Below are 57,671 nucleotides of genomic sequence, written 5' to 3'. Positions count from 1 at the left end.
CTCCTCTGGCCGTTCGGCTACTTCGTCCTGGCGGGCATGAACGTCCTGGCCGGCCACTACGGCGGTTTCCTGGCCCGCGGTCCGTCTGCGGGCAAGGTGTCGTGGCGGCCCGTGGCCTTCGACTCGCCCCTGTGGTCGGTCGTGGTCCTCATCGCGGGCGTCGCCCTGTTCGCCTTCGGCGGCGTCTTCGGGGCCGGCGCGCAGGTGGCCCGGGCCATCGGCCTCACCTGCGTGCTCGCCGTGAGGTTCGTCTTCCTCATGGACGGCTACGCGGTGCTCACCTGGTGGTTCAACCGCCACGGCGTGGGCTGCCTCCTCCGCACCCTGGTGCTGGTGGTGGCGATCGACCTCGAGGTCACGTTCTTCGTCGTGAGCCTCCTGGGCCTCGTGGACTTCTGGGCCGACTTCCGCCACATGCGGGCAGGGGACGGCCGTTCCGGGGCACAGGGGGAGTAGGAAAAGGAAGTGCCGGCCCTGGCGCCGGCGTCAGAAAAGGAGAGTCCCATGAAAGTCATCCTTCTGGGTGAGCTTCGGGGCAAGGGCGGAGAGGGCGACATCATCGACGTCGTCCAGGGATATGCCGAGAACTACCTGTTCCCCAACGGCATCGCCCAACCNGCCACCCCGGGCAACATCAAGCAGCTCGAGCAGCGTCGCAACAACATCGCCATCCGTGAGGCCAAGCGCATCGCCGATGCCGAGGCCCTTCGCGATCAGCTCGACGGCAAGGNCGTCGTCNTCGATGTGAAGATCGGCGACGAGGGCCAGCTCTTCGGCTCGGTCACCAACGCCATGGTGGGCGACGCCCTCAAGGAGCAGTACGGCATCGAGATCGACCGCAAGCGCATCGAGATCAACAAACCCANCAAGNCCGCCGGCCTTCACGAGGTCGTCGTGGGCATCTACCGCACCATCTTCGCCACCATCGGCGTCCAGGTGGGTGCCCCCGAGGACCTGCCCGAGGGCGACGAGGACGTTCCCGCCGACGAGGAGATCGTCGCCGAGGACGCCTCCGAGGCCACGGAGTCCGAGGAGGCCTAAGGGGTTCCCGGGTACGGCGAGTAGCCCGCTTTCAACAACGGCTTTTCGTCCACCCGTGGCATTCCACCGGCTTTTACCTGCGCGATCATAAGAGGAGGCTGTCCGTCAAGGTCGACGGACAGCCTCCTCTTTCCTGTGGTTTACCAAAACAGTGCTATCTACCTGCAACTTTGTGCTGAGCAATGAAAGAACCGCTGGTAGGGCCCATGGTTCTGTNTGAATACGAACAGAGGTTCTACCAATGTTGACAACTGTCATGGGGGCGCCCGTAAAGTTTGTTGAAAACGTTCAAAACCGGCGAAGGTCCAGCACGGGGGCCTCTCCTTGGAAACATCGGGGTGATGATAAGGCGGAACGCCCGATTTCCCATAATCAGTCTAACCTCTTACCGGTCCCGATGGGCTAGGATACCGGTGCCGCACCCGTCGTNAGCCGAGAGGAGCCCATGGCCATCGCCACCGTGCCGGCGCCCACGTTCGGCGCCGCGCCCCCCGCCATGCCCCAGGACGTCGAGGCCGAGAAGTCCGTGCTCTCGGCCNNGATGCTGTCCCAGGACGTCCTGCAGGAGTGCCTCGTCGAGCTCGAGGACAACGACTTCTACCTGCCGCGCAACCAGGTGGTCTACCAGACCCTGCGCGACATGTTCGACAACTCGCTGCCCATCGACCCCCTGAGCGTGGCCGACCGTCTCCAGAGCGCCAAGAAGCTCGAGAGCGTAGGTGGGCCCGCCTACCTGGCGGAGCTTGCGGCCAACACCTTCTCGCTCTCCTCCTGGCGCCACCACGCCGAGATACTCCGGCGCGACCNCACCCTGCGCCAGATCATCATGGCCTCGGCCCAGATCACGAGCCTGGCCTTCGACGCCCCGGAGGACACCAAGGAGGTCGTGGACTCCGCCGAGCGCATGATCCTCTCCGTGACCGACCGCGACGTGCGCTCCAACTACATCTCCATGCAGGACGCCATGCAGGCCCTCTACGCCGAGCTCCAGGCCCAGGCCGAGAGCGGTGAGGAGATCGCCGGCGTGCGCACGGGCTTTCAGCGCCTGGACGACATGCTCCTTGGCATGCGCGAGGGCCAGATGGTGGTCGTGGGCGCCCGCCCCGGTGTGGGCAAGACGTCGTTCGCCNTCAACCTGGCCGTGCAGNCGGNCGAGGCCGGCGCCACCGTGGCGTTCTTCTCCCTGGAGATGAGCTCGACAGAGATCGCGCAGCGCCTGCTGTCCGCGTACTCGCAGGTGCCACTCCAGAAGATCCGCTCCGCCAGGATCGCCGGCGAGGATTGGNCCAACCTCANGGACGCCTCCGCGCGCCTCTCCCAGNTGGACATCCTCATCGACGACACCCCCGGCACCACGGTCACCGAGGTGAGGGCCAAGGNCCGCCGTATGCTCCGCAACAAGGAGAAAGCTGTAATCATCCTCGACTACCTGCAGCTCGTGAGCCCGCCGCCCTCCAAGCGCTCGGACTCCCGCGCCACGGAGGTCTCCGAGATGAGCCGTGGCATCAAGATCATGGCCAAGGACCTCCGCGTGCCTGTGGTAGCCCTGTCGCAGCTCAACCGTACGTCCGAGAACCGCACCGGCAAGCGCCCGCAGCTCTCCGACCTGCGCGAGTCCGGCTCCATCGAGCAGGACGCCGACATCGTCATCCTGCTCGACCGCTCCTCCACCCCCGAGGAGGCCGAGCGGGCCGACCNTCCCGACGANGGCATCACCGAGTTCATCGTGACCAAGAACCGCTCNGGTCCNGTGGGNACCNNCGAGATGGTCTTCCTCAAGGAGTCCACGCGCTTCATGCAGCTGGACCGCAACCACGNCGCCTAGCACCGCCGCTCCGTCCCTCCACCCGGACACTTTTGTCCCAATGGTCGGGCACTTCTGTCCCACTGCAATGTTATCATTATAGAAATATGTTTAGTGATGCATTCGACGGGGAGGGGCGCCGTGGGCGCTGACGGCCGTGCTTTGAGATGGGTGGTGTTGGCGGCCTTGGCGCTGCTGTGCCCATCCGCCCCTCTCGCGGCCGCTTGGTCCGGGGTGCTTTGGTTCGTCCTGTCCAGGTCGGAAGGGGGCTTCGGAGACGGTGCTGCCGACGGCCTTATCTGGGCGGTGGCCCTGGCCTTGTTGATGGTTTCCGCCCGATGGGTTCCGCCGGAAGATTGGGTGATCGTCGACGCTGTTCTATGGCCTCCGGTGCCGTGCGCCCTCGTGCAGTNTCTGCTTGCCGTGCTCTTTTACCTCCGTGGTCTCGACGTCCAAAGCTTCGTCCTTCCCAGCATCGCCGGCATCGTCTCCGGATTGGTTCTCGCGGCCGACATCCCGTCGGCCGTCGTGTACCTCTCGAGCATCGGTTCGATCGCGGTTTTCTCCTATGCNCTCGCAGAGGGGCGCACCGGGGCGCCCGCTGTCACGAGGGCCGAGGAGAGGGGGATCGTATCAAGTGTTCCAAAGGGGCGTTTGAGTCCGCGTGAGGAGCAGGTTGCCGACCTTGTGGCTGTCGGGGAGACTCCGGCGGCAGTGGCGGGGGCCCTCGGTATTCGCGAAGGGACCGTTCGTGTGGTCCTCAGCCATGTATACGAAAAGCTCGAGCTGGATGGAATCGGGTCGCTGAGGAGACTGTACGGTCCGGCCGTTGGGGGTGGAGAAGGGTCTTCTGCCGGCACCTACCGCGGGGGACGAAGCCTGTGCCTTGGCATAGCCGGCGGCTGCTGCCTTGCGGCTGGCGCTACCGCTGATATGGGCTTCTCTCTTGAGATGCCGCTGCTTGCCGCATCGGTCGTTCTTTTGGTCGGGTTTGTCCCGCGGCGCGGTATCATCCTGCCGGCTGTCCTCGAGGACCCCTATGGCCTGGCGGTTTTGCTCGTGGGGTCGTTGGTGGGCTGGGTTACAACCACATCCTTTGCCTGGGCCTGTGCGGTTGCGGGTCTTGCCGCCNAGCTGCCGCTTGACCTGACCCCGGCGCTGGCGGCCCGCCTTCTCGCGTTTGCGCTTCCTGTGGCAGTGGCCTTTCTGCCGGCGGTTGTGGGGTNCTTCTCGCCGGCGCCAATGGAGGTGGGTCAGGAGGAGCGCCTGGATCACTNTCTGAGGTATCGAGGGNGCAGCGCGTTGGAGGCGGCGGTCCTCCTGGCNATCGTCGCCGGAAAGACGGGGCCGCAGATCGCCGAGTCCATCCACTATTCCCTCGGCACGGTGAACAGGCTGCGGCGGCGTGGGTACGCGCGGATGGGCGTGCANTCGGTTACCNAGCTCCGAAAACTCGTTGCGGACGCCCTGGCGTCGGACGCACACCTACCCCTTTCGTAGCTCAAGAGACTTTGTCTCGCAGGTAGGCCACCCATCCCCTCACCACACCGACACCCGCGGCAAACCACCAGAACCAGACGGGCACGGTGAGAAATGCCGGTCGCGGACCCTGCCATATCGGGATGTAGCGGGTGAAAAGGAAGAACGTCGCCGCCCCGAACGCGAGCGACGCGACGGTGAGCATCGTGCCCGGTTGCTCCCCTCCCCGCCAGAACCCCTCGGGAAACCGCATATAGACCCATGTGAGGGCGGGTAACGCAACGACGGGCCATACCTGGTCGGGGTGGCCCGAGCGCACGGCGAGGAGCCAGCAGGCGACCCCGACGGCGTCCGCCAGCGCTACAGCGCGCAGGAGGGACGGTTTCCATAGACCTCCTTCAACGGTTGTCATGCATGCTGGCATCGTGGACCGCGGGGCCGCCCGTGTCTCTATGCACCCCGTATCTTCCCGCGTTTATGACGGTGCGGCTCGGGTGTCTTGGTCCCCGCCCGGCGACGTCGGTCTGGCCCTTCTCGCCGTTTGGTACTTTTTCGCGAACAAGGGGACCGAAAACCACCAAACGGCGGGTTGTTTGGTGGTTTAGATGAGTTTTTTAATCGAAAAGTACCAAATGGCCNAAGCGGNCGCTTCGAGGGGGNGGCGNCNNCGTCCCGCTCCAGCCGGCGCCCTGCCGGCGCCCCGGTCTTATCTATACTGGAGGGGTTCCCGCGCCGCGGGGGAAGCGGCGCCACTGTCTGTTAGGGGAGAGAGCGTATGGCCTCGACGATTCTTGTGGGTACCCAGTGGGGCGATGAGGGCAAGGGCAAGGTGACCGACCTCATCTCCGGTGAATACGACGTGGTCTGCCGCTGCCAGGGCGGCGCCAACGCGGGTCACACCGTGATGGCCAACGGCCACAAGTTCGGCCTTCACCAGATCCCGTCCGGCGTCATGTACGACGGCGTGGTGCCCGTCATCGGCAACGGCTGCATCGTCGATCCCTCGGTGGTGCTCGAGGAGTTCGCCACCCTGGACGCCCAGGGCGTCTCCTACGACAACCTCAAGATCAGCGGCAACGCGCATATCGTGATGCCCTACCACAAGGACCTTGACGGCGCCAACGAGCGGCGCCTCGGCAAGAACCTNATCGGCACCACGCGCCGCGGCGTGGGCCCGTGCTACTCCGACAAGGCCGCCCGCATCGGCCTGCGCATGCAGGACATGCTCGACGAGAAGATCTTCCGCCAGAAGCTCGAGTGCGCCCTGCTCGAGAAGAACCCCATCCTCGAGAAGATCTACGACATGCCCGGCTACACCGTGGACCAGATCTGCGAGACCTATCTGCNCTACGCCGAGCGCCTGCGCCCNTACATCATCGAGAGCTCACGTTTCCTCAACGAGTGCATCGACGAGGGTAAGAACATCCTGTTCGAGGGCTCCCAGGCCACCATGCTCGACATCGACTTCGGCACCTATCCCTTCGTCACGAGCTCCAACTGCACGGCCGGCGGCGCCATCACCGGCTCGGGCGTGGGCCCCAAGCACGTGGACCGCGTGCTCGGTATCGCAAAGGCCTACCTCACCCGCGTGGGTTCGGGCCCGTTCCCCACGGAGCTGCCCCAGGGCGACGAGATCGGCGAGCTCCTCTGCGAGACCGGCCACGAGTACGGCGTGACTACGGGTCGCAAGCGCCGTTGCGGCTGGTACGACGCCGTCATCGTCAACTACGCCGCCCGCGTCAACGGCCTCACCGACCTCGCCGTGACCAAGCTCGACGTACTCGGCTGCCTCGACACCATCAAGGTCTGCATCGCCTACGACGTGGACGGCGTGCGCTACACCACGGTCCCCGAGCACCAGTCGCTGTTCTACGACGCCAAGCCCGTCTACATCGAGCTCCCCGGCTGGAAGTGCGACATCTCGAACGTGCGCAGCTACACCGAGCTGCCCNGCGAGGCCAAGGACTACATCGNCCTCATCGAGCGCCTCTCCGGCGTGNGCGTCTCCATCATCGCTGNCGGCCCGGACCGTGAGCAGACCATCAACCGCCACTGGAACTAGGCAAACAGCCCACGACCCCGCTCCGGAAAGGGGGACCGTTTGTTCGCCATCGTGACAGACACGCTGTCAGACCTCCCGCTGGAGTGGTGCGACGAGCACGACGTGCGGCTGGTGCCCATGCACCTGCGCACGCGGGCCGGCGACTCCCGCGACGTGCTGGAGGTGCATCCCGCCGACACCTATGTGACACTCGCCACCAAGCCGTCGTCCGTGCGCACCTCGCAGCCGTCCCCATCGGAGTTCACCGAGGTCTTCGACGGTCTGCTCGACTCCGGCGTGACCCAGATCCTGTGTGTGACGGCCTCCTCGGCGCTGTCCCAGACCTACGACAACGCCGTGGCCGCCGCCCGCGCCGCCAACAAGCGCGGCCAGGTGGCCGTGATCGACTCCAAGACGCTGTCGGCGGCCGAGGGCATCGTCGTGGCGGACATCGTCCACGGCCGCGAGGTCGGCATGGGCTTCGAGGAGGCCGTGGACCACGCCGCCCGCCTCGTGCGCCATGTGACGCTGCTGCTCATCGCCCCGCCCGGCGCCCGGCTCTTCCCGCGCCCGGGCCACCGCGCGCCCATCAGACGCCTCCGACGCGTCATGGAGGGTTGGATGGGGGCCTACGGGCTCGTCACCCTCGACGAGCAGGGACGCCTGGTCACGGTGGGCCGTGCCGCGGACCAGCGCATGCTCGCCGGCCGCATCGCGCGCCTCATGAGCCTCGACGCCCAGCGCGACGGGTCCCTGCGCTACGTTGAGATCTGCGTGGGCTACCCCAGGAGCCTCTCGGTGCTCGAGAAGCCTCTGGACACCAACGAGTTCATCAGCCGCCGCACCTCGGTGGCCAACGTGTCGGGCGCCGTGGCCTGCCAGCTGGGGCTGGGGTCCGTGGGCATCGCCTACGCGCCGGCTCGCTACCTCGTGGGCGGCGACCTCGACGAGGGGGCCGGCTACTTCCACGAGGGGGAGCTCGAGGAGGTCGGGCTCTGATCCGGGCGGTCCCGCGGGGGAGCGGGGCCGCCCCTTTTGCGCCCGGCACCGCCGCGGCGCCCACGAGAGAGAAGAGAGAGGACACAGACCATGGACGTTCTGCTTTTGGGTGCCNGCGGCCGCGAGCACGCGCTGCTCAAGGCCATCCAGGCATCGCCGNAGTGCGGCCGCGTGTGGGCGGCCCCCGGCAACGGCGGCATGGCGGGCGCCGACGTCGCCCCCATCGACGAGAACAGCCCGGCCGCCGTGGCCCGCTTCGCCACGGACAACGGCGTCGACCTCGTGGTCATTGGCCCTGAGGCGCCGCCCGTGGCCGGTGTGGCCGACGCCTGCCGCGACGCCGGCGTGCCGGTCTTCGGCNCCGGCGCCNAGGCNGCGCAGCTGGAGGGGTCCAAGCTCTTTGCCAAGCGGGTCATGGNGCGCGCCGGCGTGCCCACGGCTGCCTATGCCTCGTTCACCGAGGAGGCCCCNNNCNTGGCCTACGTCGAGGAGCAGGGCGCCCCGCTCGTGGTGANGGCCGACGGCNTGGCNGCNGGCAANGGTGTGGTGGTGGCCCAGACCGTGGAGGAGGCCGCNGAGGCCGTGCGCTCGTGCTTCTCGGGTGCCTTCGGAGAGGCCGGGTCGTGCGTGGTGGTCGAGGAGATGCTCACCGGCCCGGAGTGCTCGCTCCTCTCGGTGACCGACGGCACCACCGTGGTGCCCCTGGCCTGCGCCCAGGACCACAAGCGCGCCCTGGAGGGCGACCTCGGCCCCAACACGGGCGGCATGGGCGTCTACTCGCCGGTGCCCTTTGTGACGCCGCAGGANCAGGCGGCCATGGAGACCGCCAACGAGAAGGTGGTCCGCACCTTGGCGGCCATGGGCATCCCGTACCGAGGGGTCATCTACGGCGGCTTCATGCNTANNCCCGAGGGGCCCAAGGTGCTCGAGTTCAACGCGCGGTTCGGCGACCCCGAGACCCAAGTGATCGTGCCGCGNTTCAAGGGCGACCTGCTGCGGTTCCTCTACGCGGCGGCCACCGGCACGCTGGACGCCGCCATGGCCTCCTGGGACGACGACTGGGCCGTGTCGGTGGTGCTCGTCTCGGAAGGCTATCCCGGTTCTTATGAGAAGGGAAAGCCCATCACGGGTATCGAGGAGGCCGAGGAGGTGCCCGGCGTCACGGTGTACCATNCCGGCACCGCCCTCGCAGACGANGGCACCCTGGTCACCGCCGGTGGCCGCGTGCTCGACGTGACCGCCGTGGCCCCCACCTTCGAGGGGGCGCGCGACGCCGCGTACGCCGCCTGCGATAGGATCGGGTTCGAGGGCAAGACCCTGCGCCGCGACATCGGCGCCAAGGCCCTGCGGGGCCGCGAGGCTTGGGAGGTTTAGGACGTGGACGAGCAGACCGAGGACGTGGCCGTGGTGGAGGAGCCTGCGGAGGAGGCCTCCGACGGCTGTGACCACGCGTCGGGGACGCCTTGTCGGAGGGAGTTCGTGGGTGGGGGAGACGACCCGCGCGACCGCGGCCTCTGCGAGGCCATCGACTCCGAGGAGAAGGCCTGGGAAGGCAGGATATTCGACGTCGACACGCTGCGGGTGACTCTGCCCGACGGGCGCCCCGCCCGCCGCGACGTGGTGCGACACCCGGGGGCCGTGGCCCTCGTGGCCCTCACCGACGACGGTCGTGTCTGTCTTGTGCGCCAATATCGCACCGCCCTCGANCGGGTGACCGTGGAGCTGCCCGCCGGCAAGCTCGACCCCGGCGAGGATCCGGAGCACTGCGCCCGCCGCGAGCTACTCGAGGAGACCGGCTTCGAGGCCGAGAAGCTCGCCTTGCTCACGTCTATCGTCACGAGCTGCGGTTTCTCCGACGAGCTCATCCACATCTACATGGCCACGGGCCTCACGTTCGTCGGGTCCGACCCCGATGCCGACGAGTTCCTCAACGTGGACCTCGTGGACACGGAGGAGTTCGTCGACGCCGTGCTGGACGGCCGTGTGGAGGACGCCAAGACCGTGGTGGGAGCCTTGGCCCTGGACGCCATCGGCCGCCGCCTCGGCTGACCCCTGTCCCATCACCCGGACACTTTTGTCCCAACGGTCGGGCACTTCTGTCCCAAAACGGGGCTGACGCGGATGTGCGTCAGCCCCGTTGCCTGTGTCAAAGGGGACGGAGGGTTCTATCACATGGCGGGGTCAATCGGTGCCGCTCAGCCCTTCTTGATCTCGTCGGCGGCGCTGACCCCCACGACGAGGAGGCAGTAGGCCCCACGGACGAGCAGGACGACCCCGATGGCAACCCCGGCGAGCTTTGCGACGATCAGAGGATCCATGNCATAATNCCATCTTCGTAATCGGTTAGCCGTAGTGAACGCTAGTAACGAGTTGCGATCCACTGATATTTCCTTTTAGGAATCGCGTATCTGATGTTTGAATGGAACTGCCTCTACCAATGGGCCTATGACCACTGTACGTCCCTCTAAGAGTGTCTTACTGATAAGAGTAAAATGTGTCGGTAAAAGGTAGATATATTCACGTAAGCGTAAAAAAGTCAATATTTTACTCACTATGATAGAGATATTGAATCAAGTGAATGGTCCATGACGCCATCGGGTCATTCCACCGCCACCGACATCGCCGTGTTGACCAGACCCTCCCACGCCCCAGTCGCACCCCGCGCCGCAAGTCCCGCCCCGCGCACCTCGCGCGCCCGCGAGGGGTAGAGTCTCTACGGTCCGTCGTTTTCCGTACCCGAGGAGCCGCCCGTGTCTTCGCACCGTCCCACCCTGTTCCGCTCGTTCCTCGAGTACTACCGCCCCCACTGGGCCCTCTTCTGGGGCGACACCGCCTGTGCCATCGTGCAGGCCGGCACAGAGCTCGCCTTCCCCGTCATCCTCCGCGGCCTGGCCGACGGCCTCTTTTCCGACGGCTCCGAGGCCATCCTCTCNAACCTTTGGTGGANCTGNCTGGGCCTCGTGTTCATGTACGCCGTGCGCTACGGCTGCCGCTACTTCGTGAGCTGCTGGGGCCACATCATGGGCGCCCGCATGGAAAGCGCCATGCGCCGCGACCTCTTCGACCAGTACGAGCGCTTCTCGTTCTCGTACTTCGACCGCCACAACACCGGCNACCTCATGAGTCGCCTGGTCTCGGACCTCTTCGACATAGCCGAGGCGGCCCACCACCTGCCCGAGGCCATCATCGTGTGCACCATCGAGGTCGTGGGCGCCTTCGTGGTCATGTTCCTCATCAACTGGCAGCTTGCCCTTGCCATGGCCGTGGTCACCGCGGTGCTCGGCTACTGGTGCCTGCGCGTGAACCGCCGCATGAAGCGCATATTCACCGAGAACCGCGAGCGTATCTCCGACGTCAACAGCCAGCTGGAGGACTCCCTCGGCGGCGCCCGCGTGGTGAAGTCCTTTGCCAACGAGGACCTGGAGCGTGCCAAGTTCGGCCGCTCCAACGACGCCTACCTGGGATCAAAGGAGGCCATGTACCGCGCCATGGGCAGCTATCAGGCCGCCGCAGCCCTGCTCACCGGCGCCCTCTACACCATCATCATCGTCTTTGGCGGCTACCTCGTGGCGGCCGGCTCCATGACCGTGACGGACCTCGCCACCTACGCCCTCTACGTAAGCCTGTTCACCACGCCGCTCCAGACCCTCATCGACTTCACCGAGATGTTCCAGAAGGCCCGCGCCGNCTTCNAGCGCTNCGACGAGGTGCTCTCCACCAAGCCCGACATCGCCGACGCGCCCCACGCCAAACCCCTCGAGGTCACCCGCGGCCACGTGCGCTACAGCGACGTCTGGTTCTCCTACGGCGACGACGTCCAGGACACCCACAAGGCCGTGCTCCAGGGCTTCGACCTCGACATCGAGCCGGGCCGCACCTATGCCCTCGTGGGCCCCTCGGGAGGTGGCAAGTCCACCACCTGCGCCCTGCTCCCGCGTTTCTACGACGTGGACCGCGGGTCGGTGACCATCGACGGCCAGGACGTGCGCGACGTGCAGCTGGACAGCCTGCACCGGGCCGTCGGCCTCGTGCAGCAGGACGTCTACCTGTTCAACGGCACCATCGCCGAGAACATCTCCTACGGCCGCCCCGANGCCACGTTCGAGGAGGTCGTGGAGGCCGCCCGCAAGGCCAACATCCACGACTTCGTCTGCGGCCTGCCCGACGGCTACGAGACCGAGGTGGGCGAGCGCGGCGGTCNCCTNTNCGGCGGCCAGAAGCANCGCATCGCCATCGCNCNGGTGTTCNTCAAGGACCCCCAGATCCTCGTNCNCGANGAGGCCACNAGCGNCCTCGACAACGAGAGCGAGCACGCCGTCCAGGAGTCGCTGGCGCGCCTGGCCGAGGGTCGCACCACCCTCGTGATCGCCCACCGCCTCTCCACCATCAAGGACGCCGACGTCATCGTCACGGTGGACGGCGGCCGTGNGGCCGAGGTGGGAACCCATGACGAGCTGCTGGCCCGCGGCGGCACCTACGCGCGCTACTACCGCATGCAGTTCGAGGGGGACCGAGGATAGGGCCGCTTTCCGCTACCATCGACTGATTTCGATGTATCGTTGGCCGGTTTCTGAAAGATTTGACAGTCCCCAACGGGTAACCTTCTAAAGGCATCCCTACGCCCCGAGCTCNAGGAGGGCCCGTGATCGCGACAGTGTGGATATGGTTCTTCCTCGCGTGCATCNCCATCGGGTACGTGTGCGGCATGTTCCTCACGGCCGACGTCGTGTGCCGGCTCGTGGTCCACAGGAGCGCGTTCGAGGTGGGGGACGGCAACCCCGGTATGGCCAACATCGGCCACGAGCTCGGTCGGGGCTGGGCCGCGGTCGTCCTCGTCGGCGACTGCCTCAAGGTGCTCGTGGCCACGCTCATCTGCTGGCACTTTCTCGACATCCTCCTCCCGCTGTCCGCCTCCCTCGCCGGTGTCGGTGCCACCCTCGGCCACAACTTCCCCGCGTGGCACCGCTTCCGCGGCGGCAAGGGCGTCTCCACCACCTGCGCCGCCATCATCCTGGCGTGGCCGGCGGCGGGTGTGGTCTCCTGCCTTGCGGGTCTTGCCGCCGTGGTGTTCGGCGGCTACCTCTGCTGGGGTGCCGTGACCATCACCGGCGTCTATGAGCTCTTCTGCCTCCTGCAGCTCCTCGTGGTTCCCACGGCGAGCCTCTCCGCCTATGTGAGCGCGTGGACCATGCTCGGCTGCGCCACGGTGCTTTTCGCCCTCATGGCGGCCGCGCACGCTCCTGCCATCCGCGGCATCAAGGAAGGGGGCACGCCCNGGGCCTCCCTCTCCCAGAAGGTGTTGGGGCGTNGGCACTCGTGACCGCCCCTCTNACCGCCCCTCCCTATGGGAGTTGCGGGGATTGAACGACCCGCACAGGCGCCGTGGGCCCGGTTGCCTACAATGGGNTGGTCATGGACGGGGCCGATCATCGATGGCACNNCCGGGTGGGAGACTCGATGGCGCGTGAGAAGCGGAGCAAGTGGCTGACCGACGACGAGGTCGAGGCCCTGTTCGCCACGGTCGACGAGACCGGCCACTCCAACACCGCCACCGCCGAGAAGGAGCATCGCCGCCGCCGTCGCAAGGGTGTGGGCCTCGAGGTCGACCCCCTCTCCGGCAAGGACCCCTCCGGTTCCAACGTGGGCGCCGTCATCGCCCGCACCGCCGTGGCGTTCGTCGTCGTGCTGCTCATCGCCATCGTGGGCGCCCAGGTGGGCTACGGCGTCATGCGCCGCTCCTCCACCGCCAACCTCACCGCCAGCGTAACGCCGCAGTCCGTGGCCTCCGCCCTCCAGGGTGGCGTGGAGTGGGGCAACGGCTTCACGCAGTTCCCCGAGGACTTCTCCGTGCAGGAGGCCGACGAGGCCACCGGCCGCGTGGAGGTCACCGTGGTGGACGTCACCAGCGCCAACGAGATGGAGGCCATGTCGGGCGGCTACATCCAGGCCACGGCCTTCGCCACCAACGCGCTGCTCAACCCCAACATCAACACCGTGATCTACCACATCGACGTCCACGACGGTGGAGACGGCAAGATCGAGAACGCCCAGCTCTTCGGCTTCTTGCAGCCCACGACGCCGGTGAAGAACTTCATGACGTTCATCTTCACCAAGGCCACGTCAAAGTCGGGTGGCTTCAACATCTTCTGCACCATCACCGGCATCGACGGCCCCACCATGGAACGCCTGCGCGAGAAGATCAGCTCCTCGCCGCTGGACTTCCTGGGCGCAGACTCCCCGGACGCCGACGCCACGGCCGGCGGCACGTCGGCGTCCGTGCCGACCAAGGCGGCCGGGGGATCGCAGNCGGCGGCCTGACGCCCTGTCACCCTGGTTGGGCTCCCTGCCTGCCACANCCCCGGTACCCAGGGGGCGGTCCGCGGTGTCCGCAGGCCGCCCCCCCGTGTCGCAAGCGGTTGTCGTCCCTGGGGCCTTAGGCCTCCAGCAGCTTCGCCACCTCGCCGAGCCTGGACTCGAAGCTCACGCCGCGCATGGCGTGCTCGGGCTGGTCCTGGGTGACCACCATGGCGTCGTGGACGAACCTGCCCGCGAAGTCCACGGCGTCGCCGAGGGATCGGCCGCACATGACGGCGGCCAGGAGGCTCGAGCAGAACAGGTCGCCCGTGCCGTGGAGCATGAAGGGCAGCTTCTCGCCGGAGACCTCCAGGGCCTCGATGCCGCTGCCGGCCACGTAGTTGCGGATCTGNCCGTCGCCGTGGTCCACGCCCTTGACCANCACGGTCTGCGCGCCCATGGCCAGCAGCGCCTCCACGTTCTCCTCCACGAAGGCCTCGTCCACGTCCTGGCCTCGGTACTCGATGCCGGTGAGGATGGCGGCCTCGGTGAGGTTGGGGGTGAGGATGTCGGCGCCCTCCACGAGCCCCTTCATGGCCTCGCAGAGCTCGGGGGTGTAGGTGGGGTAGATCTTGCCGCCGTCGCCCATGACGGGGTCCACCACGCGCAGGGCGCCGGGGTGCTCCCGGTAGAGGCGCTGGATGGAGGCCACCTGCTCGGGGGCGCCCAGGAAGCCGGAGTACACGGCGTCGAGCTCCACGCCCTCCTCCTGCCAGGCGTCCAGGTAGGGCGACAGCATGTCGGTGGTGTCGAGCATGTAGAACTCAGGGTAGAGCGTGTGGGCCGAGAAGAGCNANGNGGGCANGGGGCACANGTNGCAGCNGGCGGCGGNGNGCNCGGGGATGGCGACGCCNAGGGAGCACTTGCCGTAGCCGCACAGGTCGTGCACGGCCCCCACCCGGGGGATGTAGGCGCCCTCGCGCTCGTAGAGGTAGACGTCCTTGGGGCTCGCAACGCAGGTCATGGGTTCCTTCTTTCAGACGTGGACTTATGGACCGACGTACCCGCACGATGCTACCCCTCGCGGGCCGCGGATTTATCCCTCGTTCAGGTGTTATCTTTGTCTCGTCAGGACGGGCCCCGGGCACGGGGCGGGAGAGGGGAGACGCCGTGGCACAGCCGCTGGTGGGCATCATCATGGGTTCCGAGTCGGACAGGCCGGTCATGGAGGCATGCTGCACGCAGCTCGACGAGTTGGGCGTGCCCTGGGAGCTCGTGGTGGCCAGCGCTCACCGCAACCCTGCCAAGGTCCACGAGTGGGCCTCCACCGCGGCGGACCGCGGCCTCAAGGTCATCGTCGCCGCCGCCGGCAAGGCGGCGCACCTCGGCGGCGTCGTGNCCGCCTTCACGCCCCTGCCCGTGGTGGGCGTGCCCATCCGCACGAGNGACCTCGGTGGCCTGGACTCGCTGCTCTCCATGGTGCAGATGCCCGGCGGCGTGCCCGTGGCCTGTGTGGCCATCAACGGTGCAAAGAACGCCGCCATTTTCGCCACCCAGATCCTGGGTGCTACCATGGGCGGGTACCGCGAGGCTGTAGAGGGTCTGAAGGCCTCCATGGCCGAGGGCTGACACCTCGCCCAACCATCAAACCATCATCTAGGGGGCACCCTGTGGACAAGAGTCAGCTGCTCGACCAGATCAAGGACGCCATGCGCGCCAAGGACAAGAACCGCCTCTCCATTCTGCGCCAGGTCAACCAGGCCATGAAGCAGATCGAGGTGGACGAGCGCCGCGACGTCNCCGAGGCCGACCTCACCGCCGCCGTCAAGAAGCTGCAGAAGGNCAGGAAGGAGGAAGAGGAGGCCATCGAGCNNGCNGGCGCCGCCGGCCACGAGNAGCGCCTCGCCATGCTCCGCGAGCAGGGCGAGGTCCTCAAGGGCCTGCTGCCCGCCCAGCTCGAGGGTGACGAGCTCCGGGCCCGCATCGACGCCATCATCGCCGGGGAGGGTCTCTCCACCAAGCGTGACATGGGCAAGGTCATGGGTGCGCTCACCCGCGAGACCCAGGGCAACTTCGACAAGCCGGCCGCGGCGGCCTACGCCGGGTCCAAGCTCTCCTAGGGAGGCGTCCGTGGCCAAGAAGCCCAGGAGAAAGTGGACTTTGCGGCGCAAGGTGCTCTTCTGCCTGCTGCTGGTGCTCGACGTCGTGCTCATCGNCGCCGCCCTGTGGTTCTGGTTCGACCGCATGGGCCAGGAGCAGACCGTGGCCGACCAGGTGACCCAGGCCCAGACCCACGTGGAGGCGGGTACCGCCGACACCCCGCCCAAGGTGGACTGGGCGGCCCTCAAGGCCGAGAACCCCGACGTCTGTGCCTGGGTGCAGATTCCGGGCACGCCGGTGAACTTCCCGGTGTACCAGGGAGAGACCAACGACACCTACCTGCGTACGGGCGCCGACGGCAACTACTCCCTGGGAGGGCTCATCTTCATCGACTCCCAGAACACGGGCCCGGACCTCACAGACAAGCAGACCATGGTCTACGGGCACCACATCAACAGCCAGGACCCGGCGAGCTCCATGTTCGCCTGGATCGACACCTACAACGACCAGCAGGTCTTTGACGAGCACCCCCTTGTGTGGTGGGTCACCGAGCAGCAGACGTGGCGCCTGACGCCGCTCTACTCCTACGTGCTGCCCGAGACCGACCACATGGAGGTGCCGCTGTCGTGGCCCACCGAGCAGGAGTTNCGCGACTACCTGCGCCATGACCTGTCCATCGCCGAGACGAGCCGGCCAGACGCCGACGCGGTCATCGACGCCACAGACCGTGTGCTCNCCCTTGTGACCTGCAACTACGACAAGTACGGCCGGGGCCGCACCCTCGTGGTGTGCGTGCCCCAGCAGACCGTGGACGAGGCGTCCCGGACACCCGCGGCCTAGGGGAGGCCGGGGTCGGGGGACCTCCGGACGAGGAGAGAGATGCATCCTGTCAACACCGTGCCGGCCGCAGACGGCGATACCCTGCACGAGGAGTGTGGGGTCTTCGGCGTCTGGGCCCCGGGCCTCGACGTGGCCCGCATGACGTACTTCGGCCTCAAGGCCCTCCAGCACCGCGGNCAGGAGTCCGCCGGCATCGCCGTGGGCAACGGCTCCACGGTGCTCGTGCGCAAGGACGAGGGCCTGGTGGACCAGGTCTTCACCNACGCCGACCTCAAGGCCATGCCNGGCAAGGTCGCCTGCGGCCACGTGCGCTACGGCACGAGCGGCGNTGGCNGCTGGGAGGGCGCGCAGCCGCACCTCTCCACCATCAACGACACCATCATCGCCCTGGCGCACAAAGGCACCCTGGTGAACACCGACGCCATGNGTCGGGAGNTCATCAACNTGGGCATCCCGTTCCGCACCCACACCGACTCCGAGGTGGCGGCCAAGCTCATCGGCTACTTCACCCAGGAGCCCCACCGCATCCGCGAGGGCATCGCCAGCACCATGGCCATGCTCGAGGGTGCCTACGCCATGGCCCTTGTGCGCGAGGACGCCATCTACGCCTTCCGAGACCCCGACGGCATCCGCCCCCTCGTGCTCGGCGAGCTGTCGTGCGGCAAGGGGTGGGTCGTGGCCAGCGAGACCTGCGCCCTCGACATCGTGGACGCCTCCTACGTGCGTGACGTCGAGCCCGGCGAGATCGTCAAGATCAGCGACGACGGCCTGGAGAGCCAGCAGGAGTATCGCTCCGCCACGGCGTCTCCGTGCATCTTCGAGCAGGTGTACTTTGCCCGCCCCGACTCCGTGATGGGCGGCGGCACGGTCTACTCGGCCCGCCGCCGCATGGGCGAGCGCCTGGCCCAGGAGGCACCAGCCGACGCCGACCTCGTGATCGGCGTGCCCGACTCCGGTCTGCCCCCCGCAGAGGGGTTCGCCCGGGCCAGCGGCCTGCCCTTCGGCGAGGGCCTCATCAAGAACCGCTACGTGGCGCGTACCTTCATCCAGCCCACCCAGGAGCTCCGCGAGATGGGTGTGCGTCTCAAGCTCAACGCCCTCAAGGACGTCGTGGCCGGTANGCGCCTNNTGCTTGTGGACGNCTCCATCGTGCGCGGCACCACCATGGCCCAGATCGNCCGCATGCTGCGCGACGCCGGCGCCGCCGAGGTGCACGTGCGCGTCAACTCGCCGGAGGTGCGCTGGCCCTGCTTCTACGGCATCGACACCGACACCCAGGACCAGCTCATCAGCGCCAACAAGTCGGTGGAAGAGATCCGCCGGTTCATCGGGGCCGATTNCCTGGCGTTCCTGTCGGTGGAGGGGCTGCTCGCCTCCGTGCCGCCTGCACCCGGCCACTGCTGTGCCTGCTTCACCGGCGACTACCCCGTGGCCATCCCGGAGGTCTTCTCCAGGGGCAGCTTCCTCGAGGGCTACGAGCCCACCAACCTCACGGACCCGTCGCCGACGGCCCTCATGAGCGTCCAGGAGGTGGCCGACGTCCTGGAGGTCTGCCGCGAGGAGTCCGAGAACGCCTGGGGTCACGAGGTCGTGGGCGCCTCCGGTCGCGGCGAGCGGGAGGACTGAGGAGGACCTCCCGTGGGGCTTCTGCGGGTGGCAGTGGGGCTCGAACCACCCGGAGAACGTCCTGCGGGTGGCAGTGGACTACCAGACCACCCGGAGAAGCTTCCGTGGGTACTTTTCCACCCGGAGAAGCTTCTGCGGGTGCCGATGAGCCCACCGATCACCCGTAGATCGTTCTGCGGGTGCCGATGCCGCCCTGGACCACCCACAGAACGTTTTGTGGGTGGCAGTGGGCCCCCAAACCACCCATAGAACGCCTTGCGGGTACTTTTCCACCCACAGATGCTTCTGCGGGTGCCGATGAGCCCCCGGATGACCCGTAGATCGTTCTGCGGGCGTCGGCCCGTCTCGCCATCCGTCCATGGCCCGCGGCGTCGCCCTGACCGTCACCGTCAGGATGCGGTCGGAAACCGGTCAGGGCCGTCCTGTACCGTGGGTCCCATGAGTACCGTGCTGTGCGACCTGGGTGCTTGGATCGTATACGCCTCTCGAGCCCCGTTCACCGTGATCCCGAAGGAAGAGGCGGCCCCTATCCTGCGTGACGCCGCGTGCGGCGCCCGACAGGCGGAGGGGCTCTGCCGGCTGCCGGCCTTCCAGGAGCTCCTCGACCTCGCCCACTGGCTGGCCGAGACGCCCCGGGACCGTCGGGTCGTACCGGACCTCCTCGTCACCGACGACCGATGCCGCCATGGGTCGGGCGCCTGCCGTCCCCATCTTTCTCCCAAGGGCATCGGGCCGTTCTCCCTGCTCCGCATGGAGGGCCCCTTCGCCGAGGCGGAAGAGCCGCTGTACGTGGTGCCGCCCGACCTCTACCTGCTCATGCNCGCCCGGGAGCTGGATGTGACCGCCTTGGCGATGGTGGCGACCACGCTGTGCTCGACCTATGTGCCGAGACCTGACCTGGGTGAGTGCCCGGGCAGACGCGAGCCCCTTGTGGGGAAGGCGGTCTTGGAGGGCTTCTCCGAGAACCTGCCTGCCCGGTGTCAGGGCGCCTCCACGTTGCGCCGCGCCCTTGCCATCACGGCGGAGGGGTCGCGGTCGCCCATGGAGACGGCACTGAGTGTGGGGCTCTCCGCACCGGGGCCCCTCGGCGGCTACGGTCTCCCGCTTCCCCGGCTCAACCACCGTGTCGACATCCCCCGGGAGCTCGGCAGGCTCATAGGGGGCCAACGGACGATGTACCTCGACCTCTGCTGGCCCGAGGCGGGGTGGGCGGTGGAGTACGACAGTGCGGCGCACCACAGCGAGGGGTGCGCTGTCGCCAAGGACCGTAGGCGCCGTGCCGTGGCCGACGCCCTGGGGATCTCCATCGTCCCTTGGGACAACCTCACGGTGGCGGACCCAGTATCNCTGGGCCTCGCCGTCGAGAGCCTCGCCGGCCACCTGGGCTGCCCGTTCTCCTGGGACCACTCCCTCTCGCAGGCGCGACGTGGGCTCCATGACCGGATCATGGGGCCCCACAGGTTCTGGTGAGGGGATAGGTGCGGGGCGGCCCGTCGGGGGTGCCGCCCGCAAAAGCTTCTGCGGGCGGCGGCAGGCCTCCGGATCACCCGTAGAACGTTCTGCGGGTGGGAACGGCGCCCCAGACCACCCGTAGAAGCTCTTGCGGGTACTTTTCCACCCGTAGAAGCTTCTGCGGGTGGCGGCGGGCCTCAAAATCGNCCGCAGAAGCTTTTGCGGGTGGTGCCGTCCTCGATGGGACGGNNTGCCGTCTCGCGGGGAGGAGTCCCCCAATGGGATAAGGTTGGGAGAGCAGAGAGAGACGGGAGAGACATGAGCGAGCACATGAGCTATGCCGACGCCGGCGTGGATGTGGACGAGGGCGCCCGCGCCGTGGACGCCATCAAGGGGGCCGCGGCCTCCACGGACCGCCCCGGCGTCATGGAGGGGCTGGGCGGCTTCGGCTGCCTGTTCGACGCGGCGCCGTTCAAGGCCATGGAGCACCCGGTGCTCGTGAGCGGCACCGACGGCGTGGGAACCAAGCTGGCCCTAGCCCAGCGCCTGGGCCGCAACGACACCGTGGGCGAGGACCTCGTGGCCATGTGCGCCGACGACGTGGTGGTCACCGGCGCCGAGCCGCTGTTCTTCTTGGACTACGTGGCCGTGGGAAAGCTCCGTGCCGATGAGATGGCCCAGGTGGTGGGAGGTATCGCCGCGGGGTGCCGCAAGGCCGGCTGTGCCCTCATCGGCGGCGAGATGGCCGAGCACCCCGGCGTCATGGCCGCGGACGACTACGACCTTGCCGGCTTCTGCGTGGGCGTGGTGGACAAGCCCGCCATGCTGGGCAAGGACAACGTGCGCGAGGGCGACGTCATCCTCGGCCTGGCCTCGAGCGGCATCCACNCCAACGGCTACTCCCTCNTGCGCGCGGCGGTGACCGACCGCATGGATGACGCTGGCCTGTTGGAGCCCCGCGCCGAGCTGGGNGGCGANTCGCTGGCGGACGCCCTGCTGGCGCCCACCGCCATCTACTCCGGCGCCGTGGTGCGGGCCCTCGCGGCGGGCNCCCCCGTGCACGCCCTGGCCCACATCACGGGCGGCGGCATCACCGAGAACCTCGACCGCGCCATGCCGGCCCACCTCGACGCCCTGGTGGAGCGCGGCGCCGACGGCTCGGTGGCCTGGGACGTGCCGCCGGTTATCGGCTACGTGAGCCGCGCCGCCGGCCTCACGGCAGACGAGGCCTTCAAGACCTTCAACATGGGCGTGGGCATGGCCGTGGTCTGCGCGCCCAAGGACGCCGAGAGGGTCTCCGCGGCCTTCGCCGAGCAGGGCTTCCCGACGTTCGCCGTGGGCACCGTGGTGCCCGGCGAGGGCAGGGTGCGCTACACGGCGTAGGAGGCACCTCAAGAGATCGGCCGATCAACGAGAGGCGGGGTCTGGGCATGCGACCTGGCCCCGCTTTTCTGTGGCATTTCTGAGGCACAACCGTGGCCTGCTTGCGTATCGACGGCCGCNGAACCTCCCTTAATCTCGCTTTCAAGTTAAGTGACGGGAGGGAGTGGCCATGGGTCAGGTTCGCACGGTTGCCGCGGTGACGACGAGGACGCCGTGGATATACGTCCTCCCCGCCCTGGTGGCGCTCTTTCTCCTCCTTCCCTCCCTCTACCCCGAGGCGTCGACCGGTGGTGCCGACATCCTCGAGCGATACGGCGCGGAGAACTACATGGAGACGTCGCGCCGTCTCCAGCAGTGGAGGGACGACGGTGTGGACGGCGAGCTCGTGGCGCTGGAGGAGCAGGNCCTCGAGGCCCTCGGCCGCGCCCGGGAGGCGANCGACGACAAGGCGTTCTTCCAGGCGGCGGCGGACTACGAGAACGTCACGCTGGCCCTTGTCGAGCGCGGCGTGTGGGAGGACGACGAGCTCTTCATGAGGGCGAACTCCCTCAACGTCGTAAGGATCGCGGGGCTGGCGGAGCCGGTGGTCTACACCGCGGTGGGCGAGCTTCCGGCCCTCCCGTACCTGGCGTTCGTCTACGAGCAGGTGCCGTGGCTCCTGTGGGTGGGAACCCCGTGCCTGGTCGCCGTTGCCGGTGTGCTCTCCCGGACCAACGGGAGGCTCTTGGCCCTGGGCCCCTGCCAGGTCGTCGGATCGCTCGGGTCCGGGCTGTTCTCCGGGCTGCTCTCGTGGGCCATGGTCATGGGGGCCTTCGTCCTCGCCGCCCTCNTCGTTGCCGCGCGAGGCGGGTGGGGCGACCCTGCCTATCCCGCGGTGTTCGTGCAGGGAGACCGGCTCGAGACGCTGGGGTGCGCCGACGTCCTCCTTCGGGCGTCAGTGGTAATCCTCGCGCTGTCCCTGTTCGTCGGGATGCTTGTGGAGGCCGCCTTCTCCCCGGTGGGCGACGGGCGTGTCCCCGCGGCCGTGGTGGCGGTCTTTGCCCTGCTCCCTATGGTGGTCGGGCATGACGGCGCCCCATGGGCACCGTGGTCCTACGTCCATGTGGCCCAGACCGCCGGTGTGTGCGCCTACTTCAACGGCGGGTCCCTTTCGGAGACGCCGCAAGCCTTCCCCTTGGCATTGACCGTCCTGTTCGGATGGGTGACCGGTCTGTCGGTCCTCGCGCTTGTCGGCAACGCCCTACGGCGAACGAACCGTCTTTAGGAGGTCCCATGTATCGCGTGGAAGGCCTGTCCATCTCCCGCAAGGGGCGCCCGATCTTCAGGGGCGCGTCGTGCACGGTGCGTTCTGGCGAGGTCCTGGGACTTGTCGCCCCCAATGGCATGGGCAAGACCACGTTGCTGCGCTTTCTGGCAGGGGCGTGGGCCCTCGGGTCGGCCTCGGCGGTGACGCTGGGCAACGACCGGGTGAGAGACCCCAAATCCCTCGGCCGGCACGTCTTCTATGTCTCGGGCGACAGGAGCCCGCTGTATCCCGGCCTGTCCCCGCGCCAGCACCTTCAGGCCGTGGGCCGCATCTGNGGAGTGCCCGTCGATGTGGGCGGTTGGGTCGAGCGGTGCGGAATGGGCNGTTATGCGGATGTCCCGGTGCGTCGCCTCTCGAGGGGGATGGCCCAGCAGGCACTCCTCGCCGTTGCGTTTGCCGCGGGTCCCCGGTACCTCCTGCTCGACGAGCCCTTCAACGGCCTCGACCCGACGGCCGTGGGACGGAACGATGGGATCGTGCGGGAGCTGNTGGAGAGGGGGGCCGGCGCCCTGGTCTCGTCCCACCTCCNCCCGCAGCTCGGCAGGTTGGCCGACAGGCTGGCCTATATCGATGGGGGAGCCATCCGTATCGACGGCCGGGTGGGGACGCTCGCGGGTGCGGAGGAGCTGTACCGGCGCGTATACGGGNAGGTGAGGGACGGGTAGCGCCGGTGCCGTCACCGTGGCGGACGCCTTCAGGCGCGGTTCATATCGGGTTTACCGATATAAATACTTTCATGTAAACTGAACCAACACCGNTCGATCCTGGCACTGGCCGGCGAGTGGCCGGTGCCTCCCGGCACGAGGGAAGCCATGGCCACGGTCTGCGTAGTCGACGACAATCCGGAGCTGCTCGACCTTGTCGGCGCGTTTCTCGCCAACGACGGNTTCGACGCCCGACTCTTCCCTACGGGGGAGGACTTCCTCGCGGCCCTTGCGGATACCGCCCCCGANCTCGTNGTGCTCGACCTCATGCTCCCGNGCCTGGACGGTTTCGAGGTGCTGCGCCAGGTGCGCGGACGGTCCAGCGTCCCCGTGGNAATCCTGACCGCCCGCGGGGACGACGGGGACTACNGTCGCNGCCTGGCCCTCGGCGCCGACGACTACGTGGCCAAGCCCTTCAAGCCCCATCTCCTCATGGCGAGGATCAAGGCCCTGCTCCGGCGGGTCGACTACGACCNCCCGGAATCCGCTGTCGGGCAACCGGTGTCCCTTGGGAACGTGNGGTTCGACCCCGCCCGAAACCGGTTCATGGTGGAGGGCAGGCCCCTCGGGCTGACCGCCCAGGAGCGCCGTCTTCTGGGCTTCTTCCTCGAGCATNCCGGGGAGGCCCTGTCGAGGGACCGTCTCTTGGAGGCGGTCTGGGGCTTCGAGGAGGGCCGGGTCACCCAGACGCGGGCTGTCGACGAGGCCAACCGACGACTGCGAAAGAAGCTGCTCGCCGCGGGGGCCACGGCCTACAACCGTACGGTGCGGGGCGTCGGCTACGAGTTCTCGGACGGCCGGNGACCGCCGTGGGACCCTCGGATAACGGCTGTCGGCCGGCCCGCGGCCTGATATTGTTCGCCGCCGTCGCACTCGCGTGCGTCATGGTCTTCCCGGCCGTATATGTGGCGTTGGAGCACGGCTCCGTCGAGGCCCAGGCCCGGGAGGCGTTGCTGACGGCGGTCGCGGGGTCGGAGCCTNCCGACCCCGGGCTGCCGCCGGTCGTACGGGTCGACCTCACGGTGCCCGGAATGGGGGACGCGGAGACGTACGGCTACTATCCGGCGCTGACCTCCCATATCAAAGATGCCGGTATCGCCCCGAGCGACGGGGTGCGGCGGTTCGAGAGCGACGGGAGGACCCTCCTCTACGTCGCCGAGGGGACGCTCAACCCGCAGGCTGCGGACCATAGGGTGTCCAGCGCCCTGGTCGTGGACGTGACGCCCCAGCTCTCGCTCGTCGGTNANNNGGCGGCCGCCCTGTTTGCCCTGTCGTTCGTGGCCGCCGGGTGCATCGCTGTGCTCGGGTGCCGCCTGGCGAGGTCGGGCAGGGACCACGAGCGGCGCCTCAACGAGTTCTTTGCCAACGCGTCCCACGAGCTCAAGACCCCGATAGCCGTGATAGACGGCTATCGGGAGGCCATGGCGGCCGGAGTGGTGGACCCTCGCGACGGCCTTCCCGTGGTGGAGAGGGCCACCGACTCGATGAGGCGGCAGGTGGAGGACATCCTCGCCCTCTCGAGGGCCGACGCCGGCGCTCTGAGGCCGGTGATGGAGCCGGTGGATGCCCGGGAGCTCGTTTGCGACGTGTTGGAGGACCTCGACATGGTCGCCGACGGGGAGGGCGTCTCCGTCTCCCTCGACGACCCCGGAACGCTCAGGGGCGAGACCGACGAGCGCATGTTGGCGGCCATGGTCACGAACCTTGTGACCAATGCCATACGCCATGCGTCCGCGCGCGTCCGGGTCTCCATGACGGCGGAGGACGGTGCCCTCCGGGTCGTGGTGGCAAACGACGGCGAGACCCTTTCTCCCGAATCGGCGGTCCGGGCCTTCGACCGCTTCTATCGCGGTGAGGGAGGGTCCTGCGGCCTCNGGCTTTCCNTGGTGGCTGCCTATGCGACGGCNCTGGGGGGCGAGGTCTCGCTCGGTGTGGAGGAGGGTCTGACCGTTGCAAGGTTGACCATAGCTTTCAATGGGTGCTAAAAATAGTAAAAGCGTTCGAGACAAGGGGCGTGATGTCATGAAGTCTGCCGCTGTGGTTCGCTCCATGGTCCCCGGCCTTTGCGTGGCCGTTGTCGGCGCCGTCTGTATGGGGTGGTACGGCCAGGGTGTTTTCGACCACCTCACGCTCACGACCGGCGACATCCTCTGGCGCGGCGTCGTTTCCTTCTTGGGCAACCTGCTGTGGGTGGGCCTGGGGATGGCGGCGGCTCAGCTGGTCCCGCGGCCCCAGGAGCGGAAGGGCGCCTTGGGTGTCGTTCTCATCGTGGTCGCCGCCGCCCTGCATGCGGCCTGTGGGGCGTTTCGCGTGTGGGCTGAGTTCGAGCCGGCAATCGGCGGCGTGTATACGGCCCTCGTCATGGGGCGTCCCGGGGCGCTGCTCTTCCTGCTCGACGGCGCGCTGCTGGGTTATGGCATCAAACTGGCGCGCAGGAGCGGCTAGGCAACAAGGCAGTCGGCTCTACCACGAGATATCGATTTCCTTCAGCGACGGGTCGANCAGCCTGGCATAGGCCACCTGTACCTGGTCGAAGAGGTACTCCATGGCATAGGTGGCATAGAGCACGTGTTTCGGCGACTGTCGGATGACGGGTGGCTTNATGGCGAGCACTTGGTCGTAAAGGTCGAACAGCGAGTCATCGGCCGAGGCCGTGGCGAATATCTTCTTTGCCCCAGACGCCTCGATCTGCTCTCGTTGTGCGTGGGCGAACGACCCCGAGGCGGAGACCACCAACAAGAGGTCGTGGTCGGTAAGGTTTCGTACCGTGTGGGTGGCGGGGGCTGACTCCGTGACCATCTGCACCAAGCGCTTGAGCATGGCCATTGACCGTTNAAAATTGATGANCNACGCCGAAGAGGAGTCCGAGGTAAGAAGTACCATGTGTCCAGATTCATGCAGGTCGGAACAGAGCCTTTGAACAACGGCGGGCGTCATCAGCCGGTCGATGTCACNGAACACCCGGGACAGGTCTTCGCGCAAGTGCANCTTCACGTCGCTGTAGAGCAGGCTGTAGGACAGGTAATACTGACGGAACATCGCCCACTCACTGGCGGCGACGCGCACTTCGGAAAAGTTGCCGAACCCGATAGACTGGCAAAAACGGCGCACGCCNGACCTCGACACAAAGGCGGTTNCCATCAAATCATTTACTGTAAGGGTGTCGAGCCTGTCAAAGTTCTCCAACAGGAACTTGGCCATAAGGTGCGATGTCTCGTCACACTCGTTGTCGTTGTAGACCGAGAACAGCGAGGGCAATAGGTTGAGCATACCTTCGCGCATCTTTTTCCTCCGTCCCATCCCAGCCCACGGGGTGTGACTGCAATGCTAGGATGCCGAGTCATCGACGGGTGCCCCCGCTCGGCTCAACGATGGTCCAGAATTTGAACCATAACCGGCGGCGGTGGCGATAAAGGTAGTTAAGAGGGGGCGTCATGGGTTCTGACGTGCGCCTGGTGGTCTCGGATATAGATGATACTTTGATTCCTCGCGGCACATCGAGGCTGCCGGAGAGAACGGCTAAGGCCATCGGCCGTTTTGTGGCGTCTGGGCGTTTCTTTGCTCCTGTCACGGGACGTATCANGGACGATGCCGTGCNAATGTTTACAGNGTGTCCGGTTGGGTGTGCGACGGGGGCCTTTGTCAACGGCCAGATGATCTACGTGGACGGCAGGCTCGCACACCAAGAGTCGGTGTCGTCCNAGAGGCTGGAGGCCGTTGCGGCGTTTCTCGACCGACACACCCCGGCTGCCAACCTCCTCCTTTATCAGGGCAGCGACATCGTGGCCCTTACGGGACGGCCTTCGCGCCTTGAGGGGTACGACACTGCGGAGAACCGACGCCGGTCGGGATGTGTGGCCCATATCGGCTCCGTCACTCCGGAAAAGGCGAACATCCAATGCTCCTGCCGCCCGGAGGAGGTGCCGCATCTTGTGGCGCGCCTCTCGGAGAGGTTCGAGGATGTCGATTTTGTTCAGCCTGGGGCGGTCTCGGAGATAGATGTAATTCCTAAAGGATGGAGCAAGGCCAAGGGCGTCCAGGTTTTGGCGGATCGGTTGGGAGTTGCTCTTTCCGAGGTCGTGGCGGTGGGTGATTCCGACAACGACATTGCAATGCTTGCGTACGTCCCTGCCTCCTATGCCGTCTCCTCGGGGACGCTTGCCGCCCGGCGAACGGCGGCCCATTGTTTGCCTTCCGTGGGCGAAGAGCCGGTGGCGATGGTGCTTGAAGCCGTTCTAGCTGGGAAAATGCTCTCATTTTGAGTGATGTATCAATTAGCGAGAAATTAGTCAACATCTTGCGTGGTTCATATAACTGCCCATAGGTCCTCAGTGAATTATGTGCACTGTTATGAATCATATAATTTGTTAATAACGTAATGCATCCTGCACAAACATCGCATGAACAACATGCCTATATATAAAAATTATAAGAAAATACCCACTGTTCATCTTTTGGCTCACAAAAAGTCTAGAAGGTGAGCGGTTCTGGCTGTTCCATAGAGCCATCAATCGATTTGGTCCTCATTCAGGAATGGAGCCGCCATGGATGACCGAGAACTGTTCAGCCCCGACCTGGTCTTCTTCGACCTGGAGGCCTCTGACCGCCAAGAGCTCTTTGAGGAACTGGCCGACCGCCTGATCGAGAAGGACCTTATCGAGGACAGCTGGCTCAAGGCTATCCAGGAACGAGAGCGCGACTACCCCACGGGTCTCTCGTTCCCCAGCATCCAGGTCGCTATTCCCCACGTGGACCCCCAGTACATCAGGCAACCCTACATCGCTGTGATCAAGCCGACAACGTCGGTGGTTTTCGAGGCAATGGCGGGCTTGGGCGACGATGTCCCCGCCCGACTCATCGTGAACTTGGGTGTCATGCGCGACGGCGGCCAGGTGGAGGTGCTTCAGAAGCTCATGAACATATTTATGAGCGAGGACTATGCGGCCGAGGTCGAGGCTGCAAAAGACCCCCAGGCCATGGTGGATGCCTTCACTCGCCTGTTCGAAGAGGTCTCTGCAGAGTAAATCGTCTATGCAAGACGACTGCGCAAGGGCGCAGCGCAATCAAGGGGCCATGCCCCCAAGAAAGGAGCAGTCATGAAGCGTATCATCGTCGCCTGTGGGTCTGGAGTGGCCACTTCCCAGGCAGTTGCCTCCAAGGTGGAGCGCATCTTGAAGCAGCGTGGTGTCGAGGCGGACGTCGAGGCTGTGGACATCAAGTCTCTGGACCATTACATCAAGGACGCCGACGCCTACATCTCCATCGTCAAAAGTGATGACGACTACGATATCCCTACGTTCAATGGCGTCGCATTTTTGACCGGCATGGGTGCCGACGCCGAGGCCGACCGCTTGGTCGAGCTGCTTGAGTCCTAAGCCCCATGAGCAAGAAGAAGTCCCACGAAGCGCTCGTCATCGACCAGCGGCCGCTAGGCCTTCCCCGCGCCGTCTGGATTGTTTTGACCGTAATGGACCTTTTCCTCTTCGTAGTGGGGGCCCTGGCCAGCAGGCTCGACCTTTCCCTAGGGGCCTTGGTTCTCATCCTCATTATCGAGCACTACGNCCACGACCTTTTAGTGGGTCCCTACGAGCGACGTCAAGAGCGCGTTCGGCAGCANTANGGCATCAAGGGACGGCTGACTCCGGCCCAGAGCCGGGAGGTGTTCAAGGAGTACCGCCGTGAGCGCAAGGAGCGTTGCGCGCAGAGGCGAGCGGTCAAGTCACAGGCAAAAACGATGTCCGTCTCAAGGGACGGGGTCGAGTAGAGGTCCTTTCGCAAGGGGCCCAAGAGAGAGGTGGTTTGAATGGACTGGAAAGAGATCGCGGCCGTCAAAGAGGTCAAGGAGCTCACGTACCTCATGTGGGACAAGGGTTGGGATGAGGCCAACGGCGGCAATATCTCCTATATCCTCACCGACGAGGAGGAGGCGGCCCTTGGCNACACGCCTGGTTCTGGACGCCAAGTGGAACTTGCCGACATCCCCGCCGCTATGAGGGGCCGGTTTGTGCTCACTACCGCCACTGGCTCCTACTTCCGCGAGGTGCGCGACGACGTNGATTNGCTCCTCGGCNTCATCTACCTGCCCAAGGACGGGGATTATTACGAGATCGCCTACGGTCTCGAGGGCAATAGGCCCAGCTCCGAGTTCCCCAGCCACCTGGCGGCTCAGGCGGTGCGTCTTGCTGCCGATCCCGAGCAGCGTGTCGTCATGCACAACCACGCCTCCAACGTGCTCGCGATGACCCATGTTGGGCCCACAAACGCCCGTGACTTCACCCGCGCTCTCTGGCGCATCATCACCGAGGCCATGTGCCTGTTCCCCGACGGTGTGGGCTTTGTGCCGTGGTGTGTCTGCGGTGGCCAGGAGATCGCTGACAAGACCAACGAGCAGATGAAGGACTGCCGCATCGTGATTTGGCAGTACCACGGCGTCTTTACGGCCGGTCGTTCGCTTCACGATGCCTTCGGCCTGTTGGAGACCGTGGAGAAGTGCTGTGCCGCTTGGATGGCCGCCGAGNCCTNCGGCCATCGTAACCCGGGCATCTCCGATGAGCAGCTCAAGGATCTTTGTCGTGCCTTTGGGCTCACCCCGCATCCCGGCTACCTGGACTAGCGGTCCTCGCACCTGCGCAAAGCGGGGCTTGCCCGGCAAGCCCCNCTGGCAGCGGAAAAGTCTCNGGAGGCCTTCCACTTATAAGAGAGGTGAAACATGGACGTCTTNCTAAATATCGTTAACTATATCCTGGGATTCGGGGCCGCCGTCTTCGTGCCTCTGATCATACTCATCATCGGCCTGATTGNNNAGATGAGTTTCAAGGACGCGTTTTTTGCCGCCCTGACCCTGGGTATTGCTTTCACCGGCATGAACGTGCTCATCAACTTCATGACCGGCGCCATCACCCCGGCGGCCCAGGGCCTGGCCGAGGCCACCGGCATCTCGCTGCCTGCGGTGGACGTGGGCTGGCCCGCGCTTTCCGCCATCGCGTGGGCATGGCCCCTGGGCGTTCTCTGCTTCCCGCTGCTTGTGGTGATCAACCTCATCATGCTGCTGCTTAAGCTTACGGACACCCTGAACGTGGATTTCTGGAACTGCTGGACCAAGCTGCTCACCACGGTGATGACTTACTACCTCTGCGCCGCTGCCGGCATGCCTGAGGGCGCCGCCATCGCNATGGGCTTCCTGGCTGCTTCGGTGCAGATCATTCTTGAGCTCAAGATCGGCGATGCCTTCCAGCCCACCATCGAGAGGGTCACCGGAATCCCTGGCGTGACCGTTCCCCATGCCATGAGGCTCACCGCCACCGTTGCCTATCCCATTGAGCGACTGCTGGAGAAGATTCCGGCCCTGGAGAACAACAACGCCGATGCCAAGTGGCTCCGTAAGAAGATCGGCATCTTTGGTGAGAACGCTGTCATGGGCTTCATCATCGGTACCGTTATGGGCGCCATCGCCTACCGCGACGTGCAGCAGGCCCTGACCCTGGGCGTCCAGGCCGCTACTGCCCTGCAGCTCTTCCCCATGGTCTCCAAGCTCTTCATGCAGGCCCTGTCCCCCATCTCCGACGCCGTGGGCGACTTCATGAAGAAGCGCTTCAAGGGCCGCGAGCTCATCATCGGCCTTGACTGGCCAATTCTCGCTGGCTCCAACGAGATCTGGGTGACCTGCATCCTGCTTATCCCCTTCGAGCTCGTACTCGCCTTCGTGCTGGCGCCCATGGGCAACATCGTTCTGCCTTTTGCCGGCATCGTGAACATCTGCCTGGTGCCCGGCCTGCTCATGGTGGCCAATGGCAACATCATCAAGATGCTCATCGAGGGTATTATCATCACGCCTATTTACCTACTGGTGTCCTCCTCCTTTGCTCCTTTTGTGACCCAGCTGGCGCTCACCTTCTCGCCCGACTCCCTCGCCAACGTGGGTGGCGACGCCATGATCACATGGTCGACGCTTGAGTGCCCTGACTTCCGCTGGNCCATCGCCAACGCGTTCTCCGGCAACATCGCCGCCATCGCGGTGCTCGTCGGCTGGCTCGCCCTGTTCGTCTGGATGCTTCGTGGTTTCAAGAAGCGCAACGAGGCCCTCAAGGCTGCCGAGTAGTTTCCNCGGNTTCGGACCGTTGGTTTNCATGGTCCCTTGCTGACGTCTTTATGCTTCAGCACGGGGCTCTTGTCTTAAGGAGACGTGAGCGATGCTGTGCAACGATGCGGCCCTTTTTCGCGAAGAGATGCTCAAGGGCTACGTGGCCGCCTTCCCTTCCTATGTCATAGAGGTGCCGGGCGGCGTAGTGAGTGCCTGTGAGGCAACCGTGGGCAAGGTGGCCGTGATGAATGGAGGAGGGTCTGGCCACTACCCTGCGTTTTGCGGCATAGTGGGCGACGGCCTCATGGACGGTTGCGTGGTAGGAAACGTGTTCACCTCGCCTTCCACTGAGGAGGCACTCGGTGTGGCCTCCTGTCTTGACACCTCGTCCGGCCTTCTTATCGTGGGTGGCAACTATGCCGGAGACAAGATGAACTTCGACATGGCGCGTGACCGTTTGCGGNCTCAGGGGGTGGACGCCCGAACGTTCTACATCACAGACGACGTCTCCAGCGCTCCTGTTGCCCAGGCATCCCTTCGCCGAGGCAACGTGGGTACGTTTCTGGTGTTCAAGGCCGTGGGGGCGGCGGCAGCCGGGGGACTGCCCCTTGACGAGGTTGAGCGTATTGCCATCAAGGCCAACGACCGCACCCGAACCATGAGCATCGGACTTCGTGGCTGCACCCTTCCTGGCCACTCGGAACCCCTTTTTCGGGTGCCTACCGGCATGATGGAGGTGGGGCAGGGCATTCATGGCGAGAGCGGTGTGGCCGAGCAGCCCGTGGCCTCCGCACGTGNGATTGCANCGATGCTGGTGGAGCGCGTGCTTGCCGAGGCCCCCGGCGATACCCGCCGGCTGGCGGCAGTGCTCGACGGCCTGGGCTCTACAAAGTACGAGGAGCTGTTTGTGGTATGGGCCACGGTGAGCCGGCTTTTTGAAGACGCCGGTTACGAGCTTATCGAGCCCGTGGTGGGCGAGGTGGTCACCAGTCTCGATATGGAGGGCATTGCTTTGTCGGTCCAGTATCTTGACGAGGAACTCGAGCGCCTTTGGTGTGCCCCCTGCTCGAGCCCTGGCTTCAGCCGACGGCCCCAAGCCGTCCTTTCTGGGCAGCGAAGGCGCGTTGTCGAGAACCGGCCGAGCGGGAGCGTCGAGGAGCGGCGGCCGTGCGCCTGTCTGGCCTCCCGGCGCCAGGGCCAGGTAGCGGCTCGCGCCCTGTCGTCCATGGCCGCCTGCATGGCGGCCGAGGAGGAGAGGCTGGCGCAAATTGACTCTATGTGCGGCGACGGCGACCATGGCCGCGGCATGGTGAAGGGTTCCTCAGCCGCCGCCGAGGCCGCTCGGGAGGCGGTGGAGCGCCAGGCGGGGGTAGGGTCGGTACTCTGCGACGCCGGTGACGGTTGGCGCGCCGCTGCGGGCGGCACGTCCGGGGCTCTGTGGGGCGTTGCCTTGCGGACCGTGGCAGAGACGCTGGGCGACGAGGGCCAAGAGGTCAACGCGGAACTCATGGCAGAGGCCCTGGGGGAGGCTGCTCGCGCCATGATGGAGCTGGGAGGGGCCCGCCTGGGCGACAAGACCATGCTGGATGCTCTGATCCCCTTTCGCGACAAGCTATCTGCTCCAGCGGCAAGCGGGAAGAGCCTTCAGTGTGCGTGGGCCGAGGCTGTCCCCGTGGCCCGGCAGGCCGCCCAGGACACGAGCAGGCTTACAGCCAAGATCGGGCGGGCCCGTCCCCAGGCGGCACGCGGTGTTGGCACGCCCGATGCCGGTGCTGTTTCCTTGGCCCTCTGCCTTGAGGCGTCCGGTTTGGATGATTGCTCATGAAAGAGGGCACGGGTGTCCCCCACATTGTCTTCTCCGACCTGGATGGATCATTTCTCACTACAGACAAGGCGGTTCACCCCCTCAACGAGACGGCCCTGACGAGGCTTGCGGAGCTGCACATTCCTTTCGTTGCCTGCAGCGGCAGACCGAGAGGAGGGCTGACCGAGCTGGCTCAGCGGCTTGGCTGCTCTTATCTGGTCGCCTCCAACGGCGCGGACATCTCTTGCTGCGATACTGGGGAGACCCTCGCCTCATGGAGCGTCGACCCTGATGACGCCGTGGCACTTATGGAGCGTGTGAGGCACATGGATGTAGTGGTGGACCTCGTGGTGGAGGGCACGCTCTTCAGCCACGGTGTCTCGATGGAGCGTCAAAAGGCTATGGGCGCGGTCCCGGAGTCGCTCGCGACCCATAAAACGCTCGTGCATCGCACCGAGGAGCCGCTTGAGGAGCTTGCCCGCCGGGGCGCCATCGACCGCATGGGTATCTGGTACGGCCCGAGGGGCGACTTCGAAGCCATTTGCTCCATGGTCGATTCCATGGGCGGCCTCCAATGGGTCGACTCCGAAGCGCATATCGTCGAGATCGTGGCCGCTNGGGTTTCCAAGGGGGCGGCCTTGAGATGGCTTTGCGGACACCTCGCCATTGACCCCAAAAGCTCTGTGGCTTTTGGTAACGGCGGCAACGACATCGAGATGCTCGAGTGTGCCGGCGATGGTGTGGCTTTGTGCAACTCGCAGCCCGGGGTGGCCGTCCATGGGGACCATGTGACCCTTTATGACAACGACAACGGCGGCTGCGGTGCCTACCTGCTCGACCTTCTGAATCCCTCGGAAAAGGGTCCGATATAGTGGTCTTTTGGTTCTGTGTACGGCGAGATGCGGGCGGGCCCCTTCCGGTGGGGGGCCCGCCCGTTTGTTGTCCTTGGGGTTCACGGTCTCGGGGCGGCTGCCAGTTTTGATTTCGCTCCGCCTCAATCGTTCAGGTAATCTTATCCAAGTCCGTAGATTCAGAGTCTGCAAGATTGGGTCTTCCCACCNGAAGGTCGCGATACAGAACCCTTGAGGAGCTCGGCACGGNTGGNAACCCCTCCAACGCGGAGGACTTCTGGTTCGGTCTATTTCGAAGGGAGGGGGGCTATGGAGGATGGTCGCACCCATGTGCTGATGTCGCTCTTGGCCATCTATAACGAGAACGATTCCGGCCAGCTTTCCCATGCCATTGCCGAGTACCTTCTGACCCATTTCGAGTCGATTGGGTCCATGAGCCTTCAGGAGGTCATGGATGCGGGGTTCGTGTCGCGGTCTGGGCTGAGGCGCTTTTGTCAGTCCATCGGGGTGGAGAACTTCTCGTCTTTGAGGAATCAGGCGGGAGAGTGGGAGGAGTTCCGCCATTACTACCTGGCGGCAGCATCATCCTCCTCGGAGTATCAGGTGCCCGTCCGCCAGGCCATGGTAGAGATCTTCGATTCTGTAGACCGGCTTCGTGAGAGTGGGGCCTTGAGGCGGCTAAGCCGGCTTTTNCGGNANAGCGAAAAAAGTGGTGCNCTTCTCGGCAGAATCGTCTGCGGGTGCCGTCACGGACTTTCAGTACGCGATGCTTGTCGCTGGCAAGTTGGTGCAGCTGGTCACCGAGTCCAACCCTTCCGTTGCGACGCTAAAGGGCTTAGGGTCGGGTGACCTTTTGCTGGTGGTGTCTTCTTCGGGCTCCTTTGCCATGCGCCAGAAGGGGCAGGTGGAGGCTTCGGGAGCGTACAAGGTGCTGGTCACCGCCAATGACGACCCGGAGCTTCACGCCCCCTACGACGAGNTGGTNCTCATGAGGCCCGATCTCAAGCGGCATGTGGCGCCCCNTCGCGTCTATGCGCTGTTTGGGACGGCCTATCTCATGAATCATGTGCTAGAGCACTGTGTGGCCGGAGACTAGGTGCTTTGTGTCCTTGCTCGCCGNTGTCTGCCGTGTGTATGCCAAAGCTATGAGGCCGAGAAGCGGCTCTGGCCCTACAGGGGTTCGCTGTCCTCGCGGAGGATGGCGAGGTAGTCCTCATAGATGAACGAGCGATAGCGCTTCTTTCCCTCGTCGCGGAGCCTCAAGATTCCAAGCTCGCAAAAGCGGTTCACGAGATTTGACGCGGTGGTCCGGCCAATGCCGAGGCGCTTCATAACGNACGACACCGTGACAATAGGGGTCTCTTCGAGCGCAGAGAGGAAGAGGTGAGCATTGGGTCCTCCCACGGTGCCACCGCTGTCGATAGCGGCGGTATCGCGGGCATGAAGGTCCACAAGGCGCCCCATCGATGTCAGCGAGTCGTTGGCTGCAGACTCCATGGCCTCGCAGAAGAAACGAATCCATTCTTGGTACCTGCCGTTGACGCGTACGTCCATGAGGTGCTCATAGTACTCGGAACGCCGAAGTTTGAGCTGGTAGGATGGGTAAAACACCGGGGCGTCGAGCACACCCCAATCTATGAGGCAGAGAGTTATGAGCAGTCTTCCAAGGCGTCCGTTGCCGTCAAGAAAGGGGTGGACCGTCTCAAATTGGTAATGCACCAAGGCGGCCTTGACGATGGGGTCGATGTCTATATCGCTATTGATGAACGCCTCAAGGTCTGAGAGGGCGTCCATCATGTCTTCTGGATTGGGTGGGATGTAGGGCGCGTTGGAGATGGTGGANCCGCCGGGCCCGATCCAGTTCTGGGAGTGACGCAACTCCCCAGGCTCTTTATCAGAGCCTCGAACCCCCTGCAGCAGGCGCCGATGGACGTTTTTGAGCAAGCGTTTTGAGATGGGGGTCCTGTTCATCTCCTCAACGGCATAATCGGTGGCCCCAACGTAACGAACGACATCGGCCACCTCCTCTTCGCGAGCGGCTCCTTCGGGATCGAGCACGTCGTCAAGAGTGCATTGAGTTCCTTCGATTTNTGACGAGAGGAGNGCNTCCTTTCGCACGTACATGGTGAGATACATATCTGCGTTGGGGAGAAACCGGGCCATACCTCTCAGTTCGCCCATTTTTCGGGAGCAGGCGGTAAGGGCCAAGGTAGTCCTGTCGTCTAGCTCGAGTGGGACAATCTTCTCGAGCGAGACGGGAACGAACGATTCGTAAGAGGAATTGCCAGAGAGATTCTTGCGCATATGCCCTTGTAGCCCGNCGATGTGAATCATGGCNCTCCTCCTCAACNAATCTAACGCCGGAAAATGGCNAAAAAACGGCGTTAGAGATGGAAGGAATATTCTAACGCCAAAAAAACGGCGTTAGAGGTGCCTAACGGTCTCTAACGCCGGAAATCTCCTGAAAAAAGTTGTTAGGGTACGGCCGTGGCGCCGCCCCTGCGGCTTTCGCTCGCCGCCGCCCTACCGCCCTACTCGGCTCCCACCACGTGCACCCGTCCCAGGGCGTCCATCTTCACACGGTCNGCCGNAAGCCAGCGGAGCACCTCGGGGTAGAGCTCGTGCTCCACGTCGTGGATGGCGGCCTCGAGGTCATCGACGGACCAGCCCTCCTCCACGGCCACGGGCCGTTGGGCGATGATGGGCCCGCGGTCGTACTCGGCGTTGGCCACGTGCACGGTCACGCCGGTGACCTTGACGCCGTAGTCGTAGGCCTCCTCGATGGCGTGGGCGCCCGGGAAGCTCGGCAGGAGCGCCGGGTGCAGGTTGATGACCGAGTTGGGGAAGCACGCGAGCACCGCCGGGCCGATCTTGCGCATGTAGCCGGCCAGCACCACGTANTCCACGTCACGGGCCTTGAGTTCGGAGGCGATGACCTCGTCGGCCACCTGGGGGTCGGCGTAGACCTCCTTGGAGAGGGCCATGACGGGGATGCCCGCCTNGGCCGCGCGTTTGAGGCCGTAGGCCTCGGGGCGGCTGGACAGCACGAGCTCGATACTGGCGTCGAGACTGCCCTCCTCTACGGCGTCGATGATGGCCTGGAGGTTGGTGCCACTGCCGCTGATGAGGATGGCGAGCTTGATGGTCATGGGCGCTCCCTGGGTCTCGTTTGCCTCTGCCCTGCCAGTATAGAGGGACCGCCGTGGCGGGCGAGGCCGGGTGCGCGGCCGCGGGCATTCCTGGCACGAGGGGCCGCTCGGTCCCGGGGCCCGGGCCGTCCGGCAATCATAACCTTCGCAATAGGCGAAGTGACAGATGGGCCANGCACCGCTGCCACGCGTGGNTGGGGGCGTCGCCTCACTCGCTCCAGAAGAGCTCCTTGAGGTCCGCGCGGTTCTCAGCGTCGCACTTGCGCNNGATGTTGTGCACGTGGGTCTTCACGGTGCCCACGGAGACCACGAGGGCGTCGGCCATCTGCTGGTTGGTGCGTCCCTCCAACACGAGCCCCAGCACCTCGCGCTCCCGGGTCGTGAGACCGTGGGCCGAGGCAAAGCGCGGCATGAGCTNGTCCACGTGGCTGGAGAAGGTGTCGCCGGAGGCCGGGGGCACGGCGGCGGTCGCAGGCGCCGCCGCGGCGACCGTCTCGGCCACCGGTGCGGCGGTCGCAGGTGCCGTGGGCACCGCCGGTGCGGGGGGTGGGAGGTGCCGCGGGCGTGGCCGTCAGGCGGAACGAGATCTCCCTCCAGGCGATGCGGTCCAGGGCCGCGGCCAGCACCACCATGAGCACGTTCTCGCAGAAGTTGCGCTCGGAGAGGTAGAGGGGCAGCCCCCCCGACTTGGCGGGCTCCATGACGAGGATGACGAGGGAGTCCTCGGCCACGGTGAGCGCAACACCCACCATGAAGATCAGGAGCAGCCGGCGGTGCCGGCCCATCCAGGCGCGCTGCTCGTCGGTGGGGGCCGCCCGCCAGNCCCGCCAGGCAAAGAGGCCCATGGCGGCGCAGAANACCTGACGGCAGGTGTAGAAGAGGAACTGACGCAGGGCACCGTAGGGAAGGAGCGCCAGNCAGGCCACCTGTGCCGCCGCGAACAGCGTCACGGGCCAGAGCAGGCGCTTCCTGGAGTAGGCGTCCACGGCCGTGAGCACCCAGGCCCAGAGCGAGCCCCAGAGCATGCAGGCGNTNGCCNCNCGGGNCACCGGGTAGGTCACGGCGTAGTAGGCCTCGGTGGGGAAGACCACGTTCTGGTGCAGGTGCTCGTCGAGGAATATGACGCCGAGCTCCACGAAGTAGGCCGAGAAGAACCAGCCCGCGGCCACGAAGGCGCGGCTCCGCTTGACGCTCCACGCCATGGCTTGCAGGACCGTGGAGACGAGGCACACCGCGAGCACGGCCAAGGTGTAGGCAAAGAAAAAACCGTCCACAGGCGCCCCCTTCCCGCTGCGGGTTCGGTTTCGAGTCTAACGCATGGTCAACCGTCGGTCTGTGCGGCTGAACAGGACCTAAACCTAGGTCGGCGAGCGGCGTGCCCGGGGTTTATCTTGGGTTGATTTCCGCCAACGGCCTCTAAACCCCAAATAACCTCGACGGATTCGCATATCAGACCGCATAGTCGGGCCATGGATAGATGGCGGGCGCCAAGGACCCGCCCTACTTCTAGCAGAGAAGGAGCACGCCATGGCCGCAGGGTTCCCCAAGGACTACATCGACTCCAACGAGCTCACCAAGGAGCAGATCCTCAAGATCGTGGACCTCTCCATCGCCCTCAAGAAGTGCATCAAGAACGGCTACTACCCCCACCTGCTCCAGGACAAGACCCTGGGCATGATCTTCCAGCAGGTGTCCACCCGCACCNGCATCTCCTTCGAGACGNCNATGACCGACCTCGGCGGCCACGCCCAGTTCTACGGCCCCGGCACCATCCAGCTCGGCGNCCACGAGTCGGTGGAGGACNCGGCCCGGGTCATGGGCCCCCTCGTGGACATCCTCATGGCCCGCGTCAATCGTCATAAGGATGTAGTGAGCTTGGCGAAGTACTCCGCGGCCCCCGTCATCAACGGCATGAGCGAGTTCAACCATCCCACCCAGGAGCTCGGCGACCTCATGACCATGATCGAGAACCTGCCCGCCGGTAAGAAGATCGAGGACTGTAAGTTTGCCTTCNTCGGCGACGCCACCCAGACCTGCGTATCGCTCATGTTCATCTGCTCGAAGATGGGCATGGACTTCGTGCAGTTCGGGCCGAAGGGGCATCAAATTCCCGACGGCGCCCTGCATGTAGGCACCGATGAGGAGCGCGCTGCCTTTGGCAAGCAGCTCATGGCTATCGGCGAGGAGAACTGCAAGGTCTCCGGCGGCGCCATCACCGTTTCCGACGANCCCGAGTGCATCAAGGGCGCGGACTTCGTCTACACCGACGTCTGGTACGGCCTCTACGACGAGCAGGTGGACGGCGCCTCCTACATGGACGTCTTCTATCCTACTTACCAGGTGACCATGGACATGATGAACCTGGCCGGCCCCGACTCCAAGTTCATGCACTGCCTGCCCGCCACTCGCGGCGAGGAGGTCACCGACGAGGTCATGGACGACCCCGAGCGCTCCCTCTGCTGGGTCGAGGCCGAGAACCGCAAGCACTCCATCCGCGGCCTGCTCGTCACCTTCTGCCCCTGGAACGTCGTGACCGACGAGGTCGACGCCGCCAAGCAGCAGCTCGTCGGCGCCCTCGAGGCCATGGACCTTCCCGCCTCCTCCGTCGAGTAGGCCCATCCCCGGGGCCCGGCCGCCCTGCCTCCGCGGCCGGGCCCCTTCCTTCCTCAAGAGAAAGGAGGAGCGCCGTGGCCGGCAAGAAGTTCTCGTTCCTCGACGTGATCCTCTCCGTGATCTGCGTCGTCTTCGTGGCCGAGGCCGCCGCCCCCGCGGCCGCCATCGGCAATGCCCAGTTCTTCTGGTGGATCTTCCTGATCGTCACGTTCCTTTTGCCCTACGGCATGGTGGTGGCTGAGCTCGGCACCACCTACGACTCCGACGGCGGCCTCTACGACTGGGTCCGAGACGCCCTGGGAGACAGGTGGGGCTCTCGCGTCGCCTGGTACTACTGGATCAACTTCCCCCTGTGGATCGCCTCGTGCGCCACGCTCTTCCCCGACATCATCGGATTCGTGACCGGCATGGAGTTCACGGTGCTCGGCAAGCTGGCCATCGAGCTGGCCTTCGTGTGGATCGTCGTGCTCATGGCCACGTCCAATGTCTCCGACTCCGCGTGGGTGCTCAACGGCGGCGCCATCCTCAAGGTGGCCATCGCCGTGGTGGTGGGGTGCCTGGGTATCTGGTACGCCACGGCCAACGGCTTCGCCAACGACATGAGCCCGGCCACGTTCCTGCCCGACCTCACCAACGTGAGCGCCCTGACGTTCCNGTCCATCATNCNGTTCAACTTCATGGGTTTCGAGGTGGTCACCACCTTCGCCGACTCCATGAAGAACCCGGAGAAGGACATCCCCAAGGCCATCATCCTCGGCGGTCTCGCCATCGGTGCCATCTACCTGTTCTGCGGCTTCGGCATCGGCGCCGCCATCCCCACCGCCGATATCGACCCCGACTTCGGCATGATCCTCGCCGTCCAGACCATGGTGGGCGACTCCCCGCTCTTCGCCGTCATCTGCATCGTGTTCCTGGTGACGCTCTTCGCCAACATGGCCAGCTGGTCGTTCGGTGTGAACTTCGTGGCCGACTACGCCGCCAAGCACGGCAACATGCCCAAGGTGTTCGGCATCGAGTCCAAGAAGACCGAGATGCCCAACGGCGCCAACGTGGTCAACGGCGTCGTGGCGAGCCTCGCCCTCATGCTGCAGCTCATCCCTGTCGACTTCATCTCCGACCAGATCTTCTGGATGCTCTTCTCGATGAACGTCGTCTTCCTGCTCATCAGCTACATCCCGATGTTCCCGGCCTTCCTCAAGCTCCGCTCCGTTGACCCCGACCGCCCGCGCGTCTTCACCTTCCCGTTCAAGGGCGCGGCCATGAAGGTGGCCCTCGCGGTGCCCGCCATCGAGCTGGTGCTGTCCATCGTCGCCACCATCGTCCCGCTCAACGGTTCGGCCGACGAGCTCTCCAAGGTCCCGATGCTCGTGGGCGTGCTCATCTTCGTGGCCCTGGGCGAGGTCGTGCGCATCGTCTCCGCCCGCGGCCGCGCCGAGGAGTTCGCAGGCCTCACCCCCGAGCTCGCCGCGGAGCGCCTGGCCGACGAGGCCGAGCACGGCGAGGACCACCAGTAACCCCGTCGACCCCGACGGTTCCCGACCCGCCTGACCCACCGAAAGGAGCCCCACCATGAAGGTCATCCCCGAGTCCGTCTCCAATCCCGCCGCCGACGGCTTCCACATGCCCGCCGAGTTCGAGCCCCAGGACCGTGTCTGGATGCTCTGGCCCCGCCGCACCGACACCTGGAGCTTCGGCGCCAAGCCGGCCCAGGCCCAGTACGCCCAGATCGCCCGCACCATCGCCCGCTTCACCCCGGTCTACGTCTGCGTGAACGAGCCCGACTTCAAGAACGCCCAGGCCGTGTTCGACGGCGTTGACAACGTCCAGGTCGTCGAGCTCACCTCCGATGACGCCTGGATCCGCGACACCGGCGCCACCTTCGTGGTCAACGGCGCCGGCGAGCTGCGCGCCGTTGACTGGCACTTCAACGCCTACGGCGGCCTCTACGACGGCCTCTACTTCCCGTGGGACAAGGACGACGAGATCGCGTCCAAGATGGCGGGCATCGTGGGGTGCGACCGCTACCGTCCCGAGGAGTTCATCCTCGAGGGCGGCTCCATCCACGTGGACGGCGAGGGCACCTGCCTCACCACCGACATGTGCCTGCTCTCCCCGGGCCGTTCCGCCTCCGTCAACGGCCTCGAGCCCTGGAGCGAGGAGCTGCGCGCGTGGTGCGAGGAGAAGCTCCGCGCGTACCTGGGCGTCGAGAAGGTCATCTGGGTCAAGGACGGCATCGACCCCGAGGAGACCAACGGCCACATCGACGACGTGGCCTGCTTCGTGCGCCCCGGCGAGGTCGTGGTTATCGACACCGACGACGAGGACTACCCCTTCTACAAGGAGGCCAAGGCCGCCCAGGCCATCCTCGCCGCCACCACCGACGCCCGCGGCCGCACCCTCAAGGTGCACACCCTCTGCCTGCCCAAGAAGCCTCTGTACATGACCCAGGAGGCCTGCGACACCATCGACGTCGACGAGAACGCCGAGCCCCGTGTGGCCGACGAGCCGCTCATCGCCAGCTACCTCAACTACCTCGTGACCAACAAGGGCGTCATCGTGCCCCAGTACGGCGACGAGAACGACGCCCTGGCCATCGAGCAGCTCAAGGCCATCTACCCCGANCGCGAGGTCGTGGGCTGCCAGAGCTGGGAGGTCGTCTACGGCGGCGGCAACATCCACTGCATCACCCAGCAGCAGCCGAGCGTCGCCTAGCGGCGGTCCTGCCGAGAGGCTCATCTGACAAGGGACCCGCGTCTACCCGTCGGCGCGGGTCCCCCATACCTTGGGAGGAGGNCGCCATGCCGGCCAAGAGGTTCTCGTTGGTAGACGTGGTGTNGTCCGTGATCTGCGTGGTGTTCNCCATAGAGGCGGTGGCGCCGGCGTCGGCCATGGGCAACGTGCAGTTCTTCTGGTGGGGCGTGCTCATCGTCACGTTCCTTTTGCCCTACGGCATGGTGGTGGCCGAGCTCGGCAGCACCTTCGACTCCGAGGGCGGCCTCTACGACTGGGTGCGCTCGGGGCTGGGCGACGCCTGGGGGTCGCGGTGCNCCTGGTACTACTGGGTGAACTTCCCCCTCTGGATCGCGAGCGTGGCCTGCATCTTCCCGAGCGTGCTCGCGGGCGTCTGGGGCGTCGCGCTGCCGCTCTGGGCGCGCATAGGCGCGGAGCTCGTCTTTGTCTGGGGCGTCACGTGGGCCGCATGCTCGCCCGTGAGCGACGCCGACTGGATCCTCAACGGCGGCGCGGTCATCAAGGTGTTCATCACGCTCGTCGTGGGCGGCGTGGGTGTGTGGTTCGCGGCGGAGAACGGGTTCGCCAACCCCATGGGGCCCGAGACCTTCCTGCCCNACCTCGCCAACCCCGACTCGCTCACGTACCTCTCCATCATCCCGTTCAACTTCATGGGCTTCGAGGTNGTGGCCACCTTCGCCGGGTCCATGGACAACCCCCGCCGTGACATCCCCGTGGCCATCGTGGTGGGCGGCGTCACCATCGCGGCCGTCTACATCCTGTGCGGTGTGGGCATCGGCGCGGCCGTGCCCGCCGAGGCGCTCAACCTCGACTCCGGCATCGTGGATGCCGTGACCGCCATGGTGGGCGGGTCGTCGCCCCTCGTGTGGGTGGTGGGCGCCGCGTTCCTCGTCACGCTCTTCGCCAACATGGTGAGCTGGTCGTTCGGCATCAACTCCGTTGCCTGCCGCGCCGCCGAGGACGGCAACATGCCCCGGCCCTTCGCCCGGAGGTCGGCCGCCACCTCCATGCCCGACGGCAGCGCCCTCATGACGGGCGTCGTGGCGAGCCTGGAGCTCCTGCTCCAGGTGCCCCTCGGCGAGGACTCCGAGGTCTTCTGGGTGTTCTTCTCCATGAACGTCGTGTTCCTGCTTCTGAGCTACCTGCCCATGTTCCCGGCCTTCGCCCGGCTGCGGCGCACCGACCCCACCGAGCGCGTGTTCCGCGCGCCGTTTGGCGGCCGCGCCCTCGCCGCGGTGCTGGCGGCCCCCATGGTCGAGATCGTGCTCGCCGTGGCGGCCACGGTGGTGCCGCTCGGGCCCGGGCCCGACGAGGCGGCCAAGTTCCCGCTGCTCGCCGGTACGGTCGTATTGCCCGCGGCCGGAGAGGCTGTGCGGCTGGCATGTCGCCGGGGCGGGTCCCGGGGGCGTGCCGCCGGCGCGGGGACGCCGGCGCCGGGCGCCTGAGCCCGGCACCCGCCATAACCGTCGGTTTTCCGGCCATTGCCTACAATGGGGGTGGCGTGTCGGCGGGGGAGAGAGGAGTGGCGGCGTGGACGAGCGGCTCAAGGCCTTCACGGCCTACGTCATGGCCCACCCCGGCGCCACCGTCGACGAGGTGGCCGAGCGGTTCTCCGTGAGCGACCGCACGGTGCGCGACTACCGCAAGCGCGCCAACTACGACCTCGCCGGTGCCGCCGAGGTCGTGCTGTCCCGCGGCCACCTGCGCGTCGAGGTCGTCGACGGCGCCCGGCTGCGCGCCCTCATCGCGGACGGCCCTGTCGACGCCGCCCAGGCCGTGGAGGAGGAGGGGCACGACCTCCCCCTCGAGCTTTCCGGAAGGGCCTGGGAGGTGGCGGGCTCCATGGTGGAGGCCGCCGAGGAGGCCTTCTCCCACGGGTTCTCCGACGACCTCGAGCTGCGCATGAACCTCGCCCGCCACGTGGAGCCCCTGGGCGAGCGCCTACGGTCCGGCGAGACGGTGGAGAACCCGCTGCTGGGAGACGTCAAGAGCCGCTACCCGCTGGCCTTCGCCATGGCGGCCTCGACCTCCGGCGTGCTCGAGGGGGCCTACGGCTCCAAGCCCTCCGACGACGAGCTGGGCTACATCGCCCTCGCCTTCGCCCTGGCCCTCGAGCGGGGTCGCNAGCGCGTGCCCCGCAAGAACATCGTGGTAGTGTGTGCCACGGGCCACACAAGCGCCCGCATGCTCGAGCACCGCATCCGTAGCGAGTTCGGCCCCCAGCTGGGCCGCGTGGAGCTCTGCGACCGCGACGACCTGCTGTTCCGCGACCTCTCCCACGTGGACTACGTCTTCACCACCGTGCCCGTTGACGCCCAGCTGCCGGTGCCCACGGTGACCATCAGCTACTTCTTCAACGACTCCGAGGCCGACCGCGTGCGCGGCCTGCTCTCCGACGAGGGTGACGTGGACCTCCTGCCGTTCTTCCCCGAGGGGCTGTTCTTCGGGCACTTGTCCGCGGGCACCAAGGCCGAGGCGCTCCACGCCCTCTGCGAGGCGGCCCGGGCGGCCNGTTACGTCGATGCCGGGTTCGAGGGTGCCGTGTGGGACCGCGNGGAGGCNNCGTCCACGGCCTTCGGCGGGGGCGTCGCCCTCCCGCACCCCATGGGGCGCATGTGTCCCCGCACGTTCGTGGCCGTGGGCCTGCTCGACGAGCCCGTGCTCTGGGACGAGTCGGGCGAGCGGGCCGAGGCCGTGTTCCTGTTCGGGTTCGGCGAGGGCGACGGCGAGCGTTTCGAGGGGCTGTTCGGCCGTCTCTCCGCCTTCCTCACGGACCACGACGCCGTGGCCGCCCTCCTCGGTGAGCGTGTGTTCGACGCCCTCGCCCGCGGGCTCTCGACGCCCCGGNGGCAGCTTCCCTAGGGGCGCCCGTCGCTGGGAATTTGATATATCTTTTACCGTCCACGGCCCCATGGGGGACTGGCGGCGCCGTGGAATCGGTTGCACCCCACTCCTCCACATCGGGTCGGGAGNTGTTCCAACAGCGNAAANGCATCGACCACGGCGAGACGGTCATACAGGGNGCCGAATCTCTCATATTTCTGTTGAGATTGAGCGATAATCAAGGGCAACGGTGCGTCGGCACCCGAGCAGCCTCTGTCGTCCCAGCCACGGGACCACGGGGTCGGGGCCGGTGCCTCCGGGCTTCCGGCACTAAGGGATCTCCCGGGGAAAGCCCCGGTACAGGGCCGCCTTGACGGGGCGGCCCGCAACGCTTCAGAAGGAGAGGGTATGGCAAGGAAGTTCAAGTCAATGGACGGCAACGAGGCCGCAGCCTGGGTCTCGTATGCCTACACCGAGGTGGCGAGCATCTACCCGATCACGCCGTCGAGCCCCATGGCCGACCACGTCGACCAATGGGCCGCCCAGGGCCTGAAGAACATCTTCGGCACCCCGGTGAAGATCCAGGAGATGGAGTCGGAGGCCGGCGCCGCGGGCGCCGTCCACGGCTCCCTCGGCGCCGGTGCGCTCACCACGAGCTACACCGCCTCCCAGGGCCTGCTCCTGATGATTCCCAACATGTACAAGATGGCCGGCGAGGGCCTGCCCAACGTGCTCCACGTGAGCGCGCGCACCGTCGCCACCCAGGCGCTCAACATCTTCGGTGACCACTCCGACGTCATGGCCTGCCGCCAGACCGGCTACGCCATGCTCGCCGAGGGCAACGTCCAGGAGGTCATGGACCTCTCGCCGGTGGCCCACCTGGCCGCCATCGAGGGCGGCGTGCCGTTCCTGAACTNCTTCGACGGCTTCCGTACCTCCCACGAGATCCAGAAGGTCGCCGTGTGGGACTTCGAGGACCTCAAGGACATGGTCGACATGGACGCCGTCCAGGCCTTCCGCGACCACGCCCGCAACCCCGAGCACCCCACCGCCCGCGGCTCCCATGAGAACGGCGACATCTTCTTCCAGCACCGCGAGGCCTGCAACGGCGCCTACAACGCGCTGCCGCAGATCGTCCAGGGCTACATGGACAAGATCAACGAGAAGCTCGGCACCAGCTACCACCTGTTCGACTACTACGGCGCCCCCGACGCCGACCGCGTGGTCGTCTGCATGGGCTCCTTCTGCGACACCCTCGAGGAGGTCATCGACTACCTCAACGCCCACGGCGAGAAGGTCGGCCTCGTCAAGGTCCGCCTGTACCGCCCGTGGTCCGTGGAGGACTTCGCCGCCGCGCTTCCCGACACGGTGAAGTCCATCGCCGTGCTCGACCGTACCAAGGAGCCCGGCTCCATCGGCGAGCCCCTCTACCAGGACGTGATCACCTCCCTGGCCGAGGCCGGCATCGAGGGCCTCACCGTCATCGGTGGCCGCTACGGCCTCGGTTCCAAGGACGAGCCCCCCGCGGCGGCCTTCTCGGTCTACGAGGAGCTCAAGAAGGACGAGCCCAAGCGCGAGTTCACCATCGGCATCGTGGACGACGTCACCAACCTGTCGCTCCCCATGGACCCCAACGCCCCCGGCACCGCGGCCCCCGGCACCATCGAGTGCAAGTTCTGGGGCCTCGGCGGCGACGGCACCGTGGGCGCCAACAAGAACTCGATCAAGATCATCGGCGACCACACCGACAAGTACGTCCAGGCGTATTTCCAGTACGACTCCAAGAAGACCGGCGGCGTGACCGTGAGCCACCTGCGCTTCGGCGACTCTCCCATCCGCTCGCCCTACTATGTGACCAAGGCCGACTTCGTGGCCTGCCACAACCCCAGCTACATCATCAAGGGCTTCAAGATGGTGCGCGACGTCAAGCCGGGCGGCACCTTCCTGGTCAACTGTCAGTGGTCCGACGAGGAGTTCGCCGAGCACCTGCCGGCCGAGGCCAAGCGCTACATCGCCAAGAACAACGTCAACGTGTACCTCATCGACGCCATCGACCTCGCCGAGCAGGTGGGCATGGGCAAGCGCACCAACACCGTGCTCCAGTCCGCCTTCTTCGCGCTGGCCGACATCNTGCCCGCCGAGGAGGCNCNNCAGTACATGAAGGACNCCGCCACCAAGTCTTACTCCAAGAAGGGCGACGCCGTGGTCGCGGCCAACCACAAGGCCATCGACGCCGGCGCCACCGCGTTCCGCAAGTTCGAGGTTCCCGCCGACTGGGCGGATGNCACCGACGTCCCGGAGGAGGACGACCTCAAGGGTCGCGAGGCCATCGTCAAGCAGGTGCGCGAACTCCTCGGCCCCATCAACCGCATGGACGGCGACAGCCTGCCCGTGAGCGCCTTCATGGGCCACGTGGACGGCGCCTTCGAGCTCGGNGCTTCTGCCTACGAGAAGCGCGGCACCGCCGTCATGGTCCCGCGCTGGAACCCCGAGCTCTGCATCCAGTGCAACAACTGCGCCTACGTGTGCCCCCACGCTGCCATCCGTCCCATCGTCATGGACCCCGAGGAGGCCGCCAACGCACCCGAGGCCATGAAGACCCTCGATCTCAAGGTCCCCAAGGGCACCGGCTACACCTTCACCGTGGCTGTGTCCCCGCTGGACTGCATGGGCTGCTACAACTGCCTCTCCGCCTGCCCCAAGTCCACCCAGCAGGACGGCGGCGCCCTCACCATGGTGCCGCAGGCCGAGGAGGCCGCGCAGGTGCCCGTGTGGGACTACGCGGTCAACGAGGTCTCCGAGAAGCGTGAGCTCTTCAGCGACAAGAACACCCGCGGCAGCCAGTTCTCCATGCCCATGCTCGAGTTCTCCGGCTCCTGCGCCGGCTGCGCCGAGACCGGCTACGCCCGCCTGGTGACCCAGCTCTTCGGCGACCGCATGTTCATCTCCAACGCCACCGGCTGCTCCTCCATCTGGGGCAACCCCGCGGCCACCTCGCCGTTCACCTGCAACGCCGCCGGTCACGGCCCCGCGTGGAACAACTCCCTGTTCGAGGACAACGCCGAGCACGGCATGGGTCTGCTCATCGGCTACGAGGCCGAGCAGAACCGCCTCGTCGCCCAGACCGAGAGGCNCCTCGAGGTCGAGNACCTGCCCGAGGGTCTCAAGGACGCCGCCACCGCGTGGCTCGAGAACCGCGACACCACCGGCGTCTCCCAGCAGGTTTCCGCCGACTACGCGGCCGCGCTCGTCAAGAGCGACAATCCCATCGCCGAGGACGTCGCCGCCAACAAGTGCTACCTGTCCAAGAAGTCCTTCTGGATCTTCGGCNGCGACGGCTGGGCCTACGACATCGGCTTCGGCGGCCTCGACCACGTGCTGGCCTCCGGCAAGAACGTGAACGTCTTCGTCTTCGACACCGAGGTCTACTCCAACACCGGCGGCCAGGCCTCCAAGGCCTCCAACCTCGGCCAGGTGGCGCAGTTCGCCGCCGANGGCAAGGGCATCAAGAAGAAGCCGCTCGCCGAGATGATGATGAGCTACGGCTACGTCTACGTGGCCCAGGTGGCCATGGGTGCCAACCCCTCCCAGCTGCTCAAGGCCCTTGCCGAGNCCGAGGCCTACGACGGCCCGTCCCTCATCATCGGCTACAGCCCCTGCGAGATGCACTCCATCAAGAAGGGCGGCATGCTCCACTGTCAGGAGGAGCAGAAGCGCGCCGTGGACTGCGGCTACTGGAACCTCTTCCGCTTCAACCCCGCCGCCCCCGCCGGCAAGCGGTTCACCCTCGACTCCAAGGCGCCCAAGGGCGGCTACCAGGAGTTCCTGGAGAACGAGAACCGCTACGCCTCGCTGCGTCGCTTCTTCCCTGACCGCGCCTCCGAGCTCTTTGCCGAGAACGAGCAGGCCGCCATGGACCGCTACGACCACCTGGTCAAGCTCAAGGACATGTACGACGAGGAGGGCAAGGCCGAGTAGGCCTGTCCCCACACCCCAAGGTCTTTGAGAAAGGGGCCGCACCCGAGGAGGTGCGGCCCCTTTTCTGTGGGTCGGCGACGGTGAGGACGGCCCGTGCTGGCGGCCATGGGCCGCGGGCGGTGCGGGAGGCTAGCCCTCGAGCTCCACCTGGCTCTGGGGGACGAAGCCCTTGTCGGCGGGCTCGTCGGGGTCGGTGGCCAGGGACACGCCGACCCCCTCGACCTCCTCCGCCACGGACTGGGCGTCTTCCACGATCGTCGGGTCGGCCGCGTTGGCCTCCATCTCGGCAGCCTTCTTCTCCAGGTCCATGGTTCCTCCTCTGTCGGGGCGCCGCGGCGCCGTGTCTCCGTGGGGAGGTACATACCCGGCCGGGGGCGGGGGAGCGGTCGCGCGGGACGTCGCCACGGCAACGGCATGGAGCCTTAGACGTTGCGGAACCCACGGCCCACGATGTCGGAGGTGCTCACGATGGTCATGAAGGTGCCTGGTTGGGTGAGGTGAAGGTGGTTGCGCAGCCTCACNGCCTCGGAGCGCGTGAGCACGCAGGTGACCTCGGTGAGGGCCATGCCGGAGAAGCCTCCGCGGGCGTCGCACATGGTGGAGGTGCGGTGCAGCTCGTCCACCAGGACCGCNTCGATCTCCTCGGGGTGCTGCGTGACCACGGTGCACACCTTGGACNGGTTGAANNCCTCGNTGGCGTCGTCCACGATCATGGTCTTGGCGAGCAGGCCCAGGATGCAGAGCATGCCCGTCTCGGCGCCGTAGAGGCCCACGGAGAACGCGACGATNAGGCCGTCCACCACGTGGAGNGCGCGGCCGATCTGGAGGCTGGTGTGGGCCTTGAGGATCATCGCCAGGATGTCGGTGCCGCCGGTGGATGCGCCTACGTTGAACACGAGGGCGCTACCGGCGGCGGGCAGCATTACGGCGAAGCAGAGCTCGAGGAGCTTGTTGGAGGTGAGCGGGTCCACGACCGGCCAGNCCCACTCGAAGAGCGAGACGTAGAACGACAGCGCGAACGACGCGAAGATGGTCCAGCCCATGGTGCGCACGTCGAGGAACACGAGGCCGGCCACCACGAGGGCCACGTTGAGGATCCACATGAACGCGCCCACGNCNAGGGTGGGGAAGANNGTNGACAGGATNANGNCCACGNCCGAGGTGCCCCCGAGGGCGAAGTGGTTGGGGGCCTTNAAGATCACGATGCCCAGGGCCGTGAGGATGAGNCCCAGGTTCACGAAGCCGGCCGTGCGGGAGAGGCTGGGCCTCTCCCGGCGCGACTGGGCGCGCCGCCCCTCGTCGAGCACGGCGGGGGCGGCGCTTCTCATGGGCGGTACATAGGCCTTGGGTCTCTGGTCGGGTGTCACCGGGTCCGCCCTTCAAGCGGGTGTGCTGCCGGCTTGAAGGATGGGTCGGACGACCGGTCTTGTCAAACGGTCGCCCTAGGCGAGGCCCTGCTCGGCGAGCTCTGCCATGATGGCCACGCCGGCGGAGGTGCCGATGCGCTCGGCCCCGAGCTCCACCATTTTGAGGAAGGTCTCCGCGTCGCGGATGCCGCCGGCGGCCTTGACCTTCACGGCGGGGTCCACGTTCTCGCGCATGAGGGCCACATCCTCGAAGGTGGCGCCGCCGGTGCCGAAGCCCGTGCTGGTCTTGATGAAGTCGGGGCGCACCTCGGAGGCAATCTCGCATAGGCGGATCTTCTCGTCGTCGGTGAGGTAGCAGTTCTCAAAGATGACCTTGACGATGACGCCCCTCTCGCGGCAGGCGCCCACAATCTCGGTCATCTCGCGCTTCACGAGGTCCCACTGGCCGTTCTTGACGGCGGTGAGGTTGACCACGTAGTCGATCTAGTCCGCACNGTTGGCGATGGCGTCGCGGGTCTCAAAGACCTTGACAGCGATGGTGGTCTGTCCCAAGGGAAAGCCGATGGCGGCGCCGGTATGCACCCCGGTGCCGGCTAGCAGCGCGGAGCAGAGCGCCGACTGCACGGAGTTGACGGCCACCATGGCAAACCCGTGGTCGCGGGCCTCTTGGCAGAGGGTCTCCATATCTTGATCGCAGGCGTCGGCACGGAGGTTGGTGTGGTCGATCATGGCGTCGTAGCGGCTCATAGCTCCCCTTTGGTCTGTGGTCTGCCTTTACTAGACATATTACAGAATAAGTAAGTGACATCAAGGGGATTCTGGGGTAGANTTGCCTGAGAAGATTANCCTATGACATGNAAGTGCAGNTTTNCTCGTNAGTCAGACTCCGCGATACCAAGAGATTCGAGACGACCTGCTCGCCCGTATGTGNGACGGCACGNACCCGCCGGGCTCCCTTCTCCCCGCAGAGCCGGAGCTGGCCGAGGCCTACGGCNTGAGCCGACCCACCTTGCGACAGGCCATCCAGCTTCTGGCCGATGCCGGCTACGTGGAAAAGCGCCGTCGGCGCGGCACGGTGGTGCGGCGGCGCAAAGTGGAGCAGCGCTTCATGGACGCCTTGATGAGCTACGGGGCCGACGTGGAGGCGCAGGGGGCCATTCCTGCCACGCGGGTGCTGCAAGCCCGCATCCAAGGGGCCTCCCCGGAGGTGGCCGAGGCCTTGGGCATTGGGGAGGGGGACCCCGTGGCGTCGCTCATGCGCCTGCGCTATCTGGACGAGGAGCCGGCGGTGCTGCTGCGCACCTGGGTGCCAACGNCGGTATTCCCCGGGCTTCTCGGCCACGACTTTGAGCGCGAGGGGCTCTACGACGTCTTTGCCGAGAGCGGGCTGCCGGTGGAGACTGTGCGCCGCGTGCTCGAGGCGGCGCTGCCGGACCCGGTGGAGGCAGAGCTTCTTGCCATAGACGAGGGGCAGCCGTGCTTTCTCTTCAAGAGCGTAGGGCGTGCCAAGACCGGTCAGGCCGTCGAGTACTCCGTGGCGCTCTATCGGGGAGACGTCAACACGTTCACCGTAACCCTTACCACCGAAGACTGAGGCCCGGCAGGCCGGGCTTTGGTCCAAGACAAGGAGACGCCCATGACCGCAGACGTGAACCGCCCTGTCCCGCNCGGCGTTNTGGTGCAGGAGCCCTGTCTCGTGCGCACCGTTTGGGGCGCCGCCCGCGTGGCCGCCGCCCGTGGAATCGAGGGCCCTGTGGGCACCAGCTGGGAGGTGAGCCGTCATCCCCATGGCGAGAGCCGCGTCGTCGTGGGGCCGTGGGCCGGCGTGGGGCTTGGGGCCGTGGTGGACGCCGACCCCGCAGGATGCCTGGGCGGCCACGCCATGGTGCGCGGAGCCTTTCTCGATGCCGCGGAGGCGCTTTCGGTGCAGGTGCACCCGCAGGAGGACTATGCGCGCACCCACGAGGGCGACCACGGCAAGACGGAGACTTGGTACGTGGTGGAGGCCNAGCCCGGCGCCACCATTGTGGCCGGCACGAGCGCCTCTTCTGTGGAGGAATTGAAGGCCGCCGTGGAAGACGGCAGCTTGGACGCGCTGCTCGTGCGCGTGCCCGTGTCCGCGGGCGATGTGGTGCACGTGCCTGCCGGAACGCTGCATGCCCTGGGCGCCGGCGTGCTCGCGGCCGAGCTGGGGTCCGACTCCGACGTCACGTACCGCTTCTTCGACTATGGGCGCACCGACGCCTCGGGCGCCCCTCGCGAGCTTCATGTGGAGCAGGGCCTCGCCGTGGTCGATCCCACGAGTCGCCCCCAGGTCGTAGGGTGCGGCACGGGGCTGGGGTCTGGCATGCGGGCGTCGGTGTCGGCCGACGGCTACGAGGCGCTTGTGCTCGACGTCTCCCGCGGCCTGACTTGGGANCCGCAAGNACGCCCNGCGNCGGTGATGGTGGTGGAGGGCTACGGCACCGCCTCGTGGAAAGGGGGCCCGGCCGAGCTGGCAACGTTTGAAAGCGCCTTCGTCCCGGCGGCGACGGNTCCCGTAAGCCTTACAGGTCCCATGCGCCTCTTCTGCGCGGTGGGAGCATAAGCCCTCCCCTCTCCGGACCTCTTCTCTGCGCCCGCAGGACGAGGGGGACCCGAGTCGCGACCGTTGACGCAAAGCNGGGCGCGAGATTCCGTCGTAAGCAGGTAGGTCTGCCTGACCCACAACGCATGTCCGCGGGCCCGCATCGAAGGGCGAATCTGAGAGCGGCCCCGTGCGTAGGCAGATGCACGGGGCCGCTCGAACTGGGCCCGACGATGCGGGCCCGCGGACCCCAGGTCGCGAAGGGCCTGCAGGCACTTATCGGTCGTTCATGTTGAAGCGGTCGCGCATGTTCACGCTCGTGGTGAAGAGCACCTTGCCGAGCACCTCGTCGGTGGCCTTCTGGATGAGGTCGCAGGTGGCCTGGTTGGCCTTCTCGAGCTCGGCCTGCACCGAGGCCTCGTCTGCGTCGCTGCCTAGGGCGTCCACGGCCTTGTCGGCGGCTGCCACCTGGGCGTGGCCCTGGCCCAGGGTGGCCTCCTGGTAGGCGGCCACGGTGTTCCAGTTGCTGCCGAACTGCGCGTCGGCCAGGGCGGCCAGCACGCGCATCTCCCAGTAGAAGGTCTCGGTGGTCACCCGCGGGGTCACGGCGAGGTAGTCCGGCACCGCGTTCACGTTGGTGAACATCGGGATGAAGGTGGAGTAGGTCATGTCGCCCATGGCCACCCACTGCACGGCGCGGTGGCTGGCGGCCACCGAGGGGCGAATCTGGATGAGAGAGGTCTCGTTGTTGCGGTTGATGCCGATGGGCCGGTAGAGCTTGCCCTGCTCCTTGGTGCCGAGGGTGCCGTAGGGGTCGTAGACGGTGTCCTGGTAGTGGCTCGAGAGCACGGTCTTGACGTCCTCCACGGTCACCTTGCGCTCGGGAATGCGGCACCAGGGCAGGTCGTCGCTGTCGGGGCGGTAGGCGGCGTCCGGGCCNTCGTNGGAGTCGGACGGGTTGAGGTAGCGCTGCATGTACCAGGCGCGCGGCGTGTTGTACACGTGGTCGGNNTAGTCGTGGCTGCCAAAGATCGGACGCGGGTCGATGACGCGGGGAAGGCCGCGCAGGCGCTCNTCTGAGGAGGCCCCTGCCATGCCCACGGCGGCAGCGGCGGCCCCGAGCACGGTCTTAGCCACAGACTCCTTGGGCATCCCCAGNTAGAGGTTGTTGTCCACAATAAAGTCGGCGAGGTCGGCGCTGCAGCGGTAGTCCTTGCCTGNGCCGAGGGCGTCCACGAGGTCTAGGCGGTCGATACCCAGCTGGTTGGGCTGGGTCNCGTAGGCGTCGTCGGGCACGCGGCGGGCGATCCAGTGGTGGCCGCCCACGGTCTCGAAGTACCAGACCTCGTCGGGGTCGCTCACGGCGATGCCGTTGGACTCGTAGGTGNCGTATCTCTCGTGCAGGGCCCCCAGGCGCTCCACACCCTGCCTGGCGCTCGTGATGTAGGGCAGGCAGATGGTGACGAGGTCCTCTTCGCCGATGCCGCCTGCCTGCTCGGGCGCATAGCCGGGCTGCCCTTCGGTGCCTGTGGCGGGGCGATAGGCCACCAGGGGGTCGGCCCCTAGCACCCGGGAGTTGGTGGTGATGGTCTCGGTGGCGCTCATGCCCACGTTGACGCTGTTGACGCCGGCCTCGGCCCACACACCCTCGACGGGGTCGACGTTGGGCATCGCCGTGTAGCGCATGGGGTTCTCCGGCAGGTTGATGGTGAGGTGCGAGATGACGCAGCGGTAGGTGCGCGGCTGGTCGGCCGGCTCCACCACCACCATCTTCTTGGCGCAGAACGAGCCGTCGCCGTCGTCCTCGTTGCGGGCGATCATGGTGGAGCCATCGTAGGTGGCTCCCTTTCCTACGAGCAGGGTGGTGCAGGCCATGGGGCCCTCCTCTCCTGGCGGCCGGGGCCGCCGACGGGTTTGGCGGGGTCTATACCCGCCGCGGGACGGGACGTCGGCAATGCATAGGCCGGTGACGGCGTGCTGCCCGAGCAGGACAAAAGCAAGGGACAGTAGCTCGTTGTATGCAATTGTCGGCGGTTTATATTCGCAGAGCAATGTTTTTAGAGGGGACCATTCGCGCATAAATAGGCGCCGTTCACGCAGAATTTCGGCGCGGGGTTGGGTCCTCTGATAGTATGCATAAAGGGATACAGACATCTTTCAGGTTGTGGATGAACCGAAAGTCGCCCGTATCCCATGAGGAACGGGCCCGACCTGGCCCGCGAGAGAAGGGGAGAGCCTATGAAGACCCGATGGTTCAAGAGGGCCATGACCGGCCTGGCCTTTGCGGCCGCCACCGTCATGGCCGNGCCCGTGAACGCGCTGGCATGCACCCAGGTGTGGATGCCCGACACGCTCACGGCCGAGGAGAACACTTGGTACGCCGGGCGTGCCGAGGACTCCTACACCCGCGCCGTCAAGATCTTCGGCGTCGAGCCGCGCCATGAGGCCGGCTTTGTCTACCAGTCCAACGAGAACGGTGGCGGCGCCGAGGGCGACAACTTCCAATGGAAGGCTCCCACCGACACCTACCGCTACACCTACGTGCGCGACCACGGCAACAACGGCTGGGAGGGTTTTGACAACGCCTACTCCGCCGCCGGCGTCAATGAGTGGGGCGTCTCCTGCTCGGCCACGCTGAGTATCTATCCCAGCACCGAGGTCAAGGCCGTCGACCCCAACGTCGACTCCGGCATCGGCGAGTACAACTACGTCTCCATCGCCCTGGGCCAGTCCAAGACCGCCCGCGAGGCCGTGGAGCTCCTCGGCAAGCTCGTGGACGAGCACGGCGCCTGCAGCTGCGACCAGATCATCATCTCCGACAACACCGAGAGCTGGCTGCTCGACGTGGTCTCCGGTCACCAGTGGGTGGCCTTCCAGCTGCCGGAGGACCAGGCCAGCGTCAACCCCAACATGGGCAGCCTCTGGTACAAGGTGGACCTCGACGACGAGGAGAAGTGCATCCACTCCGAGAACCTCGTGAAGACGGCCGAGGACGGCAGCTTCCTCAAGAAGTTCGACGACGACACCCCCGACATCGCCCGCTCCTACAGCCGCACCAACGAGGGCAACGGCCAGTTCTCCCGCTATGTCATCGGCCGCGCCTACTTCGACGCCCCGCTCTCTGAGGATGAGTACACCGTCGACGACCAGGGCCGCATCACCGGCGTCACCGACGGCTCCCTCTTCTTCACCCCGGGCCGCAGTGACTGGACCACCTTCGACATGATCCGCTCCCTGGCCGCCCGGGCCGACAACGTCACCGGCCTCAAGGATGGTGTCGCCACCACGGTCACCGGCGTGGGGCGCCAGGACTCCCTCGAGAGCCACATCTTTGAGATCAAGCGCAACACCGACCCCCAGGTGGGCACCGTGGAGTGGCTCGCCCTCAACCGCGACGAGTACTCCGTGGCCATCCCGTCCTTCGGCGCCCTTGTCACCGAGGTCAACTGGCGCTACGGCACCCAGGAGCTCAGCACCGTGCACCAGGGCGACCGCTACAACAACGACTCCGTGGCCACGGCCCGCGCCGCCGGCGAGTGGGACCAGTACCTGCCCTACGTGATGATGGACATCAACACCCTGGCCAACGCCAACCGTGCCGATCTGGCGCCTGTCATGCGCTCCTACCTTGACGTCCTCCAGAAGGCCCTCNTCGCCGACAACGACCTCGTGGAGGCCGAGCTCCTCAAGACCCAAGGCACCGAGGCCCGCGAGGCGCTTGCCACCCGTGCCGCCGACAAGGCCGCCGAGAAGACTNGGGAGCGNTGCTACAAGGTGCTGCAGGAGGCCCGCGAGTGGCTCAACACCGACCGCTCCAAGCCCTTTGCGCCCTCCGACTACGACGCCAAGAACGACGCCCTCGTGACGCCTCTGGGCTATGCCGAGCTCACTCTCGGCGAGGACCCCGTGGTGGAGCCTGTCTACGCTTGGAAGAAGGACGCCAAGGGCTGGCGGCTTGTGGACGAGGACGGCAACACCCTCTCCAACGAGTGGAAGGACGTTGACGGCAGCCGTTATCACTTTGACGAGGACGGCTACATGCACACCGGCTGGCAGTCCATCGACGGCAAGTGGTACCACTTTGGCAATGNCGGCGACGGCGCCATGAAGAGCGGCTGGCTCCTCGACGGCGGCCACTGGTACTGGCTGCGCGACGACGACAACGCCTACGGNCCCAAGGGCTCNATGGGATCCGGCTGGCTGCAGAAGGACGGTCAGTTGTACTGGCTGCGCAAGTCCGGCTCTGCCTACGGTCCTGAGGGCTCCATGGGATCCGGCTGGCTGCAGACCGGCGGCAAGTGGTACTGGCTGCGCAGGTCCGGCTCTGCCTACGGTCCTGAGGGCTCCATGGGCATCGGCTGGCTGCAGACCGGCGGTAAGTGGTACTACCTCNACCGCGACGGCTCCATGGCCGCCGACACGTGGGTCGGCCGCTACCATGTGGACGGCTCGGGCGCGTGGGACCGCACCCGGTAGGCCGGCCGGCACATCGCCTGCCCTGACGTAAGACGAAGCTGGGCTCTCCCGCCCCCTTACCTCACCTCGTCACCATCTGCGCCTGAAAGCGATTGAGGGTACCCTCAATCGCTTTCAGGCGAGAAGGAAGAGAGAGAGGGAGAG

Annotated in this window: 46 protein-coding genes; 35 read left to right on the top strand and 11 right to left on the bottom strand. The window is 66.2% G+C overall.

Annotation, left to right across the window (positions count from 1 at the left end; genetic code table 11):
- Positions 1–504: 504 nt before the first annotated feature.
- The 3 genes from rplI (at position 505) to JX283_RS01295 (ending at position 4,345) form a co-directional block, all read left to right on the top strand.
- Positions 505–1,041 carry a 50S ribosomal protein L9 gene (gene rplI, locus JX283_RS01305; RefSeq protein WP_204828982.1) on the top strand — a complete coding sequence of 179 codons (537 nt, stop codon included), beginning with the start codon at positions 505–507 and terminating at the stop codon, positions 1,039–1,041.
- Positions 1,042–1,486: 445 nt separating this feature from the next.
- Entirely contained in the window at positions 1,487–2,866 is a 1,380-nt protein-coding gene (dnaB, locus tag JX283_RS01300; protein WP_204828981.1) for a replicative DNA helicase, read from the top strand.
- Between the two features lie 339 nt (positions 2,867–3,205).
- Positions 3,206–4,345 (top strand): LuxR C-terminal-related transcriptional regulator, encoded by a 1,140-nt coding sequence (locus tag JX283_RS01295; protein ID WP_204828980.1) that lies wholly within the window; start codon positions 3,206–3,208, stop codon positions 4,343–4,345.
- A gap of 1 nt (position 4,346) precedes the next feature.
- Here the strand turns inward: JX283_RS01295 and JX283_RS01290 are convergent, their stop codons facing one another.
- Positions 4,347–4,736, bottom strand: coding sequence for a hypothetical protein (locus JX283_RS01290; RefSeq protein ID WP_204406921.1), 390 nt, complete (start codon positions 4,734–4,736; stop codon positions 4,347–4,349).
- 363 nt (positions 4,737–5,099) lie between these two features.
- Here JX283_RS01290 and JX283_RS01285 point away from each other — a divergent pair, with 363 nt between their 5' ends.
- The 4 genes from JX283_RS01285 to JX283_RS01270 all read left to right on the top strand — a co-directional run bounded on the left by JX283_RS01285 (position 5,100) and on the right by JX283_RS01270 (position 9,413).
- Complete coding sequence (locus JX283_RS01285; RefSeq protein ID WP_204828979.1) at positions 5,100–6,386, top strand: adenylosuccinate synthase; 1,287 nt, start codon at positions 5,100–5,102, stop codon at positions 6,384–6,386.
- Between the two features lie 39 nt (positions 6,387–6,425).
- Positions 6,426–7,364, top strand: coding sequence for a DegV family protein (locus tag JX283_RS01280; RefSeq protein WP_135977894.1), 939 nt, complete (start codon positions 6,426–6,428; stop codon positions 7,362–7,364).
- Positions 7,365–7,454: 90 nt separating this feature from the next.
- On the top strand, positions 7,455–8,738 hold the full coding sequence (purD, locus tag JX283_RS01275; RefSeq protein ID WP_204828978.1) for a phosphoribosylamine--glycine ligase: 1,284 nt from the start codon (positions 7,455–7,457) through the stop codon (positions 8,736–8,738).
- 3 nt (positions 8,739–8,741) lie between these two features.
- Positions 8,742–9,413 carry an NUDIX domain-containing protein gene (locus JX283_RS01270; protein WP_204828977.1) on the top strand — a complete coding sequence of 224 codons (672 nt, stop codon included), beginning with the start codon at positions 8,742–8,744 and terminating at the stop codon, positions 9,411–9,413.
- Positions 9,414–9,559: 146 nt separating this feature from the next.
- Here JX283_RS01270 and JX283_RS08615 read toward each other — a convergent pair whose 3' ends face one another.
- Positions 9,560–9,682, bottom strand: coding sequence for a hypothetical protein (locus tag JX283_RS08615; RefSeq protein ID WP_255533386.1), 123 nt, complete (start codon positions 9,680–9,682; stop codon positions 9,560–9,562).
- Positions 9,683–10,114: 432 nt separating this feature from the next.
- On the opposite strand from JX283_RS08615, the gene JX283_RS01265 reads away from it, so the two are divergent.
- The 3 genes from JX283_RS01265 (at position 10,115) to JX283_RS08720 (ending at position 13,682) form a co-directional block, all read left to right on the top strand.
- Positions 10,115–11,884 carry an ABC transporter ATP-binding protein gene (locus tag JX283_RS01265; protein WP_239652411.1) on the top strand — a complete coding sequence of 590 codons (1,770 nt, stop codon included), beginning with the start codon at positions 10,115–10,117 and terminating at the stop codon, positions 11,882–11,884.
- A 122-nt stretch (positions 11,885–12,006) separates the two neighbouring features.
- Positions 12,007–12,684, top strand: coding sequence for a glycerol-3-phosphate acyltransferase (locus JX283_RS01260; RefSeq protein WP_239652410.1), 678 nt, complete (start codon positions 12,007–12,009; stop codon positions 12,682–12,684).
- A gap of 137 nt (positions 12,685–12,821) precedes the next feature.
- Positions 12,822–13,682, top strand: coding sequence for a hypothetical protein (locus tag JX283_RS08720; protein WP_370583383.1), 861 nt, complete (start codon positions 12,822–12,824; stop codon positions 13,680–13,682).
- Positions 13,683–13,797: 115 nt separating this feature from the next.
- On the opposite strand, the gene JX283_RS01255 is transcribed toward JX283_RS08720, so the two are convergent.
- Positions 13,798–14,682 carry a bifunctional hydroxymethylpyrimidine kinase/phosphomethylpyrimidine kinase gene (locus JX283_RS01255; RefSeq protein WP_204828976.1) on the bottom strand — a complete coding sequence of 295 codons (885 nt, stop codon included), beginning with the start codon at positions 14,680–14,682 and terminating at the stop codon, positions 13,798–13,800.
- 173 nt (positions 14,683–14,855) lie between these two features.
- On the opposite strand from JX283_RS01255, the gene purE reads away from it, so the two are divergent.
- The 9 genes from purE (at position 14,856) to JX283_RS01210 (ending at position 25,514) form a co-directional block, all read left to right on the top strand.
- A complete protein-coding gene (gene purE / locus JX283_RS01250; protein ID WP_204828991.1) occupies positions 14,856–15,287 on the top strand; it encodes a 5-(carboxyamino)imidazole ribonucleotide mutase in 432 nt (143 codons plus the stop codon).
- 41 nt (positions 15,288–15,328) lie between these two features.
- Positions 15,329–15,778, top strand: a complete 450-nt coding sequence (locus JX283_RS01245; RefSeq protein ID WP_204828975.1) for a GatB/YqeY domain-containing protein — start codon at positions 15,329–15,331, stop codon at positions 15,776–15,778.
- A 10-nt stretch (positions 15,779–15,788) separates the two neighbouring features.
- A complete protein-coding gene (locus JX283_RS01240; RefSeq protein ID WP_204828974.1) occupies positions 15,789–16,598 on the top strand; it encodes a class B sortase in 810 nt (269 codons plus the stop codon).
- Between the two features lie 39 nt (positions 16,599–16,637).
- Positions 16,638–18,224, top strand: a complete 1,587-nt coding sequence (gene purF / locus JX283_RS01235; protein ID WP_204828973.1) for an amidophosphoribosyltransferase — start codon at positions 16,638–16,640, stop codon at positions 18,222–18,224.
- A 1,770-nt stretch (positions 18,225–19,994) separates the two neighbouring features.
- Complete coding sequence (gene purM / locus JX283_RS01230; RefSeq protein WP_204828972.1) at positions 19,995–21,059, top strand: phosphoribosylformylglycinamidine cyclo-ligase; 1,065 nt, start codon at positions 19,995–19,997, stop codon at positions 21,057–21,059.
- Between the two features lie 1,272 nt (positions 21,060–22,331).
- On the top strand, positions 22,332–23,030 hold the full coding sequence (locus tag JX283_RS01225; RefSeq protein ID WP_204828971.1) for an ATP-binding cassette domain-containing protein: 699 nt from the start codon (positions 22,332–22,334) through the stop codon (positions 23,028–23,030).
- Positions 23,031–23,177: 147 nt separating this feature from the next.
- On the top strand, positions 23,178–23,921 hold the full coding sequence (locus JX283_RS01220) for a response regulator transcription factor (protein ID WP_204828970.1): 744 nt from the start codon (positions 23,178–23,180) through the stop codon (positions 23,919–23,921).
- Between the two features lie 2 nt (positions 23,922–23,923).
- Positions 23,924–25,054, top strand: a complete 1,131-nt coding sequence (locus tag JX283_RS01215; protein ID WP_204828969.1) for a HAMP domain-containing sensor histidine kinase — start codon at positions 23,924–23,926, stop codon at positions 25,052–25,054.
- Positions 25,055–25,091: 37 nt separating this feature from the next.
- The gene (locus tag JX283_RS01210) at positions 25,092–25,514 is read left to right on the top strand and encodes a hypothetical protein (protein WP_204828968.1); all 423 of its coding nucleotides are present in this window, start codon (positions 25,092–25,094) and stop codon (positions 25,512–25,514) included.
- A gap of 18 nt (positions 25,515–25,532) precedes the next feature.
- Here JX283_RS01210 and JX283_RS01205 read toward each other — a convergent pair whose 3' ends face one another.
- On the bottom strand, positions 25,533–26,351 hold the full coding sequence (locus JX283_RS01205; RefSeq protein ID WP_204828967.1) for a MurR/RpiR family transcriptional regulator: 819 nt from the start codon (positions 26,349–26,351) through the stop codon (positions 25,533–25,535).
- A gap of 152 nt (positions 26,352–26,503) precedes the next feature.
- Here JX283_RS01205 and JX283_RS01200 point away from each other — a divergent pair, with 152 nt between their 5' ends.
- The 8 genes from JX283_RS01200 to JX283_RS08715 all read left to right on the top strand — a co-directional run bounded on the left by JX283_RS01200 (position 26,504) and on the right by JX283_RS08715 (position 34,653).
- Complete coding sequence (locus tag JX283_RS01200) at positions 26,504–27,331, top strand: HAD family hydrolase (protein ID WP_204828966.1); 828 nt, start codon at positions 26,504–26,506, stop codon at positions 27,329–27,331.
- Between the two features lie 282 nt (positions 27,332–27,613).
- A complete protein-coding gene (locus JX283_RS01195; RefSeq protein WP_204406340.1) occupies positions 27,614–28,093 on the top strand; it encodes a PTS sugar transporter subunit IIA in 480 nt (159 codons plus the stop codon).
- A 72-nt stretch (positions 28,094–28,165) separates the two neighbouring features.
- Complete coding sequence (locus tag JX283_RS01190) at positions 28,166–28,444, top strand: PTS sugar transporter subunit IIB (RefSeq protein ID WP_204406339.1); 279 nt, start codon at positions 28,166–28,168, stop codon at positions 28,442–28,444.
- A 428-nt stretch (positions 28,445–28,872) separates the two neighbouring features.
- Positions 28,873–29,682: a rhamnulose-1-phosphate aldolase gene (gene rhaD / locus JX283_RS01185; RefSeq protein WP_204828965.1), complete on the top strand. Its 810-nt coding sequence runs from the start codon at positions 28,873–28,875 to the stop codon at positions 29,680–29,682.
- 96 nt (positions 29,683–29,778) lie between these two features.
- Complete coding sequence (locus tag JX283_RS01180) at positions 29,779–31,167, top strand: PTS galactitol transporter subunit IIC (RefSeq protein WP_204828964.1); 1,389 nt, start codon at positions 29,779–29,781, stop codon at positions 31,165–31,167.
- Positions 31,168–31,258: 91 nt separating this feature from the next.
- Positions 31,259–32,974: a dihydroxyacetone kinase family protein gene (locus JX283_RS01175; RefSeq protein WP_204828963.1), complete on the top strand. Its 1,716-nt coding sequence runs from the start codon at positions 31,259–31,261 to the stop codon at positions 32,972–32,974.
- Complete coding sequence (locus tag JX283_RS01170) at positions 32,971–33,825, top strand: HAD family hydrolase (RefSeq protein WP_239652412.1); 855 nt, start codon at positions 32,971–32,973, stop codon at positions 33,823–33,825. The genes JX283_RS01175 and JX283_RS01170 overlap by 4 nt, the downstream gene beginning before the upstream one ends.
- Positions 33,826–34,113: 288 nt before the next feature.
- A complete protein-coding gene (locus JX283_RS08715) occupies positions 34,114–34,653 on the top strand; it encodes a hypothetical protein (RefSeq protein ID WP_204828961.1) in 540 nt (179 codons plus the stop codon).
- 321 nt (positions 34,654–34,974) lie between these two features.
- On the opposite strand, the gene JX283_RS01160 is transcribed toward JX283_RS08715, so the two are convergent.
- From JX283_RS01160 to JX283_RS08710, 3 genes are all read right to left on the bottom strand, one after another.
- Positions 34,975–36,138 carry a Fic family protein gene (locus tag JX283_RS01160; RefSeq protein WP_204828960.1) on the bottom strand — a complete coding sequence of 388 codons (1,164 nt, stop codon included), beginning with the start codon at positions 36,136–36,138 and terminating at the stop codon, positions 34,975–34,977.
- Positions 36,139–36,335: 197 nt separating this feature from the next.
- Positions 36,336–36,953, bottom strand: a complete 618-nt coding sequence (purN, locus tag JX283_RS01155; RefSeq protein ID WP_204828959.1) for a phosphoribosylglycinamide formyltransferase — start codon at positions 36,951–36,953, stop codon at positions 36,336–36,338.
- Positions 36,954–37,161: 208 nt separating this feature from the next.
- Positions 37,162–37,278, bottom strand: a complete 117-nt coding sequence (locus JX283_RS08710) for a LuxR C-terminal-related transcriptional regulator (RefSeq protein ID WP_239652408.1) — start codon at positions 37,276–37,278, stop codon at positions 37,162–37,164.
- A 1,202-nt stretch (positions 37,279–38,480) separates the two neighbouring features.
- Between JX283_RS08710 and ptcA the strand changes: the two genes are divergently transcribed.
- The 6 genes from ptcA to nifJ all read left to right on the top strand — a co-directional run bounded on the left by ptcA (position 38,481) and on the right by nifJ (position 49,118).
- Positions 38,481–39,566, top strand: a complete 1,086-nt coding sequence (gene ptcA / locus JX283_RS01145) for a putrescine carbamoyltransferase (RefSeq protein WP_204828958.1) — start codon at positions 38,481–38,483, stop codon at positions 39,564–39,566.
- Positions 39,567–39,640: 74 nt separating this feature from the next.
- A complete protein-coding gene (locus JX283_RS01140) occupies positions 39,641–41,080 on the top strand; it encodes an APC family permease (protein ID WP_204828957.1) in 1,440 nt (479 codons plus the stop codon).
- Between the two features lie 55 nt (positions 41,081–41,135).
- Entirely contained in the window at positions 41,136–42,278 is a 1,143-nt protein-coding gene (aguA, locus tag JX283_RS01135) for an agmatine deiminase (RefSeq protein WP_204828956.1), read from the top strand.
- An 86-nt stretch (positions 42,279–42,364) separates the two neighbouring features.
- Positions 42,365–43,762: an APC family permease gene (locus JX283_RS01130; protein WP_204828955.1), complete on the top strand. Its 1,398-nt coding sequence runs from the start codon at positions 42,365–42,367 to the stop codon at positions 43,760–43,762.
- Between the two features lie 85 nt (positions 43,763–43,847).
- Positions 43,848–45,179: a PTS sugar transporter subunit IIA gene (locus JX283_RS01125; protein WP_204828954.1), complete on the top strand. Its 1,332-nt coding sequence runs from the start codon at positions 43,848–43,850 to the stop codon at positions 45,177–45,179.
- A gap of 369 nt (positions 45,180–45,548) precedes the next feature.
- The gene (gene nifJ / locus JX283_RS01120; protein ID WP_204828953.1) at positions 45,549–49,118 is read left to right on the top strand and encodes a pyruvate:ferredoxin (flavodoxin) oxidoreductase; all 3,570 of its coding nucleotides are present in this window, start codon (positions 45,549–45,551) and stop codon (positions 49,116–49,118) included.
- A gap of 129 nt (positions 49,119–49,247) precedes the next feature.
- Here the strand turns inward: nifJ and JX283_RS01115 are convergent, their stop codons facing one another.
- From JX283_RS01115 to deoC, 3 genes are all read right to left on the bottom strand, one after another.
- Complete coding sequence (locus JX283_RS01115; protein ID WP_204828952.1) at positions 49,248–49,427, bottom strand: hypothetical protein; 180 nt, start codon at positions 49,425–49,427, stop codon at positions 49,248–49,250.
- A gap of 113 nt (positions 49,428–49,540) precedes the next feature.
- Positions 49,541–50,446, bottom strand: a complete 906-nt coding sequence (locus JX283_RS01110) for a YitT family protein (RefSeq protein WP_204828951.1) — start codon at positions 50,444–50,446, stop codon at positions 49,541–49,543.
- A 114-nt stretch (positions 50,447–50,560) separates the two neighbouring features.
- Positions 50,561–50,959, bottom strand: coding sequence for a deoxyribose-phosphate aldolase (deoC, locus tag JX283_RS08365; protein ID WP_239652407.1), 399 nt, complete (start codon positions 50,957–50,959; stop codon positions 50,561–50,563).
- Positions 50,960–51,386: 427 nt separating this feature from the next.
- Between deoC and JX283_RS01100 the strand changes: the two genes are divergently transcribed.
- Complete coding sequence (locus JX283_RS01100) at positions 51,387–52,079, top strand: GntR family transcriptional regulator (protein ID WP_255533389.1); 693 nt, start codon at positions 51,387–51,389, stop codon at positions 52,077–52,079.
- Between the two features lie 1,248 nt (positions 52,080–53,327).
- Here the strand turns inward: JX283_RS01100 and JX283_RS01095 are convergent.
- A complete protein-coding gene (locus tag JX283_RS01095; protein ID WP_204828949.1) occupies positions 53,328–54,926 on the bottom strand; it encodes a C69 family dipeptidase in 1,599 nt (532 codons plus the stop codon).
- Between the two features lie 363 nt (positions 54,927–55,289).
- On the opposite strand from JX283_RS01095, the gene JX283_RS01090 reads away from it, so the two are divergent.
- Entirely contained in the window at positions 55,290–57,527 is a 2,238-nt protein-coding gene (locus JX283_RS01090; RefSeq protein WP_204828948.1) for a C69 family dipeptidase, read from the top strand.
- The last annotated feature ends 144 nt before the right edge of the window (positions 57,528–57,671 follow it).

The sequence above is a fragment of the Olsenella sp. CU969 genome, from assembly GCF_905219715.1.
Classification (GTDB): Bacteria; Actinomycetota; Coriobacteriia; order Coriobacteriales; family Atopobiaceae; genus Granulimonas; species Granulimonas faecalis.
This window is presented reverse-complemented; position numbering and strand designations above follow the sequence as displayed.

What these genes read in the sequence shown, in the direction of transcription:
- JX283_RS01115 (WP_204828952.1), bottom strand. Translation starts at nt 49,427, where the DNA reads ATGGACCTGGAGAAGAAGGCTGCCGAGATGGAGGCCAACGCGGCCGAC.
- JX283_RS08615 (WP_255533386.1), bottom strand. Translation starts at nt 9,682, where the DNA reads ATGGATCCTCTGATCGTCGCAAAGCTCGCCGGGGTTGCCATCGGGGTC.
- JX283_RS01195 (WP_204406340.1), top strand. Translation starts at nt 27,614, where the DNA reads ATGGATGACCGAGAACTGTTCAGCCCCGACCTGGTCTTCTTCGACCTG.
- JX283_RS01290 (WP_204406921.1), bottom strand. Translation starts at nt 4,736, where the DNA reads ATGACAACCGTTGAAGGAGGTCTATGGAAACCGTCCCTCCTGCGCGCT.
- JX283_RS01190 (WP_204406339.1), top strand. Translation starts at nt 28,166, where the DNA reads ATGAAGCGTATCATCGTCGCCTGTGGGTCTGGAGTGGCCACTTCCCAG.
- JX283_RS01210 (WP_204828968.1), top strand. Translation starts at nt 25,092, where the DNA reads ATGAAGTCTGCCGCTGTGGTTCGCTCCATGGTCCCCGGCCTTTGCGTG.